Source organism: Sinorhizobium psoraleae (assembly GCF_013283645.1).
GTDB classification, from domain to species: Bacteria; Pseudomonadota; Alphaproteobacteria; order Rhizobiales; family Rhizobiaceae; genus Sinorhizobium; species Sinorhizobium psoraleae.
This window is the reverse complement of sequence record NZ_JABEKV010000002.1, coordinates 124382-180335: the sequence shown is the minus strand read 5'-3', so window position 1 is coordinate 180335 and position 55954 is coordinate 124382. Positions and strand designations below refer to the sequence as shown.

At 61.3% G+C, this 55954-nt stretch carries 53 protein-coding genes and 1 tRNA gene (2 of these 54 cut by a window edge); 32 read left to right on the top strand and 22 right to left on the bottom strand.

Features of this window, described 5'->3' with window-relative positions:
• The 4 genes from ILFOPFJJ_RS09670 to ILFOPFJJ_RS09655 all read left to right on the top strand — a co-directional run.
• Positions 1–1208: the 3' portion of a molybdopterin-containing oxidoreductase family protein gene (locus tag ILFOPFJJ_RS09670; RefSeq protein WP_173511473.1), read on the top strand. Its footprint begins 925 nt before the window's first position; only the last 1208 of its 2133 coding nucleotides appear in the window; the start codon falls outside the window, past its left edge; it ends in the stop codon at positions 1206–1208.
• 66 nt (positions 1209–1274) lie between these two features.
• The gene (locus tag ILFOPFJJ_RS09665) at positions 1275–1871 is read left to right on the top strand and encodes an NUDIX domain-containing protein (protein ID WP_173510350.1); all 597 of its coding nucleotides are present in this window, start codon (positions 1275–1277) and stop codon (positions 1869–1871) included.
• Between the two features lie 104 nt (positions 1872–1975).
• Complete coding sequence (gene mprF / locus ILFOPFJJ_RS09660; protein WP_173510349.1) at positions 1976–4588, top strand: bifunctional lysylphosphatidylglycerol flippase/synthetase MprF; 2613 nt, start codon at positions 1976–1978, stop codon at positions 4586–4588.
• A complete protein-coding gene (locus ILFOPFJJ_RS09655; RefSeq protein ID WP_173510348.1) occupies positions 4585–5967 on the top strand; it encodes a virulence factor family protein in 1383 nt (460 codons plus the stop codon). Before mprF ends, ILFOPFJJ_RS09655 begins: the two co-directional genes overlap by 4 nt.
• Before the next feature lie 22 nt (positions 5968–5989).
• Here ILFOPFJJ_RS09655 and purN read toward each other — a convergent pair whose 3' ends face one another.
• Positions 5990–6652 carry a phosphoribosylglycinamide formyltransferase gene (gene purN / locus ILFOPFJJ_RS09650; RefSeq protein ID WP_173510347.1) on the bottom strand — a complete coding sequence of 221 codons (663 nt, stop codon included), beginning with the start codon at positions 6650–6652 and terminating at the stop codon, positions 5990–5992.
• Positions 6649–7719 carry a phosphoribosylformylglycinamidine cyclo-ligase gene (gene purM / locus ILFOPFJJ_RS09645; RefSeq protein ID WP_173510346.1) on the bottom strand — a complete coding sequence of 357 codons (1071 nt, stop codon included), beginning with the start codon at positions 7717–7719 and terminating at the stop codon, positions 6649–6651. The genes purN and purM overlap by 4 nt, the downstream gene beginning before the upstream one ends.
• Positions 7720–7971: 252 nt before the next feature.
• Here purM and ILFOPFJJ_RS09640 point away from each other — a divergent pair, with 252 nt between their 5' ends.
• The 4 genes from ILFOPFJJ_RS09640 to ppx all read left to right on the top strand — a co-directional run bounded on the left by ILFOPFJJ_RS09640 (position 7972) and on the right by ppx (position 13594).
• On the top strand, positions 7972–9093 hold the full coding sequence (locus tag ILFOPFJJ_RS09640; RefSeq protein WP_173510345.1) for an AI-2E family transporter: 1122 nt from the start codon (positions 7972–7974) through the stop codon (positions 9091–9093).
• A 25-nt stretch (positions 9094–9118) separates the two neighbouring features.
• Positions 9119–9808 carry a DnaA regulatory inactivator HdaA gene (gene hdaA / locus ILFOPFJJ_RS09635; protein WP_173510344.1) on the top strand — a complete coding sequence of 230 codons (690 nt, stop codon included), beginning with the start codon at positions 9119–9121 and terminating at the stop codon, positions 9806–9808.
• Positions 9809–9872: 64 nt separating this feature from the next.
• Complete coding sequence (locus tag ILFOPFJJ_RS09630; RefSeq protein ID WP_173510343.1) at positions 9873–12059, top strand: RNA degradosome polyphosphate kinase; 2187 nt, start codon at positions 9873–9875, stop codon at positions 12057–12059.
• A gap of 11 nt (positions 12060–12070) precedes the next feature.
• Complete coding sequence (gene ppx, locus ILFOPFJJ_RS09625) at positions 12071–13594, top strand: exopolyphosphatase (protein ID WP_173510342.1); 1524 nt, start codon at positions 12071–12073, stop codon at positions 13592–13594.
• Between the two features lie 61 nt (positions 13595–13655).
• On the opposite strand, the gene ILFOPFJJ_RS09620 is transcribed toward ppx, so the two are convergent.
• A complete protein-coding gene (locus ILFOPFJJ_RS09620) occupies positions 13656–15014 on the bottom strand; it encodes an esterase-like activity of phytase family protein (protein ID WP_173510341.1) in 1359 nt (452 codons plus the stop codon).
• A 185-nt stretch (positions 15015–15199) separates the two neighbouring features.
• Between ILFOPFJJ_RS09620 and ILFOPFJJ_RS09615 the strand changes: the two genes are divergently transcribed.
• The gene (locus tag ILFOPFJJ_RS09615; RefSeq protein WP_173510340.1) at positions 15200–15607 is read left to right on the top strand and encodes a DUF2000 family protein; all 408 of its coding nucleotides are present in this window, start codon (positions 15200–15202) and stop codon (positions 15605–15607) included.
• On the opposite strand, the gene ILFOPFJJ_RS09610 is transcribed toward ILFOPFJJ_RS09615, so the two are convergent.
• From ILFOPFJJ_RS09610 to ILFOPFJJ_RS09595, 4 genes are all read right to left on the bottom strand, one after another.
• On the bottom strand, positions 15579–16640 hold the full coding sequence (locus tag ILFOPFJJ_RS09610; RefSeq protein ID WP_173510339.1) for an adenylate/guanylate cyclase domain-containing protein: 1062 nt from the start codon (positions 16638–16640) through the stop codon (positions 15579–15581). The genes ILFOPFJJ_RS09615 and ILFOPFJJ_RS09610 overlap by 29 nt on opposite strands.
• Positions 16641–16964: 324 nt before the next feature.
• Positions 16965–18116: a ribonuclease D gene (rnd, locus tag ILFOPFJJ_RS09605; protein ID WP_173510338.1), complete on the bottom strand. Its 1152-nt coding sequence runs from the start codon at positions 18114–18116 to the stop codon at positions 16965–16967.
• Positions 18117–18195: 79 nt separating this feature from the next.
• Positions 18196–19596, bottom strand: coding sequence for a multicopper oxidase family protein (locus tag ILFOPFJJ_RS09600; RefSeq protein WP_173510337.1), 1401 nt, complete (start codon positions 19594–19596; stop codon positions 18196–18198).
• Positions 19597–19694: 98 nt separating this feature from the next.
• Complete coding sequence (locus tag ILFOPFJJ_RS09595) at positions 19695–20933, bottom strand: MFS transporter (protein WP_173510336.1); 1239 nt, start codon at positions 20931–20933, stop codon at positions 19695–19697.
• A gap of 300 nt (positions 20934–21233) precedes the next feature.
• Between ILFOPFJJ_RS09595 and aspS the strand changes: the two genes are divergently transcribed.
• Positions 21234–23021, top strand: a complete 1788-nt coding sequence (gene aspS / locus ILFOPFJJ_RS09590) for an aspartate--tRNA ligase (RefSeq protein ID WP_173510335.1) — start codon at positions 21234–21236, stop codon at positions 23019–23021.
• A gap of 192 nt (positions 23022–23213) precedes the next feature.
• Positions 23214–23594 carry a rhodanese-like domain-containing protein gene (locus ILFOPFJJ_RS09585; RefSeq protein ID WP_173510334.1) on the top strand — a complete coding sequence of 127 codons (381 nt, stop codon included), beginning with the start codon at positions 23214–23216 and terminating at the stop codon, positions 23592–23594.
• Positions 23595–23718: 124 nt separating this feature from the next.
• Here ILFOPFJJ_RS09585 and groL read toward each other — a convergent pair whose 3' ends face one another.
• The 3 genes from groL to ILFOPFJJ_RS09570 all read right to left on the bottom strand — a co-directional run bounded on the left by groL (position 23719) and on the right by ILFOPFJJ_RS09570 (position 27169).
• The gene (gene groL / locus ILFOPFJJ_RS09580) at positions 23719–25347 is read right to left on the bottom strand and encodes a chaperonin GroEL (protein ID WP_173510333.1); all 1629 of its coding nucleotides are present in this window, start codon (positions 25345–25347) and stop codon (positions 23719–23721) included.
• Between the two features lie 226 nt (positions 25348–25573).
• A complete protein-coding gene (locus tag ILFOPFJJ_RS09575; RefSeq protein ID WP_173510332.1) occupies positions 25574–25795 on the bottom strand; it encodes a hypothetical protein in 222 nt (73 codons plus the stop codon).
• A 180-nt stretch (positions 25796–25975) separates the two neighbouring features.
• On the bottom strand, positions 25976–27169 hold the full coding sequence (locus ILFOPFJJ_RS09570) for an aq_1923 C-terminal domain (RefSeq protein ID WP_173510331.1): 1194 nt from the start codon (positions 27167–27169) through the stop codon (positions 25976–25978).
• A gap of 409 nt (positions 27170–27578) precedes the next feature.
• On the opposite strand from ILFOPFJJ_RS09570, the gene parC reads away from it, so the two are divergent.
• Together parC and ILFOPFJJ_RS09560 are read left to right on the top strand one after the other, a co-directional pair.
• Positions 27579–29855, top strand: a complete 2277-nt coding sequence (gene parC / locus ILFOPFJJ_RS09565) for a DNA topoisomerase IV subunit A (protein WP_173510330.1) — start codon at positions 27579–27581, stop codon at positions 29853–29855.
• 168 nt (positions 29856–30023) lie between these two features.
• Entirely contained in the window at positions 30024–30353 is a 330-nt protein-coding gene (locus ILFOPFJJ_RS09560) for an ArsR/SmtB family transcription factor (RefSeq protein WP_173510329.1), read from the top strand.
• Positions 30354–30403: 50 nt separating this feature from the next.
• On the opposite strand, the gene ILFOPFJJ_RS09555 is transcribed toward ILFOPFJJ_RS09560, so the two are convergent.
• From ILFOPFJJ_RS09555 to hemB, 4 genes are all read right to left on the bottom strand, one after another.
• Positions 30404–31306 (bottom strand): DMT family transporter, encoded by a 903-nt coding sequence (locus ILFOPFJJ_RS09555; protein WP_173510328.1) that lies wholly within the window; start codon positions 31304–31306, stop codon positions 30404–30406.
• A 3-nt stretch (positions 31307–31309) separates the two neighbouring features.
• Positions 31310–32083, bottom strand: a complete 774-nt coding sequence (locus ILFOPFJJ_RS09550; RefSeq protein ID WP_173510327.1) for an arginyltransferase — start codon at positions 32081–32083, stop codon at positions 31310–31312.
• Between the two features lie 139 nt (positions 32084–32222).
• Complete coding sequence (locus tag ILFOPFJJ_RS09545; protein ID WP_173510326.1) at positions 32223–32687, bottom strand: RDD family protein; 465 nt, start codon at positions 32685–32687, stop codon at positions 32223–32225.
• A gap of 81 nt (positions 32688–32768) precedes the next feature.
• Positions 32769–33782, bottom strand: a complete 1014-nt coding sequence (gene hemB, locus ILFOPFJJ_RS09540; RefSeq protein WP_173510325.1) for a porphobilinogen synthase — start codon at positions 33780–33782, stop codon at positions 32769–32771.
• A gap of 179 nt (positions 33783–33961) precedes the next feature.
• On the opposite strand from hemB, the gene ILFOPFJJ_RS09535 reads away from it, so the two are divergent.
• From ILFOPFJJ_RS09535 to ILFOPFJJ_RS09505, 7 genes are all read left to right on the top strand, one after another.
• Entirely contained in the window at positions 33962–34396 is a 435-nt protein-coding gene (locus ILFOPFJJ_RS09535) for a DUF6163 family protein (RefSeq protein ID WP_246299577.1), read from the top strand.
• 130 nt (positions 34397–34526) lie between these two features.
• The gene (gene ldtR, locus ILFOPFJJ_RS09530; RefSeq protein WP_136504221.1) at positions 34527–35039 is read left to right on the top strand and encodes a transcriptional regulator LdtR; all 513 of its coding nucleotides are present in this window, start codon (positions 34527–34529) and stop codon (positions 35037–35039) included.
• 474 nt (positions 35040–35513) lie between these two features.
• Positions 35514–36839, top strand: coding sequence for a L,D-transpeptidase family protein (locus ILFOPFJJ_RS09525; protein WP_173510323.1), 1326 nt, complete (start codon positions 35514–35516; stop codon positions 36837–36839).
• A gap of 183 nt (positions 36840–37022) precedes the next feature.
• On the top strand, positions 37023–38318 hold the full coding sequence (gene glyA / locus ILFOPFJJ_RS09520) for a serine hydroxymethyltransferase (RefSeq protein WP_173510322.1): 1296 nt from the start codon (positions 37023–37025) through the stop codon (positions 38316–38318).
• A gap of 12 nt (positions 38319–38330) precedes the next feature.
• On the top strand, positions 38331–38804 hold the full coding sequence (nrdR, locus tag ILFOPFJJ_RS09515; RefSeq protein WP_003529310.1) for a transcriptional regulator NrdR: 474 nt from the start codon (positions 38331–38333) through the stop codon (positions 38802–38804).
• An 18-nt stretch (positions 38805–38822) separates the two neighbouring features.
• On the top strand, positions 38823–39911 hold the full coding sequence (gene ribD, locus ILFOPFJJ_RS09510; protein WP_173510321.1) for a bifunctional diaminohydroxyphosphoribosylaminopyrimidine deaminase/5-amino-6-(5-phosphoribosylamino)uracil reductase RibD: 1089 nt from the start codon (positions 38823–38825) through the stop codon (positions 39909–39911).
• Positions 39911–40531, top strand: coding sequence for a riboflavin synthase (locus tag ILFOPFJJ_RS09505; RefSeq protein WP_173510320.1), 621 nt, complete (start codon positions 39911–39913; stop codon positions 40529–40531). The genes ribD and ILFOPFJJ_RS09505 overlap by 1 nt, the downstream gene beginning before the upstream one ends.
• A 62-nt stretch (positions 40532–40593) precedes the next feature.
• On the opposite strand, the gene ILFOPFJJ_RS09500 is transcribed toward ILFOPFJJ_RS09505, so the two are convergent.
• The 3 genes from ILFOPFJJ_RS09500 to ILFOPFJJ_RS09490 form a co-directional block, all read right to left on the bottom strand.
• Positions 40594–40944 carry a hypothetical protein gene (locus ILFOPFJJ_RS09500; RefSeq protein WP_173510319.1) on the bottom strand — a complete coding sequence of 117 codons (351 nt, stop codon included), beginning with the start codon at positions 40942–40944 and terminating at the stop codon, positions 40594–40596.
• Between the two features lie 272 nt (positions 40945–41216).
• Complete coding sequence (locus ILFOPFJJ_RS09495) at positions 41217–41753, bottom strand: GNAT family N-acetyltransferase (RefSeq protein ID WP_173510318.1); 537 nt, start codon at positions 41751–41753, stop codon at positions 41217–41219.
• Positions 41754–41789: 36 nt separating this feature from the next.
• Positions 41790–42302, bottom strand: a complete 513-nt coding sequence (locus ILFOPFJJ_RS09490) for a cupin domain-containing protein (RefSeq protein ID WP_173510317.1) — start codon at positions 42300–42302, stop codon at positions 41790–41792.
• 351 nt (positions 42303–42653) lie between these two features.
• Here ILFOPFJJ_RS09490 and ribH point away from each other — a divergent pair, with 351 nt between their 5' ends.
• From ribH to ILFOPFJJ_RS09470, 4 genes are all read left to right on the top strand, one after another.
• Entirely contained in the window at positions 42654–43115 is a 462-nt protein-coding gene (gene ribH, locus ILFOPFJJ_RS09485; RefSeq protein ID WP_173510316.1) for a 6,7-dimethyl-8-ribityllumazine synthase, read from the top strand.
• Positions 43112–43591, top strand: a complete 480-nt coding sequence (gene nusB, locus ILFOPFJJ_RS09480) for a transcription antitermination factor NusB (RefSeq protein WP_173510315.1) — start codon at positions 43112–43114, stop codon at positions 43589–43591. Before ribH ends, nusB begins: the two co-directional genes overlap by 4 nt.
• 5 nt (positions 43592–43596) lie before the next feature.
• Positions 43597–44850 carry an MFS transporter gene (locus ILFOPFJJ_RS09475; protein WP_246299575.1) on the top strand — a complete coding sequence of 418 codons (1254 nt, stop codon included), beginning with the start codon at positions 43597–43599 and terminating at the stop codon, positions 44848–44850.
• A 285-nt stretch (positions 44851–45135) separates the two neighbouring features.
• Positions 45136–47271, top strand: a complete 2136-nt coding sequence (locus tag ILFOPFJJ_RS09470) for a sodium-translocating pyrophosphatase (RefSeq protein WP_173510314.1) — start codon at positions 45136–45138, stop codon at positions 47269–47271.
• 142 nt (positions 47272–47413) lie between these two features.
• Here ILFOPFJJ_RS09470 and ILFOPFJJ_RS09465 read toward each other — a convergent pair whose 3' ends face one another.
• Positions 47414–47923, bottom strand: coding sequence for an outer membrane protein assembly factor BamE (locus ILFOPFJJ_RS09465; RefSeq protein ID WP_173510313.1), 510 nt, complete (start codon positions 47921–47923; stop codon positions 47414–47416).
• Positions 47924–48059: 136 nt separating this feature from the next.
• Here ILFOPFJJ_RS09465 and ILFOPFJJ_RS09460 point away from each other — a divergent pair, with 136 nt between their 5' ends.
• From ILFOPFJJ_RS09460 to ILFOPFJJ_RS09435, 6 genes are all read left to right on the top strand, one after another.
• A complete protein-coding gene (locus ILFOPFJJ_RS09460) occupies positions 48060–48596 on the top strand; it encodes a ubiquinol-cytochrome C chaperone family protein (protein ID WP_173511471.1) in 537 nt (178 codons plus the stop codon).
• 82 nt (positions 48597–48678) lie between these two features.
• Positions 48679–49230 (top strand): YceD family protein, encoded by a 552-nt coding sequence (locus tag ILFOPFJJ_RS09455; RefSeq protein ID WP_173510312.1) that lies wholly within the window; start codon positions 48679–48681, stop codon positions 49228–49230.
• A gap of 199 nt (positions 49231–49429) precedes the next feature.
• Positions 49430–50473, top strand: coding sequence for a phosphate acyltransferase PlsX (gene plsX / locus ILFOPFJJ_RS09450; RefSeq protein ID WP_173510311.1), 1044 nt, complete (start codon positions 49430–49432; stop codon positions 50471–50473).
• Between the two features lie 18 nt (positions 50474–50491).
• On the top strand, positions 50492–51463 hold the full coding sequence (locus tag ILFOPFJJ_RS09445; protein WP_173510310.1) for a beta-ketoacyl-ACP synthase III: 972 nt from the start codon (positions 50492–50494) through the stop codon (positions 51461–51463).
• 93 nt (positions 51464–51556) lie between these two features.
• Positions 51557–51895, top strand: coding sequence for an integration host factor subunit alpha (locus tag ILFOPFJJ_RS09440; protein WP_173510309.1), 339 nt, complete (start codon positions 51557–51559; stop codon positions 51893–51895).
• A gap of 136 nt (positions 51896–52031) precedes the next feature.
• The gene (locus ILFOPFJJ_RS09435) at positions 52032–52565 is read left to right on the top strand and encodes a MerR family transcriptional regulator (RefSeq protein WP_173510308.1); all 534 of its coding nucleotides are present in this window, start codon (positions 52032–52034) and stop codon (positions 52563–52565) included.
• 57 nt (positions 52566–52622) lie between these two features.
• Here the strand turns inward: ILFOPFJJ_RS09435 and ILFOPFJJ_RS09430 are convergent, their stop codons facing one another.
• A complete protein-coding gene (locus tag ILFOPFJJ_RS09430) occupies positions 52623–53171 on the bottom strand; it encodes a hypothetical protein (RefSeq protein WP_173510307.1) in 549 nt (182 codons plus the stop codon).
• Positions 53172–53257: 86 nt separating this feature from the next.
• On the opposite strand from ILFOPFJJ_RS09430, the gene ILFOPFJJ_RS09425 reads away from it, so the two are divergent.
• Positions 53258–53334 (top strand) — tRNA-Pro (locus ILFOPFJJ_RS09425).
• A 384-nt stretch (positions 53335–53718) separates the two neighbouring features.
• Positions 53719–53925 (top strand): hypothetical protein, encoded by a 207-nt coding sequence (locus ILFOPFJJ_RS09420; RefSeq protein ID WP_173510306.1) that lies wholly within the window; start codon positions 53719–53721, stop codon positions 53923–53925.
• 161 nt (positions 53926–54086) lie between these two features.
• Here the strand turns inward: ILFOPFJJ_RS09420 and ILFOPFJJ_RS35020 are convergent, their stop codons facing one another.
• The 3 genes from ILFOPFJJ_RS35020 to ILFOPFJJ_RS09410 form a co-directional block, all read right to left on the bottom strand.
• Complete coding sequence (locus tag ILFOPFJJ_RS35020; RefSeq protein ID WP_376741399.1) at positions 54087–54335, bottom strand: glycosyltransferase; 249 nt, start codon at positions 54333–54335, stop codon at positions 54087–54089.
• Positions 54336–54497: 162 nt separating this feature from the next.
• Positions 54498–55742 (bottom strand): O-antigen ligase family protein, encoded by a 1245-nt coding sequence (locus ILFOPFJJ_RS09415; protein ID WP_173510305.1) that lies wholly within the window; start codon positions 55740–55742, stop codon positions 54498–54500.
• Positions 55739–55954, bottom strand: partial view of an undecaprenyl-phosphate glucose phosphotransferase gene (locus ILFOPFJJ_RS09410; protein ID WP_173510304.1) — the final stretch only. It continues 1347 nt past the right edge of the window; 216 of the gene's 1563 nt are visible here — the last part of the coding sequence; its start codon lies beyond the right edge, outside the window; it ends in the stop codon at positions 55739–55741. The genes ILFOPFJJ_RS09415 and ILFOPFJJ_RS09410 overlap by 4 nt, the downstream gene beginning before the upstream one ends.

Below are 55954 nucleotides of genomic sequence, written 5' to 3'. Positions count from 1 at the left end.
TCGGCTACGGCTTTACCCGCCAGCGCAACGGCTCCGTCGCCATCCATGCGGCGGCTTCGGTCGCCACCGTGCTCGGCTCCTGGAAGCATGAAGGCGGCGGCGCGTTCCATTCGAACAACGACATCTTCAAGCTGGACAAGCGCGAGCTCGTAGGTTCCGCGTACCACGATCCCGATGTGCGCATGCTCGACCAGTCGCAGATCGGCCGTGTGCTGACCGGCGACGCCGAGGCACTGCGCCATCGCGGGCCTGTGACCGCGCTTCTCATCCAGAACACCAACCCCGTCAACGTCGCGCCCGAGCAGCGGCTGGTGAAGCAGGGCTTCCTGCGCGATGACCTCTTCGTTGCCGTGCATGAGCAGTTCATGACCGACACCGCGCGGCTCGCGGACATCGTCCTGCCTGCGACCATGTTCCTGGAGCACGACGATCTTTATCGCGGCGGCGGTCACCAGCACATTCTGATCGGACCGAAGGTCGTCGAACCGCCGCCGACGGTGCGCACCAATCTCTTCGTCATCGAGGAGTTGGCGAAGCGTCTCGGTGTATCCGACCGCGCAGGCTTCGGCCTTACGGAGCGGCAGCATATCGATCGGCTTCTCGCCAACTACGATATCGATTACGAGCGGATGAAGCGGGAGAAGTGGCTCGATTGCCAGCCGGCCTTCGAGGAGGCGCATTTTCTCAACGGCTTCGGCCATCCGGACGGCAAGTTCCGTTTCAAGGCCGATTGGACCGGCACGCCGGCGCCCAACCGTCCGTCGAAATCGATGGGGCCGCAAGGCCCGCACGGCAGGCTGCCGGAATTTCCTGATCACGTCGAGCTGATCGAAGTGGCCGACGAACGCCATCCATACAGACTGGCGACGTCGCCGGCGCGGTCGTTCCTGAATTCGACGTTCGCCGAGACGCCGTCGTCCATTCAGAAGGAGGGGCGACCGGAAGTCATGATCCACACGGAAGACGCAGCCGCGCTCGGCATTGCCGACGGCGACGTCGTCAGGCTCGGCAATGATCGCGGCGAGATCCGGCTGCACGCGAGGATCGGCGGAGGCGCACGCCGCGGCGTCGTCATCGCCGAAGGGCTGTGGCCGAACGGAGCCCATCTGGACGGCGAGGGGATCAATGTCCTGACCGGCGCCGATGCAGTCGCGCCCTACGGCGGCGCAGCCTTCCACGACAACCGGGTCTGGGTGCGTCGGGCCTGAAGATTAGTCGAGCGGCTCCGGCTCGTCAGATTCTGCAACCGAATTCCTCGTCAACAAGGATCTCTCATGACGAAGCATGCCGACCCGCGCGTCCGGATCATCGATCGCAAGACCCTCTGGAAAGGCTTCATCAGCCTCGAAGAGGTCACGCTTGAACAGGAAATGTCCAACGGTCAAACAGCCCGGCTGGTCCGCGAGATCCATGATCATGGTCGCGCCGCAACGATCCTGCTCTTCGATCCGGAACGGCAGCTGGTCGTCCTTGTCCGTCAGCTGCGCATTCCGGTATTCCTGCAAGGCGAGCCGGGATATTTGATCGAAGCGCCGGCCGGCCTACTCGACGGCGAAGAGCCGGCAGTGGCGATCTGCCGCGAAGCGATGGAGGAGACCGGCTACCTCATCGAAAGCGCCACCCATCTCTTCGACGCCTATATGAGCCCCGGCTCTCTGACGGAACGAACGAGCTTTTTCGTCGGACTCATCGACGCGTCGAAGAAAGTGTCTGCAGGCGGCGGGCTGGTCCACGAGGGCGAAGACATCGAAGTTCTCGAGATTCCCTTTGAGAAAGCGGCGGCGATGATCGGCACCGGCGAGATCTGCGACGCGAAGACCATCATGCTGCTGCAATGGGCGATGCTCAATCGAGCTTCTATTTCGTCATAACCGTTTGACTTAACACCGTTATTGTACATTACCGATATTTCACTTTCTGATGGCGCTCGAGTGGGCTAAAGCCCTGTTGTCTTTAACAAGGACACGGGCGAGCCATGATCTCCCCCTCTGCCTCAGAGCCTGAAGTCGATGAAGAGCAAAGGAACGAAGCGGGGTGGCGGCCGTTTCTGAGGCGCAATCAGCGCTCTCTTTCCGCCGTCGGCACGCTTCTCATGATTGCGCTCTTCGGAGCCGCCGTCTTCCACCTGACCGCTGAGGTGCATTACGACGACGTCGTGTCAGCATTGGCCGAAACGCGTTGGATCTCGATCGTCGCGGCAGTTCTGTTCACGGCGTTGAGCTTTCTTGCGCTGACCTTCTACGACGTCGCCGCGCTCGACTACGTCAAGCGCAAGCTACCCTATGCGGATATCGCGCTCACGGCCGCCTGTGCCTATGCCGTCGGCAACACAGCCGGCTTCGGACCTTTGAGCGGAGGCGCAATCCGCTACCGGTCCTATTCCCGGCTCGGCCTGGAGCCGGAAGAGATAGCCCGCGTCGTCGCGTTCGTGACGCTTGCCTTCGGGCTTGGTCTTGCGGCCGTCACGTGCATCAGCGTGCTCACCGCCGGCGAATACGTGGCTCCGCTGACTGGGCTTGAACCGTTCTGGCTGCGGATGATCGCCATCATCGTGTTAGGCGTCCTGTTAACCGCCTTCATCTTGGCACGCGACGGCCGTGAGATCCGTGTCGGCCGCATAACCCTGCGCCTGCCGGACTCCAGAACGGCCTCCCGTCAGTTCCTGGTAACAGCGCTCGATCTTGCCGCATCCGCGACCGTTCTCTACGTGCTGTTGCCATCGGGAACAATTGGCTGGCCGGCCTTCCTGGCGGTTTATTCATTGGCGGTCGGCATCGGCGTGCTCAGCCACGTGCCGGCAGGGCTCGGCGTCTTCGAAACGGTAATAGTCGCGACGCTCGGCCGTGCGGCTGACGTCGATACAATTCTCGGCGCGTTGGTTCTTTACCGATTGATCTATCACGTGCTGCCGCTGCTGATTGCGATTGTCGTGATCATTGGCATGGAAGTTCGTCAACTCGCCGGCCATCCTGCGGCATCCAGCATGCGCCGCATAGGCGGCCGGATCGCTCCGTTGCTTCTGGCAACGCTCGCACTCGTGCTCGCCATCATGCTGGTGCTGTCGAGCGTGACGCCGACGCCTAGCGAGAACCTGGCGTTCCTTTCCAGCTATGTCTCGCTGCCACTTGTCGAAGGCGCGCATTTCCTCGCGAGCCTGCTCGGACTGGTACTGGTCATCATTGCGCGGGGATTGGCGCTGCGCCTCGACGGCGCCTGGTGGGCCTCGATCGTGATCGCGGTCGCGGCGCTGCTGCTGTCGTTGCTAAAGGCGGTGGCGTTGATGGAAGCCGGCATGCTCGCATTCTTCATCGTCGGCCTGCTTGTCAGCCGCCGGCTTTTCGTCCGCCCTGCGTGGCTGTTCGGTCAGGCGCTGACGCTGCCGTGGCTGACGGCTATCGGTGTTATCTGCCTCGGGGCATTCGTCGTTCTGCTCTTCGTGTATCGCGATATCGAGTATAGCCACGAGCTCTGGTGGCAGTTCGAGTTTTCCGCCGAAGCGCCGCGCGGACTTCGTGCGTTCCTGGGTGTCACGGTCGGGGCGAGCGCCATCGCCATCTGGAGCCTGATGCGCCCGGCCACGACAGCAGTGGAGCCTGCCTCGGAGGAGGCGTTGGAGCGGGCGATCGCCATTGTCGAGAACCAGGACATGTCGGATGCCAATCTCGTGCGGATGGGCGACAAGAGCGTCATGTTCTCTTCCGACGGTCGTGCCTTTATCATGTACGGCCAGCGGGCACGTTCCTGGATCGCCCTTTTCGATCCCGTTGGCCCGGTGGAGACTTGGCCGGATCTCATCTGGCAGTTCATAGAGACCGCTCGCGCCAATGGCTGCAGGGCAGTTTTCTACCAGGTTTCGCCACTGGGGCTCGCCTATTATGCGGACGCCGGCTTACGGGCGTTCCGACTTGGCGAACTCGCCGAGGTCGATCTGACACGGTTCGAATTGAAGGGCGGAAAATGGGCAAACCTGCGCCAGCAGGTAAGCCGTGGTCAGCGCGACGGACTGGAATTCACCGTCGTCGAGCCCGAGGCAGTAGCGGGGATTCTGCCGGAGCTCGCGGCAGTTTCGGACGCCTGGCTCGCACATCACAGCGCACGAGAGAAGGGCTTTTCCCTCGGAGCCTTCGATCCCGACTATCTGGCTGAGCAGCCTGTCGCTATCCTTAAATGCGCCGGGCGCATCGTCGCTTTCGCCAACATTCTCACGACCGTGACGAAGGAGGAGGGGTCGATCGACCTGATGCGCTTCTCGCCGGATGCTCCCAAAGGTTCGATGGACTTCCTGTTCGTGCAACTGATGGAATTCCTCAAGACGCAAGGCTACCGGCGCTTTAATCTCGGCATGGCGCCGCTCTCGGGCATGTCTTCCCGCCGGGTGGCGCCAGTGTGGGATCGGGCAGGCCGGGCGTTCTTCGAGCACGGCGAACGCTTTTACAACTTCAAGGGCCTGCGCGCCTTCAAATCCAAGTTCCACCCGCGCTGGCAGCCGCGCTACCTTGTGGCGAGCGGCGGTTTAAATCCGATCCTGGCTTTGATGGATGCAACGTTTCTCATCGGCGGCGGCCTCAAGGAAGTGATAAGGAAATGACCGGCATACGAAAAACCTGGAAGCCCGTCCTTTCGGCCGTGCTGATTGCAGCGGCAGCGTCCTTTTCCTCGTCAGCCCAGGACGCGCAAAATTTTGACACCGGCATGATCCCGTCGCCGCATATCCTGTTCCCCGCGGAAAAGGCTTCTGCGGTTGTCGTGCTCCTTTCGGATGCCGCCGGGTGGACCGCGAAGGAAGAGCGGGTCGCGCGGGCGCTTGCAAGCGAAAAGGCGATGGTCATCGGCATCGACCTCAAGACCTATCTCGCTTCGCTCGCGAAGGATGGTGGCAACTGCATCTACACGGTCTCGGATATCGAATCGCTGAGCCAGCAGGTCCAGCGCGCTGCCAAGAGCGGCGCCTATCAGCCGCCGGTCGTCGCGGGCGTCGGCGCCGGCGGGGCGATGGCGCTGGCGATCGCTGCGCAATCTCCGGCCGCGACCATTGGTCAAACGCTTGCAGTCGATCCCGAAGAGGGTATCGCATTGACGAAGCAACTCTGTACGCCGGCCGAGAAGGTTCGAAAGGGCGACCGTATGGTCTATGGCCTGACCGACGGATCTTTGCCCGACCCAGTGACAGTCGCCTTTTCTCCCGCCGCTTCAGCCGAAGGACGGGATCATGTGACGACGCTCATCGCTAGACATCCGGAGATCGGAACCCGAGACACGGGGGACGACGCCTATACGGCGCTTTCGAATGCGCTTTCCGGATTGTTGGCTGAGAGTGGAGAAGGCGACAACCCTTTCGGGCTTCCGCTGACGATCCTCGACGCGAAGCCCGCGCGCGACACCATGGCCGTGATCTATTCGGGCGATGGTGGCTGGCGGGATATCGACAGGGAGGTCGGCAACGTCCTGCAGCAGCAGGGGGTGCCGGTCGTGGGCGTCGATTCGCTGCGCTATTTCTGGTCCGAGCGCCAGCCGAAGGCGACTGCCGACGATCTGGCGAGGATCATCACCTACTATCGTAAGCGCTGGAATGTCCAAAACGTTCTGCTGATCGGCTACTCCTTCGGTGCCGATATCCTGCCGCGCACCTACAACCTGCTTCCGTCAGCCGATCGAGCGCGCGTGCGCCAGGTCACCCTCATGGCACTCTCGCATCAGGCCGATTTCAAGATTTCCGTCCTCGGCTGGCTCGGCGCCAAGGGTGAGGGAGACGCCGGCGATCCGATCGATGACATCAAGGCGATTGATCCGTCGCTTGTCCAATGCATCTACGGTACCGAAGAGGACGACGACGCTTGCCCGGACCTGAAATCGTCAGGCGTCGACGTGGTCGCCATTGAGGGCGGCCACCATTTCGACGAGGACTATCCCACCTTGACACGCCGCGTGCTCGACGCACTCGACCGCCGCCTCGCGGCGGCGAAGTGACGCTCGCATTCCACAATGGCTGTCAGATAGCAGGAGAAATGAGCATTCCCGAAGCCTCGCCGACCGCATGACTCGCGGAGCGCCCACCTTTCATCTCGACCTTGCCCTCGGCGACGAGCCTCAACGCCATCGGATAGGTCTTGTGTTCGATGGTCAAGACGCGCGCGGCGAGTGTTTCCGCCGTGTCGCCGGCGAGGATCGGGACCGCGGCTTGCGCGATGATCGGGCCATCATCCATGCCTTCGGTCACGAAATGAACCGTGCAGCCGGCAATCCTCATGCCGGCATCGATCGCGCGCTGATGCGTATGGAGCCCGGGAAACAGCGGCAGAAGCGACGGATGAATATTGAGGATGCGGCCTTCGTGACGCTGTATGAATGTTGCCGAAAGCAGCCGCATGTAACCGGCGAGGCAGACGATGTCCGGGTGAAGCCGATCGAGCTCGGTGAGGATCGCGGCTTCGTGCGCTTCCTTGCTGACGAAGTCTTTTCGGACGAATGAAAATGTCGGGATGCCGAGGGCTGCCGCCTTGGCCAGGCCGCCGGCTTCCGCCTTGTCGGCGATCACGGCGATGATTTCGGCCGGAAAGTCCGGCTCCGCCGCTGCCTTTGCCAGCGAAAGCATGTTCGAGCCGCCGCCGGAAATGAAGACGACGACCCGTTTCTTAGCCGTCGTCGCGCTCATAGAGAGAGGCTGCCCCTGTAGATCGTGCCCGCGGCGCCCTCGGCACGCGCGACCATGCGGCCGAGTGTGAAGACCGTCTCGCCTTCGCCGGTAAGTACCGCCGCGACCTTTTTTGCTTCCGCCGCCGGAACGACGGCAATCATGCCGACGCCGCAGTTGAACGTCCGCAGCATCTCATTGGCGGCAACGCCGCCAGTCTTGGCAAGCCAGGAGAAGACCGCCGGCGATCTGATCGCGTCAAGGTCGATCTCTGCAGCGAGGTGCTTCGGCAGAACGCGCGGAATGTTCTCGGGGAACCCGCCGCCGGTGATGTGCGCGAGTGCCTTGATGGCGCCGGTCTCGCGGATCGCCTTCAGGAGCGGCTTCACGTAGATGCGGGTCGGCGTCAGCAGGAGATCGGCAAGCGTGCCTTCGCCGAAGGGGGCCGGCGCGTCCCAGGCCAGACCCGAAAGCGCAACGATCTTGCGCACCAGCGAATAGCCGTTCGAGTGCACGCCGGAGGAGGCGAGGCCGAGGATGACATCGCCTTCGGCAATGTCGCCCGCCGGCAGCAGTTGGCCGCGCTCGGCCGCGCCGACGGCGAAGCCGGCGAGGTCGTAGTCGCCGCCGGAATACATGCCCGGCATCTCGGCCGTCTCGCCGCCGATCAGCGCGCAGCCCGCATCGCGGCAGCCAGCGGCAATGCCGGCGACGATCGCGGCACCCTGGTCAGGATCGAGCTTGCCGGTCGCGAAATAGTCGAGGAAGAACAGCGGTTCCGCGCCCTGTACGACAAGATCGTTGACGCACATGGCGACGAGATCGATGCCGACGGTGTCGTGCTTGTTGGCATCGATCGCGATCTTGAGCTTGGTGCCGACGCCGTCGTTCGCGGCCACCAGAACCGGATCGGTGAAGCCCGCAGCCTTGAGATCGAAGAGACCGCCGAAACCGCCGATCTCGCCATCGGCGCCCGGGCGCCGCGTGGAGCGCACATGGGGTTTGATCTTCTCCACCATCAGGTTGCCGGCATCGATATCGACGCCTGCGTCGCTATAGGTGAGGCCGTTCTTGCCCGACTGGCTCATGCTCATTCTCCAAGGCTCGTCGCATATTGCGGATGCGATTGGCACGGCGGGACAAGGAGTGCAAGCCAACAGCCGGTGCTTGCCGCCTTTTTTTGCCGTTTTGCCCGCATCCCCACCGCGTTTCGGCCGGCGAGGGGCGATTTCCCCTGTTTGAATGGCGCCGGGGTTGACCTGCGCGCGCGCCGCGCCCTATCTCGTCCACATGGATGGAACGCGAGGCGCGCTTGCGCCCGACGCGGTACGGGGAGCGCCATGGGCAGTCAGGTCAGCAGTGTGAGTCTCAAGCGCCAGGTCGTCTTCTGGCTGCTGGTGCTCGGCGGCTTCATCGCCTTCCTGACGCTCTTCAGTTCGATCCTGCTGCCGTTCCTCGCCGGCATGGCACTCGCCTATTTCCTCGATCCGGTCGCCGACCGGCTGCAGCGTCTGGGCCTCAGCCGGTTGATGGCGACGATCGTCATTCTTGTCGCTTTTGTTGTCGTCCTGGCGCTGTCGCTGATGATCGTCATCCCGTTGATCTTCACGCAAGCGGCCGACTTCATTCAGAAGATGCCCGACTACATTGCCAGGCTTCAGGCCTTCATCACGGATAGCCAATCGACGCTGCTTCCGGACTGGCTTGCGGGTCAGATGACGGCGATCAAGCAGAATTCGGCCAAGCTGCTTGAACAGGGTGCAAGCTTCCTCGGTACGCTGTTCCAGCAATTGTGGAACTCCGGCATGGCGCTGCTGGACATCCTTTCGCTCTTCGTGATCACTCCGGTCGTGGCGTTCTATCTGCTGCTCGACTGGGATCGCATGGTCGACAAGGTCGACAGCTGGGTGCCGCGCGACTATGTCGACGTCGTCCGCCAGATCGCCCGTGACATGAACACGACCATTGCCGGCTTCGTCCGCGGCCAGGGTTCGCTGTGCATCATCCTCGGTCTCTACTATGCCATCGGCCTTTCGCTCGTCGGCCTCAATTTCGGGCTGTTGATCGGCTTTTTCGCCGGCATGATAAGCTTCATCCCCTATGTCGGTTCGATGGTGGGGCTCGTGCTGGCTGTCGGCGTGGCGCTCGTCCAATTCTGGCCGGACTATATTATGATCCTGCTGGTCCTGGTTATCTTCTTCAGTGGACAGTTCCTCGAAGGCAACATCCTGCAGCCGAAACTGGTCGGCAAGAGTGTCGGTCTTCACCCTGTCTGGCTGATGTTCGCGCTGCTTGCCTTCGGCGCCCTGTTCGGCTTCGTCGGCCTTCTCGTCGCCGTGCCCGCCGCCGCCGCTATCGGGGTCCTTGTTCGCTTCGGCATACAGCGGTACCTTGATAGTGATCTCTATCACGGGCATAGGACAGCCGCGAAGAAGCAGCCGGAAGGCCATGAACCCGGCTGAGTCACGCCATTGTCCAGAGTACAGCATGACAAGACGTCCGTTCGAACAATTGCCGCTCACCTTCGGCCATGATCCGGCAACCGGCCGCGAGGATCTGCTCGTCTCCGACCGGCTGAGTGCGGCCATCGCCATCGTCGACCATTGGCCCGATTGGCCGTCGCCGGTGGTCATCATCGCCGGGCCGGTCGGCTCCGGGAAGTCGCACCTCGCCAGCATCTGGCGGGAAAAGGCGGGAGCCGAGGCGATCCATCCTGTCGCCGGCTCGAATGCGGCCGCCATTGCGGCGAGCAAGTCGGTTCTCTTTGAGGATGCCGATCGCCAGGGATTTGACGATACGGCGCTCTTCCATGTCATCAACAGCGTGCGCCAGCACGGCACCGCGTTGCTGATGACATCACGCCTGTGGCCCATGTCGTGGCCGGTGACGCTTCCTGATCTCCGCTCGCGCCTGAAGGCTGCGACGGTCGTCGAAATCGGCGAGCCGGACGACGAGCTGTTGACGCAGGTGCTCGTCAAGCTTTTCGCCGACCGCCAGCTTTTCGTCGATGAGCGCCTCGTCGGTTATATCGTGGCGCGCATGGAGCGCTCGCTGGAAGCCGCCCAGACGATCGTCGAGCGATTGGATCACCTGGCGCTGGCCCGTGGCACACGGCTGACACGCAGCCTGGCGGCGGAGGTGCTGGCAGAGCTTGGAAATCCCCGCCTGTCCGATTGACTGTCACAGTTCCGTCGTCAAAGTGGGGTAGCTCGTGCAGTTTGAGTAATGGGGTCTGATGGGCATGGATAACGCGACGTCTGCAATCACCGAACTCGAGGCGCCTGCGGAGCAGATAGACCTCCTGGCGAGTCCCGAGCGGTTCATCAATCGCGAATTCTCCTGGCTTCAATTCAACCGCCGTGTCCTCGAGGAGACGCTGAACACGGCGCATCCCTTGTTGGAGCGTGTGCGCTTCCTGTCGATTTCGGCCGCCAACCTCGACGAGTTCTTCATGGTTCGCGTCGCCGGTATCGAAGGCCAGGTGCGTCAGGGAATTGTCCTTCGCAGCCCCGACGGCAAGACGCCGGCCGAACAGCTCGACGATATCCTCAAGGAAATCGACAATCTTCAGATGGAGCAGCAGGCGTCGCTCGCCGTGCTGCAGCAATATCTCGCGAAGGAAGACATCCTCATCGTTCGCCCCGCTTCGTTGTCCGCGCAGGATCGCAGCTGGCTCGCCAACGAATTCGACCAGTCCATCTTCCCGGTGCTGACGCCGCTGTCGATCGATCCTGCGCATCCCTTCCCGTTCATCCCCAATCTCGGCTTTTCGATCGGGCTCCAGCTCGTCAGCAAGACGGGCCGCGAGCCGATGACGGCCCTGTTGCGCCTTCCGGTAGCGCTCGACCGTTTTGTCCGACTGCCGGATGTGAAGAACGTCATCCGCTACATCACGCTCGAGGACGTGGTCAGCCAGTTTATCGACCGTCTGTTCCCGGGTTACGAGGTGCAGGGTTCGGGCACCTTCCGCATCATTCGTGACAGCGATATCGAAGTGGAGGAAGAGGCAGAAGACCTTGTTCGATTCTTCGAGACGGCGCTCAAGCGCCGGCGTCGTGGTTCGGTGATCCGCATCGAGACGGACTCCGAGATGCCCGCGTCGTTGCGCCAGTTCGTGGTGCAGGAACTCGGGGTCCCTGAAAACCGCATCGCGGTTCTGCCCGGACTCCTTGCACTCAACACGCTCTCGGAAATCACCAAGGCACCACGCGAAGATCTGCGCTTCGAGCCCTACAATCCGCGCTTTCCAGAACGTGTGCGCGAACATGCGGGCGATTGCCTGGCGGCGATCCGCGAAAAGGACATGGTCGTCCATCACCCCTACGAATCGTTCGATGTCGTGGTCCAGTTCCTGCTGCAGGCAGCGCGCGATCCGGACGTGCTCGCAATCAAGCAGACCCTTTACCGCACATCGAACGACAGCCCGATCGTGCGTGCGTTGATCGACGCCGCGGAAGCCGGCAAGTCCGTGACGGCGCTTGTTGAGCTCAAGGCGCGATTCGATGAAGAAGCGAACATCCGCTGGGCGCGCGACCTGGAGCGTGCCGGCGTTCAGGTCGTCTTCGGCTTCATCGAACTGAAAACGCATGCCAAGATGTCGATGGTCGTGCGCCGTGAAGAGGGCAAGCTCAGGACCTATTGCCACCTCGGCACCGGCAACTACCACCCGGTCACCGCAAAGATCTACACCGACCTGTCGTTCTTCACCTGCAATCCGGTGATCGCCCACGACATGGCGAATATCTTCAATTTCATCACCGGCTACGGCGAGCCGGAAGCGGGTATGAAGCTGGCGGTCTCACCGCACACGCTGCGCCCCCGAATCCTCAAGCATATCGAGGAAGAGATCGGGCATGCAAAGGCGGGCCGTCCTGCTGCGATCTGGATGAAGATGAATTCGCTTGTCGATCCGGAAATCATCGATTCGCTTTACGAGGCCAGTCGCGCCGGCGTGGAAATCGATCTCGTCGTGCGCGGCATCTGCTGCCTGCGTCCGCAGGTGCCCGGCCTGTCCGACAACATCCGTGTCAAGTCGATCGTCGGCCGTTTCCTTGAGCATTCGCGCATATTCTGCTTCGGCAATGGTCATGGCCTTCCGTCCGAAAATGCACTTGTCTATATCGGCTCGGCGGATATGATGCCGCGCAATCTGGACCGGCGGGTCGAGACGCTTGTGCCTCTCATCAACCGGACTGTGCACGAACAGGTTCTTTCGCAGATCATGCTGGGCAATCTCATCGACAACCAGCAGAGCTACGAGATCCTTCCGGACGGTACGTCGCGTCGGATGGAAGTCGGCAAGGATGCCGAGCCGTTCAATGCGCAGCATTATTTCATGACCAACCCCAGCCTCTCGGGCCGGGGTGAGGCTCTGAAATCCAGTGCACCAAAGCTGATTGCCGGCTGGAAAAGCGGTTGGCGCAAGTAAACTGGAATTGCATGGTAGAATCTGAAGCGCAGGGGCGTTTGCCCGGCATCCGCCCGGTCTCCGTTGTGGATATCGGTTCCAACTCTATTCGCCTTGTCATTTACGAGGGGCTGAGCCGCTCGCCCGCGGTTCTTTTCAACGAAAAGGTGATGTGCGGCCTCGGCAAGGGCATCGATGCGACCGGCCGGATGGCGGAGGAGAACGTTGAGCGGGCTCTAAGGGCGTTGCACCGTTTTCGCGCACTGTCCGATCAGGCTCGCGCCACCACGATGTACGCGCTGGCGACGGCCGCCGCGCGCGAAGCTTCCAACGGCCCGTCTTTCATCGAAAAGGCCGAGGCCATCCTCGCATGCAAGGTTCGCATCCTCAGCGGCGAAGAGGAGGCCTATTTCTCGGCCATGGGCATCGTCAGCGGCTATCACGATCCTGACGGGATCGTCGGTGACCTCGGCGGCGGTTCCCTCGAGCTTGTCGACGTCGACGGCAAACGCATCGGCAAAGGCATTACCCTGCCGCTCGGCGGCATCCGTCTCTTTGAACACAGCAATGGTTCGCTACCCAAGGCGCGGACATGGGTGCGCAAGTTCATGAGGGACGCGGCCGTACTGAAGGGCGGCGCGGGACGCACGTTCTATGCCGTTGGCGGTACATGGCGATCCATCGCCAAGCTTCATATGGAAGCGCGCGACTACCCGCTGCATATGATGCAGGGCTACGAGATTTCCTACGACGAGGCGATTTCTCTCCTTCTGGAGGTGATCGAGCCGAAGAACATCAAGCCTGCCGCCTACGCGACGATCTCGAAGAGCCGCCGCAGCCTGCTGCCCTTCGGCGCCGTGACGATGCACGAAGCGCTTTCGATCATGAAGCCGGAGCGAATCTCCTTCTCCGCGCTCGGCGTCCGCGAAGGGTATCTTTTCTCACTGCTTTCCGAGGCCGAGCGTGTGCAGGACCCGTTGTTGACGGCCGCCGACGAGATCGCGATCCTGCGTGCCCGCTCGCCGGAACATGCGCGCGAACTTGCGGAATGGACCGGGCGCATGGTGCCGCATTTCGGTGTGGAGGAGACGGAAGAGGAAAGCCGATACCGCCAGGCCGCCTGCCTGCTCGCCGACATCAGTTGGCGTGCCCATCCGGACTATCGCGGCCTGCAGGCATTGAACATCATTGCGCATTCGTCCTTTTCCGGCATTACGCATGCCGGCCGGGCCTATATCGCGCTCGCGAACTATTACCGTTTCGAAGGCCTCAACGACGACGGCGCCACAGAGCCCCTCGCGGGCATCACGACGCCGCGGTTGCTGGAACTCGCCAAACTGCTGGGCGGACTCCTGCGCGTCGCCTATCTTTTCTCGGCATCGATGCCGGGTGTAACGCGCCACCTTGGCTTGCGGCGATCGCCGCGCCCGGATGTCGACCTCGAATTCGTCATCCCGGCGGCCTATTCCGACTTCGAGGGCGAACGGCTGGACGGCCGTCTCCAGCAACTCAGCAAACTGACGGGAAAGAAGCTCACCTTCCATTTCGAGCACTGACCAGCCAAAGCAGCAGCCTGCGGAGAGGCGGCTGCGCTTCGATCGCGCAGCCGCCTTCGGATCATTCGGCTTTCAGGAACTCGCCGACTTCGAGCAGCACGAACTCATTGTCGTCCGCCTTGTCGATGGCGCGGCCGGCGGAGAAGGGCAGGTTGTTGTCGTTGCCGACGATGATATGCGCGTCGTCAACGCGGTCGACATTCTCGATGGTGACGAAAGGCATGTCGTAGTAGCCGTCGCCGCCGCCCTGACGCTTCCGGTTTTCCGGATCGGCGATTTTGAGGAGATCGATGTAGCCGATCTTGCGCACGGCCTTGCCGGCGTTTTCGTCGGTCATCTCGATCTTGTAGATGCGCTTGAGCTTGGAGCCGACCGCGAAGCAGTCGGGCTTCGGATCCTTCGGGTCTGCGCACGCCTTCTCGACAGTGCCGGCCCCGTTGTCACGCTCGATGACCAGCGCGGTCGTCTCGTCGAGCATGTTGAAGTCGCCGATCGCCTCGCCGCCCTCGGCGAGCGGATAGAGCCAGCTGCGCCCGGTCCAAGCCTTGCTCGCGACGTCGAGTTCGATAATCCGCAGCGTCGGCCTGCCTTCTGCCTGCTCGACCGATTCACTGTCGGTCCAGATCGGCCCTTCGAGCAGGCCGTAAAGCTTGCTGCCGTCCTTGGACATCGCCAGGCCCTCGTAGCCGCCGGAACGCTTCAGGTTGAAGGCCGGCATTTTCTTGGACGGGTCCGCCTGCAGGGTCAGCGTGGGATTGTCAGGAGACATGACCGACTTGCCATCGACAACGGTGGGGACGACATCGGTCAGTTTGCCGGCCGTGTCGAATTTCAGGATGTGGGGACCGAACTCTTCACCGACCCAGAAGCCGTCGGCGACCGGCTGGATCGATTCCACATCGAAATCGGCGCCGGTGAGATAGCGGTTGGACGAGCCTTCCATGACGATCGGGAAGGGAGCCTTGCGGTCAGGGTCGGACAGGAAGACGGTTTGCAGCGCTTCGACCTTGCCGGCGTCCCAGTCGATCTTCACTTGGTGAAGCATCAGCATGGCGTCGGTCGAGTTCAGCTTGTTGCCGAAACCATTGTCGGAAAGGCTCCAGAAGGTACCGTCCGGCATCGTCTTGATGCCGGAAAAGCCCTGCATCGGCTGACCGTTGAAAGGCAGCGACAATCCGGTCGGGCGAACGCCGTCCTTGCCGGCCAAGCTGCCGAGCTCCACGGCACGCTTCCGGTCGGCAGTCGTGAATTTCCCCGAGGTCTTGAGATGATCCGCAGCGTCAGCCGGCGCAGCAATGATCGTGTTGGCGGGAAGGACGGCATGCGCCTTGAGTGTCGCCGGAAAGGCTTTCTCCTCGGCGTGCGCCGTCGTTGCCATCACGAGAATCAGCGCCGCGGAGGCGAAAAGTGCTTTCGTCATGAAGTTCACCATGGGTTGGAGGTCTGAGACCGGTCCCCGATAGGCGCCTTTGATGACGGCTGGTTGATGCTTGTCTGACAGCCCGATGAAGCTTTGATGACATTGGCATCCTGCTCGAACGTTCAAGATCGGCAGCCGCTTCGGGCGTTAGCATTGTCGGGAAGAATGGAGATGAGTGGTCACAAATGTTCGAGACGAAATTTGCAATCATCCTGCGGGACGACCTCGCCCTATGGCAGAAGCTGAACGTCACCGCCTTTCTCTCGACGGGCATTGTCGGGCAGAAGCCGGACGTTATCGGCGAGGCATATCGCGATGCTGCCGGTAATATCTATAACGCGCTCAGCATCCAGCCGATCATCGTGCTGTCGGCAGACGGGGTCACCCTTGGCAACATTCAGCGACGCGCGTTGGAAAGGGAGGTCCGCACGTCGCTCTATGTCGACGAAATGTTCACGACCGGGCACGATGCGGCCAACCGGGAAGTCTTTTCGAGATCAGCGCCCGATAATGCCAAGGTGGCGGGCATCGCGATCCACGCAGAGAAGAAGCTCGTCGACAAGATCACGAAGGGGGCAAAGCTACACGGTTAGCTTCGGCGGAAGACGTTGCCCCGCCGTGGGTCAGGCCGCCAACGCGAAGAGCGAAAACGCCGAGTTTCTGACCGCGGCCTTTGACCTCCTGTTCGCCGAGGTCTTCGCTGCGCACGAAGGCCGGCAGCCGCATCCGTCTGAGAAGGTCGGAAGAAATCAGAACATGTCGATCGAAGGTCCGGCAAAAGCCTTCGAGGCGCGCCGTGGTGTTCACCGTGTCGCCGAAATAGGTGATCTTGTGTTTGTCGACGCCGATCTCGGCGGCAACGATCGTTCCGCCATGCAATGCGGCGCGAAGGCTCGGAACCTCGCCGTATTCCTTGCGCCACCGGTGAGCATCCGCGTCGATCTGGTCAAGAATGTCGAACACGCAACGAATACAGGCGGCGTCGGCAATGGCGCGGTCGAACGGCCAGGTGATCACCGCCGCATCGCCGATATAGTCGTCGATCGAGCCGCCATAGCGCAGCACCGGATCGGCCATGGTGGCAAAGACCCTTCCCAGATATTCCTGCGTCTTGAGATCGCCGAACCGCTCGGCGAAGGACGTGGAGCCAGCGAGGTCGACGAAAAGGAACACGCGCTCTTCCTGAATCGGCTTGCGGTAGCGTCCGGTGAGCAGGTTCAGGAAGACGTCGCGGCCAAGCAGTTCCCGCACCCGCAAGACGAAGATGATCGGACCGGAGATTGCCAATGCGACGAGGAGCACGTTCAGCGATGGGATCATCTCCCCGGGATGGCCTGCCAGTCGCAGCAGCAAGCCTGCGGCCGCAAAACCGACATTGACGAGCGCGAAATAGACCGCAATGGAAGAGAGAAGAAAGCCCGGTGTCGCAAGGCTGTGGATCTTCCTGTAAAGGCGCCGGAAAATGATGCGCCGTTCGAAGGCGAGGATCGGCATGCAACTGAATAGCGCATAGGTTGCACCGATCAGGCCGCCGTCGCCGTAAACGACCCAGGCATAGGCCACACCGCTGCCGGCGACGACAAGGAGCAGCAGGATCAACTCGAGCGTGGAGAATCGCCAGCGCATTTACGGAGGCCTCGGAATCGGAAAATACACAGGACAATCGCGGATCGGACGCCGGTCCGCAATGCGTTGAGACACCTGATCTTGGGATCAGCCTCGGGTTTTGTCTTCGCCGGTGCCGGATTCAAACGGAAGGCTCCTGGCCCCAGAGGCACCGTCCGTTTGCATGAGTCGTTTTCCGCGTTCGCCCCCTCATTCCGCTGCCGCGACTTCTCGGCGTTTTGACGAGGAGAAGGGGAATGTCGCGCTGCCCAAGTCCCCTCTCCCTGACGGCAGGAGAGGGTTAGGGTGAGGGGCAACAACTGCGATGGGCGATCCGGCTCGCTCTCAGCCGCCGATTTCCATCGCTTCGATCTTCTTGTCGACGAAGCGGAGGGCCACCTCGCCATTGATGAGCTTCAGCGCCGTTTCGCCGAAGAGCTCGCGCCGCCAGCCTTTCAGCGCCGCGACGTCGGCCTTTTCGCCTTCGGCGGCGATGCGGTCGAGGTCTTCGCTATTGGCGATGATCTTCGCGGCGACGCCTTCCTTTTCCGCGATGAGCTTCAGAAGGACCTTCAGCATTTCGCCCGCTGCCGCAGCACCCTCGGGCGCATGGTTCTGGCGGGGCAGGCGCGGCAGTTCCGGTTTCGGAATCGCAAGTGCCTCGTTCACGGCCTCGACGACGGCCGTGCCTGCGTTGGAGCGTTCCCACCCCTTGGGGACGGTTCTGAGCCGTCCCAGCGCCTCGGCATCCTTGGGCTGCTGCTGCGCGATCTCGTAGATCGCATCGTCCTTGAGTATCCGTCCACGCGGAACGTTGCGCGTGCGCGCCTCGCGTTCTCGCCAGGCCGCCACCTTCTGCAGCACCGCCAGTTCGATCGGCTTCTTGACGCGCATCTTCAGCCGCTGCCAGGCATTGTCCGGATGGAGGTCATAGGTTTCCCGGCTCTCCAGGATCGCCATCTCCTCGGCCAACCACGACGAGCGGCCCTCGCGCGCGAGCTCTGCTGTCAGATAGTGGTAGATATCCCTCAGATGCGTGACGTCGGCGAGTGCGTAGTCGAGCTGCTTGTCCGTGAGCGGTCGGCGGCTCCAATCGGTAAAGCGCGAAGACTTGTCGATCTGCTCGTTCTTGATGCGGTTGACCAACTGGTCGTAGGAGACGCTGTCACCGAAGCCGCAGACCATTGCCGCCACCTGGGTGTCGAAGAGCGGATGTGGAATAAGGTTGCCGAGATGATGGATGATCTCGATGTCCTGGCGGGCTGCGTGAAAGACCTTGACGACGTCCGAATTGCCCATGAGTTCGAAGAACGGCGAGAGGTCGATTCCGGGCGCCATCGGGTCCACGATGACGGCGAGGTCTGGGCTCGCCATCTGGATAAGGCAGAGCTCCGGCCAGAACGTTGTTTCGCGCAGGAATTCAGTGTCGATCGTAATATAACTTGACTGGGCCAACTGTTTGCAGGCGGCCTCTAAATCTACTGTCGCTTGAATCATCAGGTTTTTAATCACTATGGCGGAAATGCGGCTTACCCTCCCGTGTATCGTTTCGCGGCTGTTGTCACAATCGAAATTGTCAGACCACCTTGAAATATCCGGTCATGCCAGTCTTCTGATGTTCGATGACGTGGCAGTGGATCACCCAATCGCCGGGATTGTCCGCAACCAGCGCTACTTCCGCCTGTTCGTCCGGAAGGAGCAGGATTGTGTCCGTCGGCGGCGGCAGGAAGCTCCGCTTGTTGGAGGTGAGAATGCGGAAGCTCAGGCCGTGCAGATGGATCGGATGCGCGTGCGGCGTGCGATTGGAAATCTGCAGCACGTAGCTCCTGCCGAGCTTCAGTTCCTCGATCGGCGCGATCGGGTCTGGCGTGTCTCCCGGCCACGGAACCTTGTTGATTGCCCAGAAGGTATAGCCGAGCGAGCCGCAAATCGAGGCTGTCGCCTTGTGTTCGGCCGTCGCCGTCAGGTCGATCGGTATTCGTTTGGCCGTCGAAAGGTCGGCTTCCGCAATCGGATTGGCGGGCAGGGGAGCGATGTCGCGCAGGTCGCGCTTCAGCGAGGTTCCGGTCGCCCGGAACGTTGCGATGGCCCAGGGCTGCGACCCGCGGAAATTGCCGAGCATTGCTCCTTGGCCCTCGCTCTCCGGCATTCGGACGGCGAGATCGACGCGCTGCCCTGGTCCGATGTCGATGCGATCGAGCGGGAAGGGATCTTCGACGGGATTGCCGTCGAGGGCTATTACCTTCGCCGCCGCGCCTTCGAGCGCCAGCGTGTAGATGCGCGTGACGTCGGTGGCGGCAATCCTCACCCGGACGAGACCGCCGGCAGGCCCCTCAATGGTCGGTTGGCGCTGCCAGTTCGTCGTCCTCACCGTGCCATAGGTGCCACCCCGCGCCGCATCGCGGGGCTTGAACGGATCGATGAACTTGCCGCCTGCGCCGAGCCGCCAGTCACGGAGATTGAGGACAATTTCGGCATCGAAGGCCGGGTCCTCGGGGTTCTCGACCACGACAACGCCCGCGAGCCCCCGTCCAATCTGTGTGAGCGTGTTGCAATGCGGGTGGTACCAGAACGTGCCCGCATCGGGCGGCGTGAAGACATAGTCGAAAGTGTCGCCGGGATAGACGTAGGGCTGGGTTATCTCCGGCACGCCGTCCATCGCATTGGCAATCCTCAAGCCGTGCCAATGGACCGTGGTTGGTTCGTCGAGACGGTTCACCAGTCTTGCCGCGTAGGCTTCTCCCTTGCGCATTCTTAAGACCGGAGGCATGCCGCCGTGGGGGGCATCATCGAGGCCGTAGGTCATGATTTTCGGCGTCACGCCATCGGCTGCGATCCTCACATCCGCGAATTGCGCCGTCAGGATTTGCGGATAGGGAGTGGCGCCGGCGCGTGCGGCAATGCCGGCACCCAAGGCGAAGGCGCCTCCAAGCGCGGCCGAGCCCTGGAGAAACGTTCGGCGGCTGAACATCGGCATCATGACGTCCCGTGGTGCGGATAAGCGATCGGAGCGTTTCTAAACCTGATTTTCATAATCAGCAATTCGCCCGAAAGGTCATCTTGCCGCAGCTGTCGCTACCGCGCGTCCTCTCGCTGCTGACCGCCGGCAAGCTTGTTGAAGAAGGACGACGTCCGCAGGAGATTGCGAAACGGCATCGCGCGCTCTTCCGCCGGGACCGGCCCGCGTGCCGTCATGCGCCGGAGCGTGTAGAGCATGAAAAGGGCGAGGATTGCGGCGGTATAGGTGAAGAGCGCCTGCGGTCCGAAGAGGTCGAGCATGAAGGAGGCGAAGAGTGGGCCGATGATCGCGCCGAGCGACCAGAAGAAGAGCATGCCTGCGGAGACCAGCGCATGCTGCCCCTCGGCCGCATGGTCGTTGGCGTGCGCCGAACAGAGCGAGTAGAGCGGCATCGCGAAGGCGCCGAAGGCGAAGATGCCGGCAAAATTCAGCCACTCGTCGCTGCCCGCGCCGAAGGCGAGAAAAAGTCCGGCCAGAAGCGAGCCAAGCGTGGCGATCAGGATGATCAGGCGCCGGTCGACTTGGTCTGAATAGTGCCCGAGCGGATATTGCAGCACCACGCCGCCGATGATGCCCGCGCTCATGAAAGTCGCGATCGCGGTGACGGAGAGGCCGATGCCCTGCGCATAGATCGGCCCCAGCGAGCGGAAGGCCGCGTTCGTAAGGCCGACGACGATACAGCCGACCGTCGCGAGCGGTGAGATGTTCCACAGCGCCCGGACGTTGAATCGGATCGCTTCCGGGGCCACGGGACTTGACCGGTCGGCAAAGGATATCGGCACGAGCGAGAGTGTCAGCGCCATCGAGATGATTGCGAAAAGCTCGAACCCGCCGATACCGACACCCGGAATCAAATATTGTGCGGCGGTGACGGAGCCGAGGTCGACCAGCCGGTAAACGGAAAGCGTGCGTGCCCGGTTGGCGTTGGTGACGCTGGCGTTCAGCCAACTTTCGACGGTCGCAAAAAGGCTCGCGAAACAGATCCCGGCAAGAAGCCGCATCAGGAACCAGAACCACGGGTCGATGAGCAGCACCATCGAGATCGCCGTCGCGGACGCGATCGCGGCCATCGCCGAGAACGTGCGGATATGGCCGATTGCCCGAAGGATGCGGGTGACATAGATGCAGCCGATGGCAAAGCCGATATTGTAGCCGGCGCCGACAAGGCCGATCAGCGAAGTCGAGAATCCCTCCTCGAGCGCGCGCAGCGAAATGAAAGTCCCCTGCAAACCGTTACCGCCGATGAGAATGCCTGCGGTGACGAGAAGCGGGATGAGCGGGCGGATCTGGGACATTGGGGGCTGGAAGCATCCGGATGGCGGCCGCGACTTAAAGGGAAATACCGGCTTGCTCCTTGTTTAGCGGCGGTTTGCAGCCAGGGACAGTAGCAATTTGTGGCCTTTTGCCTTCTTTTTGCGCCACATGGCTCGCAAAGCTCACCACGACAGGGGAGCGTCCGTTCATGACTCTTGTCGCCGCGACACACGTCGCGGCCTTGACAAAACCGGCGCATCATGCGCTTTTCCGCCCGATTTTGACCATGCCGCGCGCCGTAAGCGAGCCTGCGTGGTTTTCTGCAATTCCAGGATTAGACGATGCACCGTTACCGCAGCCACACCTGTGCCGCTCTCCGCAAGTCGGATGTCGGCTCCACCGTTCGCCTCTCCGGCTGGGTTCACCGCGTCCGCGATCATGGCGGCGTGCTGTTCATCGACCTGCGCGATCACTATGGCATGACCCAGGTCGTCGCCGATCCGGATTCTCCAGCCTTCAAGACGGCCGAAACCGTGCGCGGCGAATGGGTTATCCGCATCGACGGAACGGTGAAGGCCCGCACCGACGAAACCGTCAACAAGAACATGCCGACTGGCGAGATCGAGCTCTATGCCCGCGAGATCGAAGTCCTGTCGGCGGCCAAGGAATTGCCGCTGCCGGTCTTCGGCGAGCCGGATTATCCGGAAGATGTGCGCCTGAAATACCGCTTCCTGGATCTGCGCCGCGAGACGCTGCATCGCAACATCGTCAAGCGCACCGAGATCATTTCGGCCATGCGCCGGGGCATGAGCGAGATTGGCTTCACCGAGTATACGACGCCGATCCTGACGGCGTCGTCGCCGGAAGGCGCGCGTGACTTCCTGGTGCCGAGCCGCATTCATCCGGGGAACTTTTACGCGTTGCCGCAGGCGCCGCAGCAGTACAAGCAGCTTCTGATGGTCGCAGGCTTCGACCGCTATTTCCAGATCGCTCCCTGCTTCCGCGACGAGGATCCGCGCGCCGACCGGCTGCCGGGCGAGTTCTACCAGCTCGATCTCGAAATGAGCTTTGTCGAGCAGGAAGACGTATGGGACACGATGGAGCCGATGATCCGAGCCATCTTCACCGATTTCGCCGGCGGCAAGCCAGTGACGGACAAGTTCCCGCGCATTCCTTATGACACGGCGATCCGCAAGTATGGTTCCGACAAGCCGGACCTTAGAAACCCGATCGAGATGCAGAGCGTGACCGAGCACTTTGCCGGTTCGGGCTTCAAGGTCTTCGCCAACATGATCGCATCCAACCCGCGGGTCGAGGTCTGGGCGATCCCCGCCAAGACCGGTGGCTCGAGGGCCTTCTGCGACCGCATGAACGCCTGGGCCCAGAGCCAGGGCCAGCCGGGCCTCGGATATATCTTCTGGCGCAAGGAGGGTGAAAAGCTCGAAGGCGCCGGCCCTCTCGCCAAGAACATCGGCGAAGGACGCACCGAGGCGATCCGAACGCAGCTTGGTCTCGAGGATGGCGATGCCTGCTTCTTCGTCGCCGGCGAGCCCGCCAAGTTCTACAAGTTTGCCGGCGAAGCCCGGACGAGGGCCGGCGAGGAACTGAACCTCGTCGACCGCGACCGCTTCGAGCTGTGCTGGATTGTCGACTTCCCGTTCTACGAATGGCTGGAAGAAGAGAAGAAGATCGATTTCGCTCACAACCCCTTCTCGATGCCGCAGGGTGGTCTGGAGGCATTGAACGGCGACGATCCGCTCTCCATCAAGGCCTACCAGTACGACATGGTCTGCAATGGCTTCGAGATTGCGTCCGGATCGATCCGTAACCAATTGCCGGAACTGATGGTCAAGGCCTTCGAGTTGACGGGCAAATCCCAGCAGGAAGTCGAGGAGCAGTTCGGCGGTCTCTACCGTGCCTTCCAGTACGGTGCTCCGCCACACGGCGGTATGGCGTTCGGCATCGACCGCATCGTCATGCTCCTGGTCGGCGCCAAGAACCTGCGCGAGATCTCGCTCTTCCCGATGAACCAGCAGGCCGTCGACCTCTTGATGGGCGCGCCGTCGCCGGCGACACCCGCGCAACTGCGTGAACTGGCGATCCGTCCGATCCCGCAGAAGAAAGATTGAAGTTTCCAAGGCATGAAAATAACCCGGCGGTCTCTATCGCCGGGTTTTTCTATGGTGGAGCAAACATCCATTGATGCTTGCACTAGCTGCCTGCAGTCAGCTGCACGGTCCCGTTGCCCGCCTTGACAGGATTTCCTTCAAGGCGTTTCCTTTGTTCGCTGCTCTGTCGCAGCGTGTTGGATGGAGGGGACGATGGCGAAGAACGTCAAGGACCTGCTCGCGGAAGCAAATAGCGCGGTCCAAAAATTATCTCCCACCGAGGCCGCCGAGAAGATGCGCTCTGGTGATGTGCTCATAGTGGACGTCCGCGATCCGACGGAAGTCCAGCAAACCGGAAAGATCAAGGGTGCGGTGAACGTGTCGCGGGGAATGCTGGAATTTCGCGCAGACCCGGAGAGCCAATATCACAACCCCGCCTTCCAAAAGGACAAGACGGTCCTTCTCCATTGTGCATCCGGCGGCCGTTCGGCCCTAGCGGGCAAAACGCTTCAGGACATGGGCTATACGGCCGTATTCAACATCGGCGGCTTCAAGGAACTGGTCGAGGCGGGTATCGACACGGAGCCCGCTTGAGGCGCGTCAATCGATAAACCGCAGAGATTGAGGCGCTGCGCTTCGTCGGGAGCCGTCGCACCTCGGGCCTGACGGCGCTGGGACGCGGCTGCGCCCCAGCGCTTCTGAGCGCCAAGGCTGCGTCTCAGAAATCCATGCCCGGCGCGCCGGGCATCGGTGCCGGTGCTTCCTTCTTCGGTTTCTCGGCGATCATCGCTTCCGTTGTCACCAACAGGCCGGCCACGGACGCCGCATCCTGCAGCGCCGCCCGTACGACCTTGGCGGGATCGATGACGCCCATCTCGTAGAGGTCCCCGAATTCTCCGGTCTGAGCGTTCCAGCCGTAGGCGAAATCCGGTTTCTCGCGCAGTTTCCCGACGATGATCGACCCTTCGGCACCCGCGTTCTCGGCGATCTGACGCACGGGAGCCTCGATCGCCCGACGGACGATCTCGACGCCGACGCGCTGGTCGTCATTGGCGGTCGATATGTTGTCTAGCGTATTCACGAGGCGCAGCAATGCAACGCCGCCGCCCGGAAGAGTGCCTTCCTCGACCGCCGCCCGCGTTGCATGAAGGGCGTCGTCGACGCGGTCCTTCTTTTCCTTGACCTCGACTTCGGTCGAACCGCCGACGCGGATGACCGCGACGCCGCCGGCCAGCTTGGCAAGCCGTTCCTGCAATTTTTCGCGGTCGTAGTCCGACGTGGTTTCCTCGATCTGCGCCTTGATCTGGCTGATGCGCCCGCCGATATCGGCCTTCTCCCCGGCGCCGTCGACAATAGTCGTCGTCTCCTTTTCGACGATCAGCCGCTTTGCCCGCCCGAGCGTATCCATCGTGACGTTCTCGAGCTTGATGCCGAGATCCTCGGAAACCACCGTGCCGCCAGTGAGGATCGCGATATCTTCCAGCATGGCCTTGCGGCGGTCGCCGAAGCCGGGCGCCTTGACGGCAACGATCTTGAGACCGCCGCGCAGTTTGTTGACGACGAGCGTCGCCAGGGCTTCACCCTCGACGTCTTCGGCGATGATCAAGAGCGGTTTTCCGGACTGGATCACCGATTCCAGGATGGGGATCATAGCCTGCAGATTGGAAAGCTTCTTTTCGTGGATCAGGATGTAGGCATCCTCGAACTCGACCCGCATCTTGTCCTGGTTGGTGATGAAATAGGGAGAGAGATAGCCTCTGTCGAACTGCATTCCTTCGACGACTTCGAGCTCGATCTCGGCGGTCTTTGCCTCCTCGACCGTGATAACGCCCTCGTTGCCGACCTTCTCCATCGCCTCGGCAAGATAGCGTCCGATCTCGGCATCACCATTGGCTGAGATCGTGCCGACCTGGGCGATTTCGGCATTCTTTGAAACTTTTCGGGCGTGGGTCTTGAGTTCCTTGACGATCGCCTCGACCGCAAGATCGATGCCACGCTTCAGATCCATCGGGTTCATCCCGGCGGCCACGGCCTTGGCGCCTTCCTTGACAATAGCCTGGGCAAGCACCGTGGCGGTGGTGGTGCCATCGCCGGCAACGTCGCTCGTGCGCGAAGCCACTTCGCGCAGCATTTGCGCGCCCATGTTCTCGAATTTGTCCTCGAGCTCGATTTCCTTGGCGACCGACACACCATCCTTGGTGATGCGCGGCGCTCCAAACGATCGATCGATGACCACGTTCCTGCCCTTGGGGCCCAAGGTGACCCGAACGGCATTGGCCATGATGTCGACGCCGCGTAGCATGCGGTCGCGGGCATCGGTGTTGAATTTGACTTCCTTGGCAGCCATGTGCTCCTCCCTCTACACGGAAACTGTGAGATCGCCGATTGCCTCCGCAACAGGCTACGGGATCACCGTTGTCATCAAGTCTTCCACGTCCTTGCTTCTTTTCAGACACACAAAAAGTCGCTGTAGCGCTTTCAGTTGCTGCATGTTCGTGTGCCTAAATCGGCTCCGATTCAGGAAAACACGCAACAGGGAGCACGCCGCTCCCTGCAAGGGCCGGTCGGTCGTTTCACTCCTCTTCGTCTTCTTCAGGTGTCAGGATGTCGATCAAGGCTGCGACGCGGCCGGCCGGAAGATGACGGCCTTCGCCGATCAGAGCCTCGTCATTGTTGACCCAAGCAATCGCCTCGGCGAGTTCGCTCGCTGTTGCGCCGGTGGCAAGAAGCTCGGCCATTAGCGTTTCGTCGACGGGGCCGAGGATGGCGGTGATATCCGAATGCTTCAGTCCCATAGCGTCCTCCTTCCGCTCATCGGTCGGGAATGCGCAATTGTCGGCAACCATTAGATAGGCGACCGGCTCCGAGCATCAAGCAGTGGATCATATCACTAATCAAACGGGATAGAAAAAGCCCGGAGGTGGACCGCCGGGCTCCATGCGATTTGAGCTTCCCGCTGGCGAGCGTCCTGCCGCTCAGTCGTTCGCCGTCACTTTCACTCCCAGGACCGAAGGAATCGTGTTCGGCGCGCCCATGGCCGCTCCCATGATCATCGGGAAGGGAACGGGCTTTTCGGGCTGGGCGCTGATCGTCAGACTCTTCGGTCCGTCGAGATAGGCGTTGACGGCGGCCGAAACCTGGTTCTGCAGTTCCGGTACGTTGAGCTGCGCCATCATGATCGGCACCAGGCCCTTCAGCGATTGTGCCAATTGATCGCCGCTGACGCCCTGCTGGCTGCCGGCGTAGTCGAGCGCCTTCTTGGTGATCGAAGCATCATCGAAACGGATCGAGGCGCTGTTGAACGTGAGCTGCTGCATGAGGCCCATCATTGCGAGTCCCATCGCCTGGTTGGCCTCTTCCTTGTTCGGATTGGCTTCCATGGCTTTTGTCGCTTCCTGCAGCGACTTCATGAACTGCAGCGTATACCCGGAAAAGTCCATGGCGATGTTCAGCCGGCCGACATTCTTGAAGTCGAAGGCGTATTCATCGAGGGCGACGTTGCCGCTCTGCAGTTCCCAACTGCCCTTCATGGTGACTTCGCCATCCAGCGTGGTCAGCCCGAGCTTTTCGATCGCCTCCTTTGCCTTGGCGTCCTCGACGCCCGAGAGATCGGCTTTAAGCCCGGCGAGCGTTGCATCGAAGTCGAAGCCGGCATCATTTTCCTGCCGCGTCAGATTGGCTTCCGTGCTTTCGGCCGTGAAGACGTCCTTGCCTTTGACATTGACCACGATCGGACCTGTTCCCGCCGTCTCGTAAAGCAGGATGTCGTTGATCGTGTCGCCGGCCGGATTGCCGGGGATCAACAGGCCGCCGATCGAAAGGTCCTTGGCGGAGAAACTTGAGCCCTCGGCGCTGACATTGATATCGGGGAAGGTGACAGTTTCGGAGTAATAGCCTCCATTCTCGTTTTCCTCGACGCCTTCGAAGGTGACATCGCCGATGAGGACCGTTTCTCCGGGGTTTGCAGCCGTTTGCAGTTTGACACCGGTCACCGTCACCACGTCGCCGTTCACGTCCGCCTTGTCGAAGAGGATCGAGGAGCCGTTGGTAGACAGAGCCGCATCAAGCTTCTTCATCATGTCGGCGCCATCGAGCGCGAAGGCCGGGCCGGCGAGTGTGAGAAAGGCTGCGCTCGCCATCATCAGGCGGATCTTGCGCGTATGCGTCATCGTCGAGTTCCTTGTTTAAAAATGTTTGATTGCGAAGCTGTTTCTGGGATCGGTTATCGCTAATCTGAGTGATCTCTGCGGCATCCGTCAACTCGCTCGCCCCCGACGGAGGCTGACGACCCCTGCGACGGTCGGCCTGCCGCTTGCGGTCAGCTATGTCTCGAACGCGGACACCCTCACTCGAATCCTCAATTTCAAATCGGCCAAATCAGCGCATCCCGAAGCTAATACGAAACAGGGCAAATTTATATTCGTCGGGTTGCATGGCAGGTGTTCCCCGTGGATCATGCTTTCCGGAAACTTACCGGCATTTGTTCTCGTTTGCACGACTCGCCTCATAAGCGCGTTCTCCACAGCGCGATGCCCTGAAATTCTTGCCGTTGGCGGCTGGTTGCGGTAGCAAGAGGGCATGGGACAAAGCCTTTTGCCGCCGTCGGGCGGGGACGACAACATTCAGCCGGTTGATCTTAAAGCGGCGCTGGAAGAGCGGTATCTCGCCTATGCCCTTTCAACCATCATGCATCGCGCGCTACCGGATGTCCGCGACGGCCTGAAGCCCGTCCACCGCCGGATCATTCACGCGATGAGCGAGATGGGGCTGAGACCCAATTCCTCGTTCAAGAAATGCGCCCGCATCGTCGGGGATGTCATCGGTAAGTTCCATCCGCATGGCGACCAGTCCGTCTATGACGCGCTGGTGCGTCTGGCGCAGGACTTCTCGCAGCGTTACCCGGTCGTCGATGGGCAAGGCAACTTCGGCAACATCGACGGCGACAATGCCGCCGCCTATCGCTACACCGAAGCGAAGATGACGGAGGTTGCGGCCCTTCTTCTCGAAGGCATCGATCAGGACGCAGTCGATTTCCGCCCAACCTACAACGAGGAGGACCAGGAGCCGGTCGTCCTTCCCGGCGCATTTCCCAATCTTCTCGCCAACGGCGCCTCCGGTATCGCCGTCGGCATGGCCACCTCAATTCCGCCGCACAACGCACATGAACTTTGCGATGCGGCCCTCTATCTCATCCGCCATCCGGATGCGACGGTGGAGGACCTGCTGTACGATCCCGCCAATCCCCAGAAGGGGGGCATCGAGGGGCCCGACCTGCCCACAGGCGGCGTGATCGTCGAAAGCCGGGCAAGCATGATCGAATCCTACCGGACGGGCCGCGGCGGTTTCCGCGTACGCGCGCGCTGGGTTTCGGAGGATCTTGGCCGCGGCGGCTATCAGATAGTCGTTACGGAGATTCCCTATCAGGTTCAGAAATCGCGCCTGATCGAGAAGATCGCCGAGCTGCTCCTCGCCCGCAAGCTGCCGCTGCTCGAGGATGTTCGCGACGAATCGGCGGAAGACGTGCGCATCGTGCTCGTGCCGAAGAGCCGCTCGGTCGATGCCGGCATCCTGATGGAATCGCTGTTCAAGCTGACCGAGCTCGAAAGCCGCATCCCACTCAACATGAACGTGCTCTCCATGGGCCGCGTGCCGCGTGTCATGGCGCTGAACGAGGTCTTGAGCGAGTGGCTGGCCCATCGCCGCGATGTGCTGCAGCGCCGCTCGCGCCACCGGCTCGCCACGATCGATCGCCGGCTGGAGATCCTGGGCGGCTATCTCATTGCCTATCTCAACATCGACGAGGTGATCCGTATCATCCGCGAGGAGGACGAGCCGAAGGCGGTGATGATCGAGCGCTTCACGCTCACTGATCTGCAGGCCGAATCAATCCTCAACATGCGCCTGCGCTCCTTGCGCAAGCTCGAGGAGTTTGAGATCCGTACCGAATTCGATGCGCTGTCGAAGGAAAAGGCGGAGATCGAGGCGCTGCTCGCCTCGGATGAGAAGCAGTGGCAGGCCGTTGCCTGGGAAATCGGCGAGGTCAAGAAGAAATTCGCCAAGGCGACCGAACTTGGCAAGCGCCGCAGCACTTTCGCCGATGCGCCGGAGGCCGATGTAGAGGCCATCCAGCAGGCGATGATCGAAAAGGAACCGATCACCGTCGTTATCTCGGAAAAAGGCTGGATCCGCGCCCTGAAGGGACACATCTCCGACACGTCGTCGCTCCAGTTCAAGGAGGGTGACGCGCTGAAAGTGGCGTTCCCGGCGCAGACGACGGACAAGATCCTGGTCTTCACGACCGGCGGCAAGGTCTACACGCTTGGCGGCGACAAGCTGCCGGGCGGGCGCGGCCATGGCGAGCCCCTGCGCATCATGGTCGACATGGAGAATGACCAGGACGTGCTGACGGCCCTCGTTCATGATCCGGCACGTAAGCTCATCATGTCGTCCGCAGCAGGAAACGGCTTCGTCGTTACCGAAAGCGATATCGTCGCCAATACCCGCAAGGGAAAACAGGTGATGAATGTCGGCATGCCCGACGAGGCGAAGCTCGTTGTTTCCGTCAAGGGCGATCATGTTGCCGTCGTCGGCGAAAACCGCAAGATGCTTGTCTTCCCATTGGAGCAGATCCCCGAAATGGCGCGTGGCAAGGGCGTCCGGCTGCAGCGCTACAAGGACGGCGGCATTTCCGACGTTCGGTGCTTTACAATGGCAGACGGCCTGACCTGGGAAGACAGCGCCGGTCGCGTCTTTACCAAGATGAAGGACGAACTGATCGAGTGGCTTGGTGATCGCGCTGCCGCAGGTCGGAACGTGCCGAAGGGCTTCCCGCGAAGCGGCAAGTTCAGCGGCTGATTTACAGCGCTGTGCGCCCCCGGGGCGTAGAAAGGTCGCTGTAGCAATTTGAATTGCTGTATGTTTTGCCCTTAAATCGGCTTCGATTTTAAGGAAACATGCAGCGGAAGGTGTCGCTGGTGCGATTGCCCTCGTGGTTCAATGGTCCTCTCCAGAGGGGTGAATGTCATGGCCTCTGCTCTTGACGAAACCTTGCTGGCTATCGCCGATCCGATGCGTCGCCGCATATTCGAGGTCCTGTTTGCGGGCGCGACACGTGTCGGGGAGATCGCTGCTGCCCTCGGTGTCGACGGGGATGCGCTTTCAAAGCATCTTGCCATCATGGAAAGCGCCGGGCTGATCGTTCGGCAACGGAGCGAAGACGGTGAACTGGTCACCGCCAACCCGGCGCCTCTCGAGATTGCTGCAAAGTGGATCAATACCAACCGCGAACTCTGGACGATGCGCTCGCAGATGCAGGATTCTTCGCACGAACCCGGACCGGTCGAGAGGCAGTGACTGGACGGAAAGCCGTTCTACACTTTTCCTGGAATTACTCTAACCGGCGCCTATCCCAGCTCCGGACAAGGCGTCTGCGCCTTCATCGTCTTGTGACGCATCTGCCAGAACGAATGACCGATCAAGGCAAGGATGAGGATGGCTCCTCCAACGAGCGTCTGCGTCGTCGGCGTTTCCGAAAAGACGATCCATACCCAGATCGGAGCGAGAATTGTCTCCAGCAGATAGAACATGCCGACCTCCGGCGCGGAAAGATAGCGCGGGCCTGTCGCCAGGCAGAAGAAGGCGAGGGGGATCATTATTAGGCCGTTGAACAGAATGTAGCCGGGTTCCGCGATCGAGATGCCGCTCGACGGCAGAAGCGCGAAGGCGGCGATGGCCGGGAAGATCGCGGTCGTCAGCGGCACCAGCGCCATGTCCCGACCGTTCTTGCGGCTGATGGTGATTGCGCTGGCCAGCAGGAAAGCCGAGCACGCGGCCATCGCGTCGCCGAAGAGATGTCCGCTTTCGAGCCCGTCCTGCACGATCACCCCGACCCCGAAAACCATGATCGCCATGGTCAACAGCGTGGCATTCGAGGGCCGTTCCCTCAGGAAGACCCAGGAGAGGATCGCCGCGAACATCGACGTGAAGGCCAGCACGAAGACGACGTTCGCCGTCGATGTGTTGAACACTGCGAGCAGGAAGGTGAAGGAGTTGATGCCATAGAAAAGGCCGGCGATCAGGCCCGCCTTCCCGGGGATCAAGGCAACGCGGCGACCGAGCACCCGATTGAGCACGAACCAGGCGGCAAGGGCGACGAGGAAGGTCGAAACACTGCGTACGGCGAGAATCGACCAGACCTCGCCGTTCGCCGAACGGATGAGCGGAATGTCGAAGGAGAGGGCGAGGCCGCCGAGGCCGGTGATGGCAAGGCCGCGCCGGTGCCGGGCGGCGTCAGGGGAAGGGGTCAATTCTCAGTCCGTTTCGGTGGATGCGTCGTCACCAGCATAGCGCTCCCACCCACGAGCCATAAGGTGCTCCTGCGGCAAAAACTTTGTTTTATACCCCATTTTGCGCGATCCCTTGACCCAGTAGCCCAGATAGACGTGGGGCAGGCCGCGTTCCTTCGCCCGGCGAATATGATCGAGTATCATGAAGGTGCCGAGCGAGCGCTCGGAGAGGGCCGGATCGAAGAAGGAGTAGACCATCGACAGCCCGTCGCTCATTCGGTCGGTCAGCGCTGTGGCGATCAACGGTCCCTTGGCCTTTTCGTTGATGCCGTCGCCCTCAGTCCGCAAGCGGTATTCGATGATCTTTGTATGCACATGGGTGTCCTCGACCATCATGGCGTAGTCGAGCACCGACATGTCGGACATGCCCCCCTTCTGGTGTCGACGGTCGAGATAGCGGCGGAAGAGGTTGTATTGTTCGCTCGAGGGTTCGGCGGGGTATTCGGTCGAAATAACGTCCCGATTGGCGGCGAGCACGCGCCGCATCGACCGCGTCGGCGCAAACTCGTTTGCAAGGATGCGCACCGAGACGCAGGCGCGGCAGGTTTCACAGGCCGGCCGGTAGGCGATGTTCTGGGAGCGGCGGAAGCCGCCCTGCGTCAGCAGATCGTTCAGTTCAGGGGCCCGTTCGCCCACCATGTGGGTGAAGACCTTTCGCTCCATCTCGTTCGGCAGGTACGGGCAAGGTGCCGGCGCAGTCAGGTAGAATTGTGGAGACGGTGCGGTCTGCGTGTTCATCGAACGTGGGGGCCACTCTTCGTGCAGTTACTCATCACAATAGCATGGCCTAAGAATGGAAAACGTCAACTCACTCGTTTAGGCATTCCTTACGGAATTGACGCTTGCCGCCTGCAAACGCGGAGATGGCCCGCAGGGATTAATACGCGTCGCTGCGAACCGTGACGGTACCGATCAGAAGGTCGTGCAAGAGCCGGCCGCGGTCGGTGAAAAGGCCGATAAGGAGGATGAGCGGCGTCAACAGGGCGTTGGCGATCCAGAAGATCACGAGATGGACGATCGCCGTCAGAAAATCCAACGGCCGTCCGTCTGTGCGGGCGATCGCCACGCCCATGATTCTCATGCCCGGAGAGGCCTGATCCCGGCCGCCGACGGTCAGCCCGAAATAGAGCATCGCCACAAGCGCAAAGAGCACGGGATAGAGAAGGAAGCCGAGGCCGAGCGTGAGAATGCCCAGGAAAAACACGACGACTGCCGCCGGAATCCAGAGCAGGGCGATGATCACATAGTCGATGATGAAGGCAAAGACTCGCCGCGACAGCACACCCTGGTAGGCGCGCCAGTCATCGCTGGGGAGTCTCAATTGTTCGTTGTGCATGCTCATGCGCGTGTCTCACATTGTTGCCGATCAGATATGGGGAATGAATTTCGACAAAACAATGCGTGGCTGAACACGGTCTGCCACTCAGCCTTTTGCCAGGATGTGTGCCACGTCGACGGCGAAATAGCTCAGTATCCCGTCACAGCCCGCCCGCTTGAAGGCAAGCAATGTTTCCAGCATGACCCGTTCGCCGTCGATCCAGCCATTGGCCGCGGCCGCCTTCACTTGCGAATACTCGCCGGAAACCTGATAGGCGAAAACCGGTAGCCCGAAGGCCTCCTTCATGCGCCAGCAGATGTCGAGATAGGGAAGGCCAGGCTTGACCATGAGCATATCGGCACCTTCTTCGACGTCGAGCGCGGCGTCGCGGATTGCCTCGGTGCCGTTGGCGGGATCGATGTAGTAGGTCTTCTTGTCGCCCTTGAGCAGGCCGCCGGTGCCGATCGCCTCGCGGTAGGGGCCGTAGAAGGCTGAGGCGAATTTCGTCGCATAGGACATGATACCGACATTCTGGTGGCCGGCGGCGTCGAGCGCCTCCCGGATCGCGCCGATGCGCCCGTCCATCATTTCGGACGGGGCAATGATATCCGAGCCGGCATCGGCCTGGATCACCGCTGCCCTCGCGACTGCCGCAACCGTCTCGTCGTTGACGATCTCGCCGTCGCGCAGGATGCCGTCATGGCCGTGGCTCGTGAAGGGATCGAGCGCGACGTCGGTGATGACGCCGATGTTTGGCACCGCCCTCTTGATCGCCCGTGTCGCCTGGTTGATCAGGTTGTCGGCGGCCAGGCTGTTGGAGCCGGTCTCGTCGCGTAGCCCCATGTCGATATTCGGAAATGTGGCGATCGCCGGGATACCGAGGTCGGCCGCTTCTTTCACCGCCTCGACCGCCTTGTCGACGCTCATGCGGGTCACGCCTGGCATCGCGTCGATCGGTTGGACGATGCCGCTGCCGGGCACGATGAAGATCGGCCAGATCAGATCGTCCACGGTCAAGCGGTTCTCCTGCACCAGCCGCCGCGTCCAGTCCGCCTTGCGGTTGCGGCGCATGCGACGATGTCCGGTTATCCTGTCCACAAGATTCGTCTTGTCGTTCATCGCGCCGCTTCCTTCTTCCACGCTTATCGGAGAAGCGGTTTATCATGCGCCTCCATGGGTTGAAAACCGCGTTTCAGAGCACTCCGCTGCGGCATTTCTTCCCGTGCATCGTGCGCGTTTCTCGCCTTTTCCGCCGTTCGTGCTGGTGGATTACCGGCGCCCAGCCTATGTTGCCGCGCATGCTTCACGATTCTGCTCATGTGCCGAAGCCGTCGCTGACCGAAGTGCTCTTCGGCTGGTTCCTGCGCCTTGTTTCCGCGTCCTGCTTCTGGTTCGCGTTGAATTACTGGGCGATGCTCATCGGCTTCTCCCATGGCGGCGCCGGCCGCTTCGATCTCTTGCCGCCGGAGTGGCGCGCCGCGGCGACAGCGCTCGCCGTCGTCTATCCCGTCGCCGCAATCGGTCTCTGGCTTCTGGTCTCCTGGGGGCCCGTCGTCTGGGTCGTCGCCGCGGCGATCGAGATCGCCGTGCACGAGTTCTACCCCGGCATCTTCGGCGCGCGGCCGCTGCTTTTCGTGCTGCACGGGGCTGTCGCCGTGACCTTCGTTCTCTTCCGTGCCGCGCTCTTCTATCAGCGGCTGCAGGCAAGGAAGGTAAGGGTTGATTCACCCTGAGACAGGCTCGCTCGATGGTAAGTTCATGTTAAGGCTGCGGTTTAAGTAGAATTTTATACGTATTCGATAGGGTCTCACTCAAGGCGGGAAGACAAACAGACACCGCCAAACAAAACAGTGAGGCAGTCAAATGAACACGAAAATGAAGCCGCAGGCAGTTGCGCCCCGAGACCCGCAGGAAGAAACCATCCGTGGTCTCTACATGGAATCCCTTCACTTGGTCGAGCGTCTGCATCGCCGTCTGCTCGATGTCATCAAGGACGAGTTCGACCGTCAGGGTCGCAGTGACGTCAACGCCGTCCAGGCGCTGTTGCTCTTCAACATCGGCAACTCCGAACTGACCGCCGGCGAGCTCCGCTCGCGCGGCTATTATCTCGGCTCGAACGTTTCCTACAACGTCAAGAAGTTGGTCGATCTCGGCCTCATCAACCACCAGCGCTCTCGCGTCGATCGCCGCTCGGTCCGCATCAGCCTGACCGAAGAAGGCCAGGAAATCGCCGAAACGGTCGCCAAGCTCTACGAGCGTCACATTGGCTCGATCCAGAAGGTCGGCGGCATTGGCTCCGACGAATTCACCCAGATGAACAAGCTCCTGCAGCGTCTCGATCGCTTCTGGAACGATCAGATCCTCTACCGCCTCTGATCGGATAGCAACCTCCAGTTCAAGGGTCGGGCGCTATCCCTGCGTGTCCGACCTTTGCTGCATTTCTGGCTTCCCGGCTACCGCCGAAAAACACTGCCAATAGACGCGAGTTCGCCGCGGTCGACGATCGTGTGAGAATCGCGAGACACGAATTGGCCATATTGCTGTGGGAGCGACGCTTTGTTGCTGCAGGTGTGCTCTCGCATTTACGACGGGGATTCGTTTCGCGTTCCGCCTGCCGGTTAGATGCTTCGCTCGCACTTACGTGAAGCGACGTGAGAGCGGGGTGGCACGGGGGTTAACCTTTGTTAACCACGTTTGTGCTACTGCATGCTTCCTTGAATCGTAGCCGGTTCAAGGACGAAAACATGCAGCAGTTCAAAGTGCTACAGCGTCCTTAAAGCGTCTGATAAGACGCTAGGCGCTCTAGGGCTAGGGCAGCGCGCCCATCGGCGCATTGAGGTGGTAGGGACTATGTCGAAAAAGAACGGAATTGATGCTTTCTCGCGCCGTGCATTTCTGCGTTCGGCCGCAACGCTCAGTGCTGCTGCATGGGCCGGTGCCGCGAGCGCCCAGGATGCTTTGAACGAGATCATCAATTCACCGCGCCGTGGCTCCTGGGACGATCAGTTCGATGCCAAGGCATCGCGTACGGCGACGGCGGTTCTTTCCAATACGCCGGTCTTCGGACCCGAAACGATCGGCCATCTCCAGCAGGCGATCTACGATTACCAGCAGATCGTCGCCTCCGGCGGCTGGCCGATGGTCGCGACCTCGGTGAAGCTGGAACTGGGCGTCACCGATCCTTCCGTTCAGCAGCTGCGCCAGCGCCTGATGGTTTCCGGCGACCTGCCGCGCTCGGCGGGCATTTCTTCGTCCTTCGATTCGTACGTCGACGGAGCGGTCAAGCGCTTCCAGGCGCGCCACGGCCTGCCGGCCGATGGCGTCATCGGCGAATATACGCTGAAGGCGCTGAACGTCGATGCCACGACACGCCTCGGCCAACTTGAGACCAACCTTGTCCGCCTCCAGTCGATGTCCGGCGATCTCGGTCGCCGCTATGTGATGGTCAACATTCCAGCCGCCTACATCGAGGCGGTTGAGAACGGCCGCGTCGTGCTGCGCCATACGGCAATCGTCGGCAAGATCGACCGCCAGTCGCCGATCCTCAATTCGAAGATCTACGAGGTCATCCTCAATCCGTACTGGACCGCACCGCGCTCGATCGTCCAGAAGGACATCATGCCGCTGATGCGCAAGGATCCAACCTATCTCGAGCGCAACGCGATTCGTCTCTTCGACGGCAGCGGCAATGAGGTTTCGCCAGAGACGGTGGACTGGAACGCCGAGAAGGCGCCGAACCTGATGTTCCGGCAGGACCCCGGCAAGATCAACGCGATGTCCTCGACGAAGATCAACTTCCATAACGAGCATGCCGTTTACATGCACGACACGCCGCAGCAAGGTTTGTTCAACAAGCTGATGCGTTTCGAGTCATCGGGCTGCGTGCGCGTCCAGAACGTGCGCGACCTCTCGACCTGGCTGCTGAAGGAAACGCCGGGCTGGTCCCGTCAGCAGATGGAAGCGACGATCAAGTCGGGCGTCAACACGCCGATCAAGCTTGCGGAAGAGGTCCCTGTTTACTTCACCTATGTCACCGCCTGGTCGGCAAAGGACCGTGTCGTTCAGTTCCGCGACGACATTTATCAGCGCGACGGTGCCGCCGAGCTCGCGCTCCAGACGACGACGGGAATCGAACAGCCGGCGGGCTCCATCGAACAGGACGCCTTGCCGCAATAAGCAAACTCCCGATTTCACCGATCAAGGCCGCGCATCCGAACGGAGCGCGGCCTTTTTCTTGGCATCGGCGCTTGGTTCTTCGGCGCGGCGGATCGTGGAAATGGCGCAAACCGCACAGCGGATATTGCTCTCCGCGTGCGAGGAAGCTAAAGAACGACCACCTTTGAGAGGAGCCTCGAGCCGATGCTTGCACAAACCAATGACGCCTTCTTTACCCGCTCTCTCGCGGAAAGCGATCCGGAGATCTTCGGTGCGATCGAGAAGGAGCTGGGGCGCCAGCGCCACGAGATCGAGCTGATCGCCTCCGAGAACATCGTTTCGCGGGCAGTCCTCGAAGCCCAGGGCTCGATCATGACGAACAAATATGCCGAGGGCTATCCGGGCAAGCGCTACTACGGCGGCTGCCAGTTCGTCGACATCGCCGAAGAACTGGCGATCGAACGCGCCAAGAAGCTCTTCGGCGTCAACTTTGCCAACGTCCAGCCGAACTCCGGCTCGCAGATGAACCAGGCGGTTTTCCTGGCGCTGCTGCAGCCGGGCGACACCTTCATGGGCCTTGACCTCAATTCCGGTGGTCACCTGACCCACGGCTCGCCGGTGAACATGTCCGGCAAGTGGTTCAACGTCATTTCCTACGGGGTGCGCGCGGACGACCATCTGCTCGACATGGACGACGTCGCCGAGAAGGCCCGCAAGCACAAGCCGAAGCTCATCATCGCCGGCGGCACCGCCTATTCGCGCATCTGGGACTGGAAGCGCTTCCGCGAGATCGCCGATGAAGTTGGCGCCTGGCTGATGGTCGACATGGCCCATATCGCCGGTCTGGTTGCTGGTGGTCAGCATCCCTCTCCGTTCCCGCATTGCCACGTCGCGACGACGACGACGCACAAATCGCTGCGCGGTCCGCGCGGCGGCATGGTGCTGACGAACGACGAGGAGATCGCGAAGAAGATCAATTCCGCCGTCTTCCCGGGTCTCCAGGGCGGCCCGCTGATGCATGTGATCGCGGCCAAGGCCGTCGCGTTCGGCGAAGCGCTGCAGCCCTCCTTCAAGGAATATACGGCCCAGATCGTCAAGAATGCCCGCACTCTCGCCGAAACGCTGAAGGCGAACGGCCTCGATATCGTTTCGGGCGGTACGGACAATCACCTGATGCTCGTCGACCTGCGCAAGAAGAACGCCACCGGCAAACGAGCCGAGGCCGCTCTTGGCCGCGCCTATATCACCTGCAACAAGAACGGCATTCCCTTCGATCCGGAAAAGCCTTTCGTCACCTCGGGCGTCCGCCTCGGTGCACCGGCTGGCACGACTCGCGGCTTCAAGGAGGCGGAATTCAAGGAAATCGGCGAATTGATCGTCGAGGTGCTTGACGGCCTCAAGGTCGCCAATTCCGACGAAGGCAATGCTGCCGTCGAAGCGGGCGTTCGCGAGAAGGTGATCAAGCTCACCGATCGGTTCCCGATGTACAGCTACATGTGATCGGACGGCTGCATGCGCTGCCCCTATTGCGGTTCCGAAGACAGCCAGGTGAAGGATTCCCGTCCGGCAGAGGACGGGAATGCCATTCGTCGTCGCCGCATCTGCCCGGATTGTGGCGGCCGCTTCACGACCTTCGAGCGGGTGCAGCTGCGTGAGCTGATGATCATCAAGAAAACCGGTCGGAAGGTGCCTTTCGACCGGGACAAGTTGCTGCGTTCGTTCGAGATCGCGTTGCGTAAGCGTCCGGTCGATCGCGATCGCATCGAGCGGGCGGTGTCGGGCATCGTCCGCCGGCTCGAAAGCTCGGGCGAAACGGAAATCCCTTCGGAAGAAATCGGCCTGCAGGTGCTTGAGGCTCTGAAGAGCCTCGACGATGTCGCCTTCGTTCGCTACGCATCGGTCTATCGCGATTTCTCGCACGCGGAAGATTTCGAGAAGGTCATCGCGGAGATCAGCGCCAAGATCGCGCGCGATCCCGGCGAATAGGCTCAAGCGGAGCGAAGCATGACGGCGCCGACGCGCGAGGACGAGAGGTTCATGGCGGCGGGGCTGCGCCTCGCCCGGCACAATCTCGGCCTGACATCGACGAATCCGTCAGTCGCCTGCATCATCGTCAAGGACGGAACGATCGTAGGGTGGGCCGTAACGGCGCCTGGGGGACGCCCGCATGCCGAGACGCAGGCGCTTGCCGAGGCCGGAGAAAGGGCGAGGGGAGCAACCGCCTATGTCACGCTCGAGCCCTGTTCGCATCACGGCAAGACGCCCCCCTGCGCCGATGCCTTGATTGCCTCCGGTGTCGCCCGCGTCGTCATTTCGATCCTCGACCCGGACGAGCGTGTTGCCGGACGCGGCGTGGTCATGCTGCGCGACGCCGGCATCGCCGTCGACATCGGTACGCTCCATCGCGACGGCGAACGGGCGCTTGACGCCTATCTGACGCGTCAGCGCAGCAAACGACCGTATGTGACTCTGAAGCTTGCGGTTTCCCAGGATGGAATGATCGGCCGCGCGGGAGAGGGCCAGGTTCGGATAACCGGGCCGATTTCTCGTGCGCAGGTACAGGTGCTTCGCGCAGAGACGGACGCGATATTGGTCGGCATCGGCACGGCGACAGCGGATGATCCGGAATTGACCGTGCGCTTGCCGGGATTGGAGGACCGGTCTCCGGTTCGCATCGTTCTCGACCGCCGTCTCGATCTGCCGGTCGGCTCGAAACTCGTCCGTTCGGCGCAAGATGTTCCAGTAATCGCTGTGGCAGACGCAAGGCTCGATTCGGGCGTCGACAACCGCCGCGCGGCGCTCGAGGCCGCTGGCGTCGAAGTGCTGAACACCGACAATATCCCCGATCTTTTGACGGCGCTTGCCTCGCGGGGCATCTCCTCGCTGCTGGTGGAGGGTGGTGCGGGCACGGCTCGGGCGTTTCTTGAAGCCAACTTTGTTGATCGGATCCTGCTTTTCACTGGTCCGATCACCATTGGCAAAGGTGGCATCCGATCTCCATTTGATCGGCAGTCCATTCCGACCGGATTCACGCTTCGACGGACGGCGCGCTATGGCGACGATATTTTCGAGGATTACGAGAGAGACATCTGATGTTCACAGGGATTGTTACCGATATTGGCACCGTTGAAGCAGTCACGCCACTGAAGGAAGGCATCAAGCTTCGCGTCGCCACCAATTACGACCCGAAGACGATCGACCTCGGCGCTTCGATTGCCCATTCGGGCATTTGCCTGACGGTCACCGCGCTGCCGGAGGCAGGGAGCAATGAACGGTGGTTCGAAGTCGAGGCATGGGAAGAGGCGCTCAGGCTGACGACGATTGCCTGGTGGCAAAAGGGCACGCGTATCAATCTGGAGCGTTCCCTGAAGATCGGCGACGAGCTCGGCGGTCATCTCGTGTCCGGCCATGTGGATGACAGAGCGGAAATCCTTTCCGTCGAGCCGGAAGGCGATGCGGTGCGCTTCCGGCTCCGCGCGCCGGAACACTTTGCCAGGTTCGTGGCGCCCAAGGGCTCGGTTGCCCTCGACGGAACCTCGCTGACGGTCAACAAGGTGGATGGCGCCGAGTTCGATGTGCTCCTGATCCGTCATTCGCTCGAAGTCACCACCTGGGGCGATCGGCGCGTGGGCGATCTCGTCAACTTCGAGGTCGATACGATGGCGCGTTATGCCGCGCGGCTCGCAGAGTTTCCCGTAACCAAGGCGGAATAACGACAGCAGAAATGGATCCGCCCCCAACAAGCGGGGGCGGACGCAGTTGTTAGGGTAAGGTTTCAACGCACATAGAGCGTGAGACTACCGTCGGCTGCCTGCGCTGCGCCTGCGATGTTGTTCATCTCGACATCGCGTGCCTTCAGCTTAGCGGCGAGCGCCCTGTTGGCACCGACGGCGGCATGGAGGTCTGCCAGTTGCTGCGGCGTTTCCGCGTCGATCCGGGCGCGGGTCTCGTTCATACGGTTCAGCGTGTCCGCATCGACGATCCTGAAGTTATCGCCCCTGAAGTTTCGAACTGTCTGATCGATCTCCCTCGGCCAGTTCATTTCGACGCCGGCTGCGTGGGAGATGCCGCTGAAACTCAAGGCGGAGAGGGTGGCGATGACGGAAATTTTCGCAAAGCGGTTCATTGTCATGCTCCTTTGATTCCCGCGGGGCTGCGGCGCGCGTTCGACGAGCCGAGCTGCCCCGGGATGGCCAGCACCGATCCTTTGCGGGCGAGGTCACCCGCAGCGAAAAGCACTGGATTGTTTCGACTGGTTGAGGCGGCGCTCCCGTCGCGCGACCGGGAGTTGTCGTTTCAACAGTGAGAAATTGGGCCGGAATCTGGCCCTTTCAAAGGCGTAACAATCTGAAAAATAATTAAAATTTGTTCATGTTCGCAGGGCAGCGCAAACGCTGCCTATGCCGCCGACTTCTGGTGCCGTTCGAACAGGATGACATGATTGCCGTGATAGGTGGTGCGCCAGAATTCGGTAAAGCCATGCTTGGCCGCGACGCGGATTGATGCCTGGTTGCCGATGTCGATGATACAGGTCTTCCTCAAGGCCGGAAATTGTCGGTCGGCCCAGGCAAGGGCGGCGGTCACGGCTTCCGTCGCTAGGCCCCGGCCATGGGTTCTGGGGGAAAGCGCCCAGCCCATTTCCATTGTGCCTTCGAGCGAGGGCGTTATTGTTCGATGCGCGTCGTGGAAGCCGGCTTCGCCGATGAAAGCCCGGGTTTCCTTGTCCTGGATCGCGAAGAAGCCGAAGCCGAAATAGTGCCACATGCCGACCTGGCGCAGGAAGCGTGTCCAGGACTGCTCGCGCGAATAGGGGACGCCGCCAATGAAGCGCGTAACCTCCTCGTCGGCGAACAGAGCGGTGTAGGCGGGAAAGTCGTCGCGCCGGTAGGGGCGTAGCAGAAGTCGTTTGGTTTCGATGGTGGGAACGCTGTGCATTTTCCGATCCAGATTGTTCTTGTTGGGGAGTGAAAATCAGGTGCCCGGTTCGCCATCCCAGTAGTCGGTTGCGGATGCGGGGCGACCGATGAACCGGAATGAAGCCTTTGGCGAGCCCGGTCGCCGCGTCTTTGCCAGGAACTTGCCGGAATCGGGATATTCGCAGATCTCCGTGGCGGCCATTGTCGAGATGGAGAGATATTTGAGCGGCGTCGTTCCTGTATTGATCAGATGATGCGCGGTTGCAGGCCCACCGGCGGGTGCACCGAGCACGTCGCCTGGACCGACCTTGTAGCGTTCGTTGCCGAAGCGGTATGTTCCTTCACCCTCCAGGATGACAAACAGCTCCTCCTCGACATGATGGTTGTGAAACGGGCAGCCGGATTTGCCGGGCGGCACCTCGCCGTAGCCGACGCCGAGATCCATGAGGCCGAGAAGAGCGCCGAAGGAAACGTCGCTCGACTCGAAGAACGAGCCCTGCTGCCAGTGCTCGAGTTCGAGCTTCTTAAGGTTGACGATCGGCTTTTGCGCTTCCGGCGTTCCTCCCAATCTTCGCGACGCCCTATCCCGACGTCACCATTGCCACGGTCGGATAAACCGGGGACAGCTCCGCCTTGCAGAACCGACGCTACTGCACCTAAGGTTTAGGCGCAATGAGAGCTGTTGCAAGCAAATACCGCCCTTCGGACCTGTGTTTTTAGCAGGTCCGCACCCGCCCGCAACGGCGTCGGGTTCGACAGCATCCTTGTTGCATCTGGGCGGGGAACTTGCACTGTGAGGGACATCGGCGCGGCAAATGGCCTTCGGCTGGCGGAATTTGCTTGCCAATCCGCGTCCGGCATGGTTTGACCGCCGCCTGCGCCGGTCAGTCCGGCCCCAAGTTTTCAAGACAGGTGATCCATGGCGAAGACCAAGTCCGCCCACATTCTGATTGTGGAAGCGCGCTTCTATGATGATATGGCCGACGCATTGCTTGACGGTGCGAAGCACGCGCTCGATGCAGCCGGCGCGACTTATGATATTGTGACGGTCCCGGGGGCTTTGGAAATTCCCGCGGCGATCGCCATGGCGCTCGACGGCGCCGATGAGGGCGGCACCGAATATGACGGTTTCGTCGCGCTCGGCATGGTTATCCGCGGCGAGACCTACCATTTCGACATCGTCGCGAACGAATCCTCGCGCGCCCTTATGGACCTCGCCGTCAGCGAAAGCCTTGCGCTCGGCAACGGTATTCTGACGGTCGAGAACGATGACCAGGCATGGGCACGCGCCCGTCGGTCGGAAGGCGACAAGGGTGGTTTCGCCGCGCGCGCGGCGCTGACCATGATCGAACTGAAGAAGAAACTGGGCGTAGAAAAGTGACGAAGACTCCCTCGGATCAGCCGCTGAAGCAGGTCAACCAGCGGGGTGCCGCACGCCTCGCAGCCGTCCAGGCGCTTTATCAGATGGATATCGGCGGCACCGGTGTGCTGGAGATCGTCGCCGAATACGAAGCGCATCGGCTGGGTCAGGAACTGGACGGCGAGACCTACCTGAAGGCGGACGCCTCGTGGTTTCGTTCGATCGTTTCGGGCGTCGTGCGCGACCAGCGCATGCTTGACCCGCTGATCGGCGCCGCCCTTCAGGATGACTGGGCACTGTCGAGGCTCGATTCCACGGTGCGCGCGATCCTGCGCGCCGGCACCTTCGAGATGCTCGAGCGCAAGGACGTTCCGGTTCCGGTGATCGTCACCGAGTATGTCGAGATCGCCAAGGCTTTCTTCGAGGACGAGGAGCCCAAGCTCGTCAACGCGGTTCTCGACCGGATCGCCAAGCAGGTCCGCGGGCAGCGGAAATAGCGAAAATGGTGGCAGCGACTGCGGAAGACATGGGAGCGGTTCTCCGCGAGGCACGTCGCAACGTCTTCCTGCTGACCCTTGCGCAAGCGCTGCTCGGTGTTGTCGGGCCGATCAGCTTCGCGATCGGCGGCATCGCTGGCCACCAGCTTCTCGGCGAAGACAAGTCGCTCGCGACCGCACCGCTTACCGGCTTCAACGTGGGCCTGGCGCTCGGTGTCGTCCTCGCGGCGACGCTGTCTCGGCTGATCGGCAGACGCTTCGCCTTCATCGCCGGCGCCGCCATCGCCGCGTTCGGCGGCCTGATCGCAGCGGCGGCGCTTTTCCGCGACAGCTTCTGGCTGTTCACGTTCGCTTTGGCCGTTCTCGGCTCCTCCAGCGGCTTCACGCAAAAACTCCGCTTTGCTGCAGCCGATGCGTCACCCTCCTTCTACAAGCCCAAAGCGATTTCCTGGATATTGGGCGGCGGCGTCATCTCCGCGATACTCGGTCCACAGATCGTCATCTTCGCGGGCGACTACTTCGCGCCCGTATGGTTTGCCGGCGCCTTCGTCGCGTTGCTGCCGGTTTGCCTTGCGGCCATTGTCTTTTTTGTGCCCCTTCGCCTGCCGGATCTCAGCGGCGTTTCGGATGCGCAGGCCGTCTTGCCGGTTCGGCCGCTTCGCGAGATCGTCGGCAGTCAGCGGTTCCTGACCGGCATGATCTGTGGCATTTCTGCCTATGCCCTGATGACCTTCATGATGACGGGCGCCCCGGTCGCCATGGTTGTCGGCTGCGGCTTTTCGACCGATCTGGCGACCCTCGGAATACAATGGCATGTGCTGGCGATGTTCGGTCCGAGCTTTGCGACGGGTTGGCTCATCAGCCGCTTCGGCGCCGAGCGTATCGTGGCCTGCGGCTTCCTGCTGCTTCTGGCTTGCGCGGCAGTCGCGCATCTGGGCGTGGCGCTCTGGAACTTCTGGGGGGCGCTGGTCCTCCTCGGGTTCGGCTGGAACTTCGGGTTCATCGGCTCGACCGCGATCATTGCGCAGAGCTATCGGCCGCAAGAGGCGGACAAGGTTCAGGGCTTCCACGATATCGTGCTGTTTTCGACCGTCGCCGGCGCGTCCTTCGCCTCCGGCAAGGTGCTTTCGGCCTATGGATGGGACATGCTCAACGCCGTTGTCTGGCCGGTCGCTGGCACCTGCCTGTTCCTCCTTCTCCTGCTGATGCGCACGACTGCAGCGTCGCGCGTCTCATCAGACGCGCAAAAGACGCTGTAGCACTTTCAATGACCATGTTTTTATCCTCAAATCGGCGACGATTTAGGGAAACATGCATCGGAGCGCGTTGCCGTCTGACGTCCTGCTTCGGCCGCTTGGCAAAATCTGCCAACTCCTTTCAAACGCCATCACGCCGGTAATTTCAGGGGCTTGACGATCCCTATCCGCGCCCGCACTCTGGCCGCGCCGCGAGGGGTGCCGCTTGAGGAGGCGGTGCGCGATTCGCGGTTTTGAGGGGCCTGCGGGAGGGAGTGAGCCTGCGGGTGAAACGGAGGATAGTGCGAAATGACCTTGCTTTTAGGTGTTATCGCATGCGGGTTGCTCGCGGTGGCCTATGCCATCTGGGCGACGCAGTCGGTGCTTGCCGCCGACCAGGGGAATGCCCGCATGCAGGAGATCGCAGGCTTTATCAGAGAGGGGGCGCAGGCTTACCTCACACGTCAATATAGGACCATTGCCATCGTCGGTGTCGTTGTCTTCATCGCCGCGTGGTTTCTTCTCTCCGGTGCAGCCGCGATTGGCTTCCTGATCGGTGCGGTGTTGTCGGGCGCGGCCGGTTTCATCGGCATGCATGTCTCGGTCAGGGCCAATGTCCGCACGGCCCAGGCCGCATCGGTCAGCCTCGCCTCCGGTCTCGATATCGCCTTCAAATCGGGCGCGATCACCGGCCTGCTGGTGGCCGGTCTGGCCCTGCTCGGCGTCTCCGTATATTACCTCATCCTGACGGCGGGCTTCGGACACGACCCGGCCGCGCGCGAGGTTATCGATGCGCTCGTGGCGCTCGGTTTCGGGGCATCGCTGATTTCGATCTTCGCCCGTCTCGGCGGCGGCATCTTCACAAAAGGAGCCGACGTTGGCGGCGACCTCGTCGGCAAGGTGGAAGCCGGCATTCCCGAGGACGATCCGCGCAACCCCGCGACCATTGCGGACAATGTCGGCGACAATGTCGGCGACTGCGCAGGGATGGCGGCGGACCTCTTCGAGACTTACGCGGTTTCAGTCGTCGCGACCATGGTGCTTGCATCGATCTTCTTCGCGGGTACGCCGCTGCTCGCCACCGTGATGGTCTATCCGCTGGCGATCTGTGCAGCCTGCATCATTACCTCGATCATCGGCACCTTCTTCGTCAAGCTTGGCACAAATGGCTCGATCATGGGCGCGCTTTATCGGGGCCTGATCGTCACCGGTGCGCTGTCGATCATCGGCCTTGGCGCCGCGACGTCGCTGACGATCGGCTGGGGTTCGATCGGGACCGTCGCGGGCAAGGATGTCACCGGCTGGGGCCTGTTCATCTGCGGTATCCTGGGCCTTGTCGTCACCGCGCTGATCGTCGTCATCACGGAATACTATACCGGCACCAACAAGCGGCCGGTGAACTCGATTGCGCAGGCATCCGTCACCGGCCACGGCACCAACGTGATCCAGGGGCTCGCCGTCTCTCTCGAGTCTACGGCGCTGCCGGCGATCGTCATCGTCGGCGGCATCATCTCCACCTACCAGCTTGCCGGCCTCTTCGGTACCGCCATCGCGGTTACCGCCATGCTCGGCCTCGCCGGCATGATCGTGGCGCTAGACGCCTTCGGCCCGGTCACGGACAATGCCGGCGGTATTGCCGAGATGTCGCATCTCCCGCCGGAGGTGCGCAAATCGACCGATGCACTCGATGCTGTCGGAAACACGACCAAGGCCGTAACGAAGGGCTATGCGATCGGCTCTGCGGGTCTTGGCGCCCTGGTGCTCTTCGCTGCCTATTCGAACGACCTTACCTATTTCGCCGCCAATGGCGACAAGCATCCCTATTTCGCCGATGTGGGAACGATCTCGTTTGATCTGTCCAATCCCTATGTCGTCGCCGGCCTGATCTTCGGTGGCCTCATTCCCTATCTTTTCGGCGGGATTGCCATGACCGCCGTCGGCCGCGCTGGCGGCGCTGTCGTCGAGGAGGTGCGCCGGCAGTTCAAGGAAAAGCCGGGCATCATGGAAGGCAAGGACAGGCCCGACTATGGTCGCGCCGTCGACATGCTGACCAAGGCGGCGATCCGCGAGATGATTATTCCATCGCTGCTGCCGGTGCTGGCGCCGATCGTCGTCTATTTCGGCGTGCTGATGCTTTCCGGATCGAAGGCCTCGGCCTTCGCGGCACTTGGAGCGTCGCTCCTCGGCGTCATCGTCAACGGCCTTTTCGTAGCCATATCGATGACCTCCGGGGGCGGGGCATGGGACAATGCGAAGAAGAGCTTCGAGGACGGTTTCGTCGATAAGAACGGCACTCGCCATATGAAGGGTTCCGAGGCTCACAAGGCATCGGTCACTGGCGATACGGTCGGCGATCCCTACAAGGATACGGCCGGTCCGGCGGTCAATCCGGCGATCAAGATCACCAATATCGTGGCGTTGCTCTTGCTGGCTGTTCTAGCCTGATCGCGCCTCTTTGAAAACCGAAGGCCCGCGAACCTCGTTCGCGGGCCTTTTTGCGTGTTACCGCTGATTAAGATTATTTCATTGAAACAATAAATGACGCCGATTCAGGATGGGGGACCATTAAACCCTTTTCCTGGAATTGCTAGTTCTTGCCGAAATCCCTGAAAAGGTTTCGTGCCGCAGCCTGTCCAGCGCCGGGGCCGGACAGGAGCTGGCCAAGGAAGCTCGTTTCCTTGCCGCCGGTCGGCGTCGTGCGCGACAGCATGTCGACGACCTTGCCGTCCTGGAGCGTGTAGTGTGCGAGTTGGCTGACGACGCCTTCCTTGTCGAAATAGACGGCGAGGATCGATTGGTCGATGATCTTCGGCTTCATGAAGGCGACGGGCCGCTTGCGCGTCTGCGAGATGTAATAGAAGACCTCGTTGTCGAAGGTCGCGGTCGTCGACGGCGTGCCCAGAGAGAGCAGCACCTGCTCGCGGCTCGATCCGACGGGAACGAGGTTCAGCGTTTCCTGGTCAACGACGTAGCCCTGATGAAGGACCTCGCCGACATTCGCCGTCGTGCAGGCGGCAAGCGTGGTTGCGCAGAGGGAAGCCACGAGCACGGCACGGCCCAGAACATTCAGGTTTGATATCATATACCGCTTCGTCAAGGACTGTTCCCCTGGAGTAACGATGGCAGATCCGCCATTGCAATTCGTGCCTGCTTCGGTAAACCAGCTTCGGCTATCATGCAATAACGTCGTGGGCGCCGCCCACATTTCGAGAAAGCCAGAGCTGGGCTTTGTGATGATTTTGGGACTGTTCAAGAGAAAAAGCGGCAATATTGCGATTGTGGAGCGTCAGTATGCGTTGCTGACCGCAGCCGCGCGCCAGCCGTTTCTGTACACCGACCTCGCTGTGCCCGACACGGTCATGGGCCGCTTCGAGATGTTGTCGGCTATCCTGATTCTCTATTTTCGGCGGACACGTGCCTCGGCGCGGACGGGTCAGGAGATCGCTCAGGAAATCGTCGATGCCTTTTTCGAAGACGTCGATCACTCGATCCGCGAACTCGGTGTCGGTGACGCGGGCGTCCCGAAAAAGATGAAGAAGCTCGCTGGCATGTTCTATGGCCGGCTCGAGTCTTATGCCGCCGCGCTCGAGCAGGGGGATGGCCGCGCCTTGGCCGACGCGCTTCTGCGCAACTTCCACCCCGACGTCCGCGAAGGGCCGCCGATGGACGGACTGGCGGCCTATATTCTGGCGGTCGAAGCAGCTTTGTCCGCAACGCCGGAAGAGGTGGTCGAAGCGGGCCAGTTGCGCATACCGCCGGCTGGAGCGTAATAGACCGGTATTGATGCCGCCCGACGCTCGGCGGCTGCATCCGCGGCTTGGGCGTTCCGATGCCGCGAGGAAGGATCCTGTCATGAGAGACGATAGCAAACCGGCGTTCTCCTACCCGGTGAAGGTGGGACATATCTCGGCAAATGCGGTCAGCTTCCATCTTTCGGCCAACGAGGCCGAGCGCCGTGCGCTCGCCAATCTCTGGAATGTCGACGAGGTACTTTCGCTCGACGCTGACCTCCAGATCGCGCGCTGGAAGAAGGACGGAGTGAAGATCAAGGGTGACGTCGCTGCTCGCATTGTCCAGTCCTGTGTCGTGACGCTCGAACCCGTCGAGGCGGACATAAGCGAGCCGGTCGAGGCGATTTTCGTACCGGAAGGATCGCGGCTTGCGCGCCAGGCACAAAATGATGGTGGCGAGATGGTGCTCGATCCGGACGGCCCGGACATTCCCGACACCTTTTCCGGCGACACCATCGATGCGGGCGTCGTCGTCAGCGAACATGTCGCCCTCGCAATAGACCCCTATCCGCGCAAGGAAGGCGTCGTCTTCGGCGAGCGTATCGAAAGCTCTGCAGCGGATGACAAGCTACCGAACCCGTTTGCAGCGCTGAAGGACTGGAAAAAGGATTGAAACGGCGAAAGCCGGGTCTACAATTCGGTTGTCACGCAGACGAAAAGCAGTATTTTGGCCCCGACTCCAGCCGATGGGGCCGATGCGCCGAGACGTCGCATGTTGGCTCAAGCGTCAGAAGGAACAGGAATCGCCCCGCGTGAAACGGATACGCAGGGGCGAGGCGCGTTGTGTGGCAGGAAAAAAGGATAAGACACGCGTGGTCAGAATTTCACTTGACGTGATGGGGGGCGACTATGGTCCTGAAGTCGTTATCCCGGGCGCAGCAAGGGCGCTCGAACGTCACCCGGACATTCGATTCGTCTTGTTCGGCCAGGAAGCGCGATGCGCCGAGCTTCTGGCCAAATATCCGAAGCTGAAGGCAGCGAGCACGTTCAACGATTGCGAAATCGCCGTTGGCATGGACGAGAAGCCCAGCCAGGCACTCCGGCGCGGACGCGGCAAGTCGAGCATGTGGAAGGCAATCGACGCGATCAATGCCGGCGAGGCGGACGTGGTCGTTTCCGCAGGCAATACGGGCGCGCTGATGGCGATGTCCGTTTTCTGTCTCAGAACCATGCAGGGGATCCAGCGCCCTGCGATCGCCGCCATCTGGCCGACGCTCAAGGGGGAAAGCATCGTCCTCGACGTGGGCGCGACGATTGGCGCGGACGCGCAGCAGCTCATGGATTTCGCCTTGATGGGCGGAGCGATGGCGCGTGCGTTGTTCGAAGTCGAACATCCTTCGGTCGGCCTCCTCAACGTCGGCGTTGAAGAAATTAAGGGCCAGGAAGAGGTCAAGGAGGCCGGGCGGCTCATCCGCGAGGCCAATATCGAGGGCATTGATTACTACGGTTTCGTCGAAGGTGACGATATCGGCCGGGGAACCGTCGATGTCGTCGTCACCGAGGGCTTCTCGGGCAACATCGCCCTGAAGGCGGCGGAAGGAACGGCTCGCCAGATTGCCGAATATCTGCGCGCGGCCATGTCGCGCACGCTGCTCGCGAAGATTGGTTACGTATTCGCCAAGGGCGCTTTCGACCGGCTGCGTGAAAAGATGGACCCGCGGAAGGTTAACGGCGGCGTGTTTCTCGGCCTCAATGGCGTTGTCATCAAGAGTCATGGTGGCACGGACGCGGAGGGATTCGCGGCCGCAATCGATGTCGGCTACGACATGGTAAAGAACGGCCTCAAGGCCAAAATTGAGAGCGACCTGGCGAAATATCACGGCGCGCAGCCGTCCGAAGCCTTCCCGCCGGCATGAATGATGAGGTTTGAGTAAATGATCCGTTCCGTCGTTCGCGGCTTCGGGGCAGCGCTGCCGAAGCGAGTGATGACCAATAAGGAAATGGAAACGAAGGTCGACACATCCGACGAATGGATCGTGCAGCGGACCGGGATTCACCAGCGTTATATCGCGGGCGAGGGGGAGACGACGGCATCGCTCGGAGAAAGCGCTGCGCGTGCCGCGCTTGCGAGGGCCGATCTGACGCCCGACGATCTGGACCTGATCATCGTCGCGACGTCGACGCCGGACAACACGTTTCCGGCAACGGCGGTGAACATCCAGAATCGCCTTGGCATGCGGCATGGCGCGGCGTTCGACATGCAGGCGGTCTGTTCCGGATTCGTCTATGCGGTCGCGACGGCGGATGCCTATATCCGCGGCGGCCTCGCCAAGCGTGCGCTGGTAATCGGGGCCGAGACGTTCTCGCGCATCCTCGACTGGTCCGATCGAACGACCTGCGTGCTCTTCGGCGACGGAGCGGGCGCGATCATTCTCGAAGCGCAGAAAGGCTCGGGCACGAATGCTGACCGGGGCGTGCTGACGGCGCAATTGCGCTCCGACGGCATTCACGGCGACAAGCTCTACGTCGACGGCGGCCCGTCGACAACGGGCACGGTGGGCCATCTCCGGATGGAAGGGCGCGAGGTGTTCAAGCATGCCGTCGGCATGATTACGGATGTGATCGAGGCGGCATTCGAGGCAACCGGGACGACGGCAGACGACGTCGACTGGCTGGTTCCGCACCAGGCAAATCGCCGTATCATCGACGGCTCGGCAAAGAAGCTGGGTATCCCGCTCGACAAGGTTGTGGTGACCGTCGACGTGCATGGCAATACGTCGGCCGCCTCCATTCCGCTCGCGCTTGATACCGCGGCGGTCGACGGGCGGATCAAAAAAGGCGACCTCGTGATGCTCGAGGCGATGGGCGGTGGCTTCACCTGGGGCTCCGTTCTCATCCGGTGGTAAGAAAATAATGAAGCACCGCAGGCGCTTGACCACAAAAGGCAAGGGCAATAGTCTTCGAGCGCTGATCGGCATGCCAGACATCGGTGGGGGAAGATGAGCGGAAAAACAGTAACACGGGCGGACTTGGCTGAGTCGGTCTTTCGCAAGGTAGGCCTGTCTCGCACAGAGTCTGCCGAACTCGTGGAGACGGTCATTGATGAAATTTGCAACGCAATCGTGCGTGGCGAGAGCGTGAAACTGTCTTCCTTTGCAACGTTTCAGGTGCGCGACAAGAACGAGCGCATCGGGCGCAATCCGAAAACCGGAGAGGAAGTTCCGATTTCACCGCGCCGGGTGATGACCTTCAAGGCGTCGAACGTGTTGAAGCAGCGCGTGCTGAAGGCGCATTTGAGCCGCAAGGCCAAGCAGAGACCGGCGTCTCCTGCGTCCTGACCGCTTGCCCAAAACCACAAATGTGGTTGAAAACCTGTCCATAACCCATTGAAATGGGCGCGACTCGTGCGATCATCGAGCGGTGACCCATCCATTGCGGCGCTGACATGCCGCGCGATCTGTAAATGGGGATGATATGGACAAAAGCCCGGACGCCTTCCGCACAATCAGCGAGGTTGCAGACGAGCTCGATCTGCCTCAGCACGTCCTGCGTTTCTGGGAGACGCGGTTCCAGCAGATCAAGCCGATGAAGCGCGGCGGCGGACGGCGGTACTATCGCCCGGAGGACGTCGATCTCCTCAAGGGTATTCGCCATCTCCTTTATGATCACGGCTACACGATCAAGGGCGTGCAAAAGCTGCTCAAGGCCAACGGCAACAAGTTCGTCGCGGCGATCGCAAGCGGCGATCTCGCGACCGTCGAGGCACTTGCCGCTTCCAGCAATGAAGAGCCGCAGCCGCCAAAGGTCGGTGTCGCGGACGAAGACCAGATCGTTGGCCGCGCGAAGGCGCCGGCAGGCCGGCGGTTCTTCGCCTTCGGCGGCGGTGGCGACGACGCCGCGGAGATATCGATCGGCAAGACTTCCGTAGGCAAGGAAGACCGCGCGCTTTTGCAGGAAGCGCTTTACGATCTTCTGGAATGCAAGCGGTTGCTCGATCAGGTGAGGTAATATTTGACCTGGCGAAAGGGCTCAGTGAGCCTGTGGCCACCGGCCTCAAGGGCTGGCCTATTTTGGTCCGTGCCGCTTGGAGGCGCCATTAGCTTGCTGGTCGGGAACGGACACGAAGGTGGGGAAATGAATATGTTCGAGGATCGCAAGGCCCTTTTCCCCGCCCGCAGTGTTTGCTGCCGGCGCGATTTGCATTGTGGCGGAGAGATCCTCGAGATATTCCAGCGCCTCATGGATCGCCAGTAACGTTGACATCCTGCCGTCGGCCTCGCCTGCCTGCTGCAGATCATGCCTTGTATTCTCCACCATCTCCCTAACGAAGCCTGGCGGGTCATCACTCTGGGAAGCGGCCCACTGGAGGAGACGGCGCATCATGAATTCATTTACACGCAATGCGGCCACGGTTTGGCCCAGGAGGAGCGTCAGTTTCTGAAGCTTGTCTGCGTCTATTTTCCGGGACATCTGGATATCTTTCCGCCCTTTGGTTTCCTCTTCCGGAGCTTCGCCCAAGGTCGGTGAAATGCCCGGCGGCTCTGCACCGACAGAGGCCGAACGGCCCGGTGCAGGTTTTGTTCCCGGTGTGCTTGGTCGCGCGCTGTGATCCATGTCCAGGCGGTCGTTTCCTTTTTCCTGTCGATACCCAATTTCGGGCTTGCGCTCCAAGCGTTGAGAATATAGGGGTTTCTTCGGTTCGGAGCGTAGCGCAGCCCGGTAGCGCACTTGACTGGGGGTCAAGGGGTCGTGGGTTCGAATCCCGCCGCTCCGACCATTTTCCTCTTTGATTTCAATGCGCTACAAGAGACGCTTTCGTTAGCCATACCGGTTAAATGGGAACGAAACGCGCTCAGATTCACTGTTCGGGAGCGAATAGTCCCGAAAAAGTCCCGAACGATCCCCGTCATTTGTTCTTCCTTTGTGCCTTCTTCGAGCGGGAAAGCGATTCGAGGGCTTCCGCGACCTCCTCATCGAGGACGTGAGCATAGCGCGTCGCCGCCGAAGAAATCCCCGAGGCCGATAGGTAAATCCGAAGCATTGTGCCATCGGGCGACGCGTGGGAATTCTGGCGCGTCCGGCGGCCAAGTGAACAGTTTTGTGATTTGGACGACGCCACTGCGGCGGATAGACTGCGCCTGCAACAACAAGGAGAAGCCGTATGAAGAGCATCCTCGTATTTGCAGCCGCCTTCGCCTTGTCGGCACCGGTGGCTTCCGCAGAGTGCATCGGGCACTCGAAAACCACTGCTTCTGTAGACGAAGAGATGACCACGGCGAGCGTCACCAAGACTGAACAGTCGACGCCGGCCGAGGAGATCCTCCTGCAGCAAAAACGGCAGCAGGAAGAGCGAGAGGCGGACGAATAGGTCCAACAACGTCGGATGCCGGGCTTGCCCGGTTATTGGGCATGGCATCCAGCATCCGACGCCTCTTATGAAGAACAGCTCTCAACTCCCGTATCGCACGACGTTTTGCGCAGCGATGGCCTGTCTTGCAGAGAGGTGACCGCTCACGGTTCGGCGCGCCGCTAAACGTCGATAAAGTTCCTCCATCCGGTCAAGCATGACGTCGAGGGTGAAGCGCTCGTTGCGCGCCTCGGCCGCTTTGAGGAGCGAAGGGTAGCGTTCCCGGTTGCGGCGGCGATCATCGTTTTCGCAAGCTGCGAAACGTCGTCGCTGTTGGGAATGATGAGACCGTTCTCGCCGTTGTCGACGACGGTTTTCGCACCGCCGACATCGGAGATGATGATCGATCTTCCGGCGGCGGCCTCCAGCATGACATAGGATATCGCTCCGCAGCGCGGTCAAGCCGATTGCCTCGGCTCACGGACGAAGCCGTCTTCCGCTCGCACTGGCGAATAGATCGCCGCTTGGCTCCAGCACTTCGAGGAGGCGCAGCGCAAGGGCTGTCGATCCGTCCGTTGCTGGTTCGCTCATGTTTATGCGCGCCTTCCGGCGCGGACCTGCCTTTGAAAGCGATATTCGAGCGCGGCGCATCCCCAGACGATGCCGAGCAGCATGTAGAAATGGCGCCAATGGTCTGTGTCAATGACGTTGCCGACGCCAACATGGCCTATCAGCGTGATCCACGCAATCATCAGGTATGGCTGCCAAGGCCGATCGAGCAGAAGGAAGCGGAAGCCCAGGGAAAGCGTCCATGCGATCAGCATCACGTAGGCGATGAAGCCGATCCAGCCGTAGGACGTCAGGCATTTCAGCCAGATATTGTGTTCGTCCTCCGGGAAAATGGTACTGAAGACCAGCGGGCCGATGCCGAGCGGCCTTTCCATCGACATGAGAAAACCGATCCTGTGCCGGTCGAACCTGCCGAGATGCCCGCCATCATACTCCTGGACAAGCTGGGAGCGGCTCGAGAAGAGCGTCGCGACCTGCTCGGACTGCAGGGCGGCCGCCAGTGCGGCGACGATGAACAGGGCGCCGCACAGGGCCAGGACGAGGATGCGCAGGCGGAAGAGGCCGCTCCGCTCCTTCAGCAGCATGACGAAGACAAAGGCAACAACGCAAAAGAGATTGAGCGCCCAGGCCGCCCGTGAGAACGAGAGGAAGACGCCGAGCGCCAGGACGAGAAGTCCGACGATCTTCGGCGGAGCTCGGCGGATCGGTTGGGTAAGCAGACCGTGGAGGAGATAGAGCGCGGGCGCGGCGAGGAATGGTCCGAAAACATTCGGATCCTGGAACGCTCCCTTCGCACGGTCATAGAGCGTGAAGTTGGCGCTGCCCGGTATGGCGCCGAAATAGCCGAGAATACCGAGAAGCGCTGTGATTATCGCGGCAGCGACCCAGGCATTGAAGATCAGGCGCAACCGCTGATGCCGATCCTCGATGATCGCCGCAAAGAAGACCGCGGAGAGGGCGAGGAAGCCGGAGACGGCCATGTACATCGGCCCGGTGCCGAGGTCCGCCATCACGGTCAGCGACAGGATTCCGCCAACCATGAACACGACAAGGAGCGAGAGCAGCGGCGCCACATAGCGGGAAATCTTCAGCCCGAAGAGTGCCCATAGGCCGATGAGGCACGCCATGAAAATCTCGTAGGGCGCCGGCTCCGCGATGACGAAGCCGGACAGAAACACCGCGACCGTCACCAGGCCGGAAGCGACGAACGAAATCGCAACAAGCTGGGGGCGAAGGACGATCGGCTGGGGTGCGCCCGCGGAGATCAATAGGCGTTTTCCGTATTGAACAAACGGAACGGTGTCAGGAAAAGGATCTTCAGATCGAAGAGCAGTGACCAGTTTTCGATGTAGTGGAGATCGAAAGCGGTGCGGAAGCGGATTTTCTCGTCATTGTCGATCTCGCCGCGCCAACCGTTGATTTGTGCCCAGCCGGTCACCCCCGGTTTGACGCGATGGCGAGCGAAATAACCCTCCACGAC

Coding starts and splice junctions, on each gene's coding strand:
- parC (WP_173510330.1), top strand. CDS start 27,579: ATGGGACAAAGCCTTTTGCCGCCGTCGGGCGGGGACGACAACATTCAG.
- groL (WP_173510333.1), bottom strand. CDS start 25,347: ATGGCTGCCAAGGAAGTCAAATTCAACACCGATGCCCGCGACCGCATG.
- ILFOPFJJ_RS09420 (WP_173510306.1), top strand. CDS start 53,719: ATGAAGAGCATCCTCGTATTTGCAGCCGCCTTCGCCTTGTCGGCACCG.
- ILFOPFJJ_RS09545 (WP_173510326.1), bottom strand. CDS start 32,687: ATGAGCATGCACAACGAACAATTGAGACTCCCCAGCGATGACTGGCGC.
- ribD (WP_173510321.1), top strand. CDS start 38,823: ATGACGGCGCCGACGCGCGAGGACGAGAGGTTCATGGCGGCGGGGCTG.
- ILFOPFJJ_RS09455 (WP_173510312.1), top strand. CDS start 48,679: ATGAGAGACGATAGCAAACCGGCGTTCTCCTACCCGGTGAAGGTGGGA.
- aspS (WP_173510335.1), top strand. CDS start 21,234: ATGCACCGTTACCGCAGCCACACCTGTGCCGCTCTCCGCAAGTCGGAT.
- ILFOPFJJ_RS09500 (WP_173510319.1), bottom strand. CDS start 40,944: ATGAACCGCTTTGCGAAAATTTCCGTCATCGCCACCCTCTCCGCCTTG.
- ILFOPFJJ_RS09655 (WP_173510348.1), top strand. CDS start 4,585: ATGACCGGCATACGAAAAACCTGGAAGCCCGTCCTTTCGGCCGTGCTG.
- ILFOPFJJ_RS09665 (WP_173510350.1), top strand. CDS start 1,275: ATGACGAAGCATGCCGACCCGCGCGTCCGGATCATCGATCGCAAGACC.
- purM (WP_173510346.1), bottom strand. CDS start 7,719: ATGAGCCAGTCGGGCAAGAACGGCCTCACCTATAGCGACGCAGGCGTC.
- ILFOPFJJ_RS09620 (WP_173510341.1), bottom strand. CDS start 15,014: ATGACGAAAGCACTTTTCGCCTCCGCGGCGCTGATTCTCGTGATGGCA.
- ppx (WP_173510342.1), top strand. CDS start 12,071: ATGGTAGAATCTGAAGCGCAGGGGCGTTTGCCCGGCATCCGCCCGGTC.
- ILFOPFJJ_RS09470 (WP_173510314.1), top strand. CDS start 45,136: ATGACCTTGCTTTTAGGTGTTATCGCATGCGGGTTGCTCGCGGTGGCC.
- ILFOPFJJ_RS09585 (WP_173510334.1), top strand. CDS start 23,214: ATGGCGAAGAACGTCAAGGACCTGCTCGCGGAAGCAAATAGCGCGGTC.
- ribH (WP_173510316.1), top strand. CDS start 42,654: ATGGCGAAGACCAAGTCCGCCCACATTCTGATTGTGGAAGCGCGCTTC.
- glyA (WP_173510322.1), top strand. CDS start 37,023: ATGCTTGCACAAACCAATGACGCCTTCTTTACCCGCTCTCTCGCGGAA.
- hemB (WP_173510325.1), bottom strand. CDS start 33,782: ATGAACGACAAGACGAATCTTGTGGACAGGATAACCGGACATCGTCGC.
- ILFOPFJJ_RS09505 (WP_173510320.1), top strand. CDS start 39,911: ATGTTCACAGGGATTGTTACCGATATTGGCACCGTTGAAGCAGTCACG.
- ILFOPFJJ_RS09640 (WP_173510345.1), top strand. CDS start 7,972: ATGGGCAGTCAGGTCAGCAGTGTGAGTCTCAAGCGCCAGGTCGTCTTC.
- mprF (WP_173510349.1), top strand. CDS start 1,976: ATGATCTCCCCCTCTGCCTCAGAGCCTGAAGTCGATGAAGAGCAAAGG.
- purN (WP_173510347.1), bottom strand. CDS start 6,652: ATGAGCGCGACGACGGCTAAGAAACGGGTCGTCGTCTTCATTTCCGGC.
- ILFOPFJJ_RS09600 (WP_173510337.1), bottom strand. CDS start 19,596: ATGCCGATGTTCAGCCGCCGAACGTTTCTCCAGGGCTCGGCCGCGCTT.
- ILFOPFJJ_RS09535 (WP_246299577.1), top strand. CDS start 33,962: ATGCTTCACGATTCTGCTCATGTGCCGAAGCCGTCGCTGACCGAAGTG.
- ILFOPFJJ_RS09435 (WP_173510308.1), top strand. CDS start 52,032: ATGGACAAAAGCCCGGACGCCTTCCGCACAATCAGCGAGGTTGCAGAC.
- ILFOPFJJ_RS09615 (WP_173510340.1), top strand. CDS start 15,200: ATGTTCGAGACGAAATTTGCAATCATCCTGCGGGACGACCTCGCCCTA.
- ILFOPFJJ_RS09550 (WP_173510327.1), bottom strand. CDS start 32,083: ATGAACACGCAGACCGCACCGTCTCCACAATTCTACCTGACTGCGCCG.
- ILFOPFJJ_RS09575 (WP_173510332.1), bottom strand. CDS start 25,795: ATGGGACTGAAGCATTCGGATATCACCGCCATCCTCGGCCCCGTCGAC.
- rnd (WP_173510338.1), bottom strand. CDS start 18,116: ATGATTCAAGCGACAGTAGATTTAGAGGCCGCCTGCAAACAGTTGGCC.
- ILFOPFJJ_RS09610 (WP_173510339.1), bottom strand. CDS start 16,640: ATGCGCTGGCGATTCTCCACGCTCGAGTTGATCCTGCTGCTCCTTGTC.
- ldtR (WP_136504221.1), top strand. CDS start 34,527: ATGAACACGAAAATGAAGCCGCAGGCAGTTGCGCCCCGAGACCCGCAG.
- hdaA (WP_173510344.1), top strand. CDS start 9,119: ATGACAAGACGTCCGTTCGAACAATTGCCGCTCACCTTCGGCCATGAT.
- ILFOPFJJ_RS09430 (WP_173510307.1), bottom strand. CDS start 53,171: ATGGATCACAGCGCGCGACCAAGCACACCGGGAACAAAACCTGCACCG.
- ILFOPFJJ_RS09460 (WP_173511471.1), top strand. CDS start 48,060: ATGATTTTGGGACTGTTCAAGAGAAAAAGCGGCAATATTGCGATTGTG.
- ILFOPFJJ_RS09475 (WP_246299575.1), top strand. CDS start 43,597: ATGGTGGCAGCGACTGCGGAAGACATGGGAGCGGTTCTCCGCGAGGCA.
- ILFOPFJJ_RS09440 (WP_173510309.1), top strand. CDS start 51,557: ATGAGCGGAAAAACAGTAACACGGGCGGACTTGGCTGAGTCGGTCTTT.
- nrdR (WP_003529310.1), top strand. CDS start 38,331: ATGCGCTGCCCCTATTGCGGTTCCGAAGACAGCCAGGTGAAGGATTCC.
- ILFOPFJJ_RS09525 (WP_173510323.1), top strand. CDS start 35,514: ATGTCGAAAAAGAACGGAATTGATGCTTTCTCGCGCCGTGCATTTCTG.
- ILFOPFJJ_RS09445 (WP_173510310.1), top strand. CDS start 50,492: ATGATCCGTTCCGTCGTTCGCGGCTTCGGGGCAGCGCTGCCGAAGCGA.
- ILFOPFJJ_RS09630 (WP_173510343.1), top strand. CDS start 9,873: ATGGATAACGCGACGTCTGCAATCACCGAACTCGAGGCGCCTGCGGAG.
- ILFOPFJJ_RS09560 (WP_173510329.1), top strand. CDS start 30,024: ATGGCCTCTGCTCTTGACGAAACCTTGCTGGCTATCGCCGATCCGATG.
- ILFOPFJJ_RS35020 (WP_376741399.1), bottom strand. CDS start 54,335: ATGCTGGAGGCCGCCGCCGGAAGATCGATCATCATCTCCGATGTCGGC.
- ILFOPFJJ_RS09595 (WP_173510336.1), bottom strand. CDS start 20,933: ATGTCCCAGATCCGCCCGCTCATCCCGCTTCTCGTCACCGCAGGCATT.
- ILFOPFJJ_RS09570 (WP_173510331.1), bottom strand. CDS start 27,169: ATGACGCATACGCGCAAGATCCGCCTGATGATGGCGAGCGCAGCCTTT.
- ILFOPFJJ_RS09495 (WP_173510318.1), bottom strand. CDS start 41,753: ATGCACAGCGTTCCCACCATCGAAACCAAACGACTTCTGCTACGCCCC.